63 protein-coding genes and 1 riboswitch (1 of these 64 running past the window's edge) are annotated in these 57,671 nt (G+C 26.6%); of the genes, 16 read left to right on the top strand and 47 right to left on the bottom strand.

Annotated elements, in window-relative coordinates; translation table 11 throughout:
• The first annotated feature begins 136 nt into the window (after positions 1-136).
• The 8 genes from Tmeso_RS05670 (at position 137) to Tmeso_RS05705 (ending at position 6,981) form a co-directional block, all read left to right on the top strand.
• The gene (locus tag Tmeso_RS05670; RefSeq protein WP_099189113.1) at positions 137-379 is read left to right on the top strand and encodes a hypothetical protein; all 243 of its coding nucleotides are present in this window, start codon (positions 137-139) and stop codon (positions 377-379) included.
• 899 nt (positions 380-1,278) lie between these two features.
• Positions 1,279-1,542: a hypothetical protein gene (locus Tmeso_RS05675; RefSeq protein ID WP_099189114.1), complete on the top strand. Its 264-nt coding sequence runs from the start codon at positions 1,279-1,281 to the stop codon at positions 1,540-1,542.
• Between the two features lie 538 nt (positions 1,543-2,080).
• On the top strand, positions 2,081-3,370 hold the full coding sequence (gene brnQ / locus Tmeso_RS05680) for a branched-chain amino acid transport system II carrier protein (protein WP_099189116.1): 1,290 nt from the start codon (positions 2,081-2,083) through the stop codon (positions 3,368-3,370).
• Positions 3,371-3,510: 140 nt separating this feature from the next.
• A complete protein-coding gene (gene brnQ, locus Tmeso_RS05685) occupies positions 3,511-4,803 on the top strand; it encodes a branched-chain amino acid transport system II carrier protein (protein WP_099189118.1) in 1,293 nt (430 codons plus the stop codon).
• A gap of 195 nt (positions 4,804-4,998) precedes the next feature.
• Entirely contained in the window at positions 4,999-5,271 is a 273-nt protein-coding gene (locus tag Tmeso_RS05690) for a hypothetical protein (protein ID WP_099189120.1), read from the top strand.
• A gap of 65 nt (positions 5,272-5,336) precedes the next feature.
• Positions 5,337-5,984, top strand: a complete 648-nt coding sequence (locus tag Tmeso_RS05695) for a DUF4397 domain-containing protein (protein WP_099189121.1) — start codon at positions 5,337-5,339, stop codon at positions 5,982-5,984.
• Positions 5,985-6,082: 98 nt separating this feature from the next.
• A complete protein-coding gene (locus Tmeso_RS05700) occupies positions 6,083-6,382 on the top strand; it encodes a LysO family transporter (RefSeq protein WP_099189123.1) in 300 nt (99 codons plus the stop codon).
• Positions 6,379-6,981, top strand: coding sequence for a lysine exporter LysO family protein (locus tag Tmeso_RS05705; protein WP_099189125.1), 603 nt, complete (start codon positions 6,379-6,381; stop codon positions 6,979-6,981). Before Tmeso_RS05700 ends, Tmeso_RS05705 begins: the two co-directional genes overlap by 4 nt.
• A 47-nt stretch (positions 6,982-7,028) precedes the next feature.
• Here the strand turns inward: Tmeso_RS05705 and Tmeso_RS16915 are convergent, their stop codons facing one another.
• The 7 genes from Tmeso_RS16915 to Tmeso_RS05735 all read right to left on the bottom strand — a co-directional run bounded on the left by Tmeso_RS16915 (position 7,029) and on the right by Tmeso_RS05735 (position 10,813).
• On the bottom strand, positions 7,029-7,157 hold the full coding sequence (locus Tmeso_RS16915; protein ID WP_278281369.1) for a hypothetical protein: 129 nt from the start codon (positions 7,155-7,157) through the stop codon (positions 7,029-7,031).
• A gap of 161 nt (positions 7,158-7,318) precedes the next feature.
• The gene (gene truA, locus Tmeso_RS05710) at positions 7,319-8,068 is read right to left on the bottom strand and encodes a tRNA pseudouridine(38-40) synthase TruA (protein WP_099189127.1); all 750 of its coding nucleotides are present in this window, start codon (positions 8,066-8,068) and stop codon (positions 7,319-7,321) included.
• A gap of 197 nt (positions 8,069-8,265) precedes the next feature.
• Entirely contained in the window at positions 8,266-8,691 is a 426-nt protein-coding gene (locus Tmeso_RS05715) for a hypothetical protein (RefSeq protein WP_099189129.1), read from the bottom strand.
• Positions 8,692-8,732: 41 nt separating this feature from the next.
• Entirely contained in the window at positions 8,733-8,939 is a 207-nt protein-coding gene (locus Tmeso_RS05720) for a hypothetical protein (RefSeq protein WP_099189131.1), read from the bottom strand.
• A 173-nt stretch (positions 8,940-9,112) separates the two neighbouring features.
• Complete coding sequence (locus Tmeso_RS05725) at positions 9,113-9,757, bottom strand: MBL fold metallo-hydrolase (protein WP_099189133.1); 645 nt, start codon at positions 9,755-9,757, stop codon at positions 9,113-9,115.
• 80 nt (positions 9,758-9,837) lie between these two features.
• On the bottom strand, positions 9,838-10,137 hold the full coding sequence (locus Tmeso_RS05730) for a hypothetical protein (protein WP_099189135.1): 300 nt from the start codon (positions 10,135-10,137) through the stop codon (positions 9,838-9,840).
• Positions 10,138-10,216: 79 nt separating this feature from the next.
• Positions 10,217-10,813 carry a DUF3793 family protein gene (locus Tmeso_RS05735; protein ID WP_099189137.1) on the bottom strand — a complete coding sequence of 199 codons (597 nt, stop codon included), beginning with the start codon at positions 10,811-10,813 and terminating at the stop codon, positions 10,217-10,219.
• Between the two features lie 198 nt (positions 10,814-11,011).
• Here Tmeso_RS05735 and Tmeso_RS05740 point away from each other — a divergent pair, with 198 nt between their 5' ends.
• Positions 11,012-12,436 (top strand): spore germination protein, encoded by a 1,425-nt coding sequence (locus tag Tmeso_RS05740; protein WP_099189139.1) that lies wholly within the window; start codon positions 11,012-11,014, stop codon positions 12,434-12,436.
• Positions 12,437-12,478: 42 nt separating this feature from the next.
• Here the strand turns inward: Tmeso_RS05740 and purB are convergent, their stop codons facing one another.
• From purB to Tmeso_RS05760, 4 genes are all read right to left on the bottom strand, one after another.
• Positions 12,479-13,915 (bottom strand): adenylosuccinate lyase, encoded by a 1,437-nt coding sequence (purB, locus tag Tmeso_RS05745; protein ID WP_099189141.1) that lies wholly within the window; start codon positions 13,913-13,915, stop codon positions 12,479-12,481.
• A 314-nt stretch (positions 13,916-14,229) separates the two neighbouring features.
• Positions 14,230-15,420, bottom strand: a complete 1,191-nt coding sequence (locus tag Tmeso_RS05750) for a pyridoxal phosphate-dependent aminotransferase (RefSeq protein ID WP_099189143.1) — start codon at positions 15,418-15,420, stop codon at positions 14,230-14,232.
• 58 nt (positions 15,421-15,478) lie between these two features.
• The gene (locus Tmeso_RS05755; protein ID WP_099189145.1) at positions 15,479-16,411 is read right to left on the bottom strand and encodes a dipeptidase; all 933 of its coding nucleotides are present in this window, start codon (positions 16,409-16,411) and stop codon (positions 15,479-15,481) included.
• Between the two features lie 44 nt (positions 16,412-16,455).
• On the bottom strand, positions 16,456-17,349 hold the full coding sequence (locus Tmeso_RS05760) for a tyrosine-type recombinase/integrase (RefSeq protein WP_099189147.1): 894 nt from the start codon (positions 17,347-17,349) through the stop codon (positions 16,456-16,458).
• Positions 17,350-17,542: 193 nt separating this feature from the next.
• Here Tmeso_RS05760 and Tmeso_RS05765 point away from each other — a divergent pair, with 193 nt between their 5' ends.
• Complete coding sequence (locus tag Tmeso_RS05765; protein WP_099189149.1) at positions 17,543-18,355, top strand: undecaprenyl-diphosphate phosphatase; 813 nt, start codon at positions 17,543-17,545, stop codon at positions 18,353-18,355.
• 122 nt (positions 18,356-18,477) lie between these two features.
• Here the strand turns inward: Tmeso_RS05765 and Tmeso_RS05770 are convergent, their stop codons facing one another.
• The 7 genes from Tmeso_RS05770 to Tmeso_RS05800 all read right to left on the bottom strand — a co-directional run bounded on the left by Tmeso_RS05770 (position 18,478) and on the right by Tmeso_RS05800 (position 25,705).
• Positions 18,478-20,268, bottom strand: coding sequence for a DEAD/DEAH box helicase family protein (locus tag Tmeso_RS05770; RefSeq protein ID WP_099189151.1), 1,791 nt, complete (start codon positions 20,266-20,268; stop codon positions 18,478-18,480).
• 64 nt (positions 20,269-20,332) lie between these two features.
• Positions 20,333-22,006 (bottom strand): DUF2207 domain-containing protein, encoded by a 1,674-nt coding sequence (locus tag Tmeso_RS05775; RefSeq protein ID WP_099189153.1) that lies wholly within the window; start codon positions 22,004-22,006, stop codon positions 20,333-20,335.
• Positions 22,007-22,104: 98 nt separating this feature from the next.
• On the bottom strand, positions 22,105-22,320 hold the full coding sequence (locus Tmeso_RS05780; RefSeq protein WP_099189155.1) for a hypothetical protein: 216 nt from the start codon (positions 22,318-22,320) through the stop codon (positions 22,105-22,107).
• Positions 22,321-22,411: 91 nt separating this feature from the next.
• The gene (locus Tmeso_RS05785; protein WP_099189156.1) at positions 22,412-22,759 is read right to left on the bottom strand and encodes a cupin domain-containing protein; all 348 of its coding nucleotides are present in this window, start codon (positions 22,757-22,759) and stop codon (positions 22,412-22,414) included.
• A 165-nt stretch (positions 22,760-22,924) separates the two neighbouring features.
• Complete coding sequence (locus tag Tmeso_RS05790) at positions 22,925-23,515, bottom strand: DUF1836 domain-containing protein (RefSeq protein WP_187296244.1); 591 nt, start codon at positions 23,513-23,515, stop codon at positions 22,925-22,927.
• Positions 23,516-23,686: 171 nt separating this feature from the next.
• Positions 23,687-24,106, bottom strand: a complete 420-nt coding sequence (locus tag Tmeso_RS05795) for a DUF3785 family protein (RefSeq protein ID WP_099189158.1) — start codon at positions 24,104-24,106, stop codon at positions 23,687-23,689.
• A gap of 78 nt (positions 24,107-24,184) precedes the next feature.
• On the bottom strand, positions 24,185-25,705 hold the full coding sequence (locus Tmeso_RS05800; protein WP_099189160.1) for a SulP family inorganic anion transporter: 1,521 nt from the start codon (positions 25,703-25,705) through the stop codon (positions 24,185-24,187).
• 253 nt (positions 25,706-25,958) lie between these two features.
• Between Tmeso_RS05800 and Tmeso_RS05805 the strand changes: the two genes are divergently transcribed.
• A complete protein-coding gene (locus tag Tmeso_RS05805) occupies positions 25,959-27,515 on the top strand; it encodes an ABC-F family ATP-binding cassette domain-containing protein (protein ID WP_099189162.1) in 1,557 nt (518 codons plus the stop codon).
• 37 nt (positions 27,516-27,552) lie between these two features.
• Here the strand turns inward: Tmeso_RS05805 and tpx are convergent, their stop codons facing one another.
• The 5 genes from tpx to potA form a co-directional block, all read right to left on the bottom strand.
• Positions 27,553-28,062 (bottom strand): thiol peroxidase, encoded by a 510-nt coding sequence (tpx, locus tag Tmeso_RS05810; RefSeq protein ID WP_099189164.1) that lies wholly within the window; start codon positions 28,060-28,062, stop codon positions 27,553-27,555.
• Between the two features lie 128 nt (positions 28,063-28,190).
• Positions 28,191-29,246 (bottom strand): ABC transporter substrate-binding protein, encoded by a 1,056-nt coding sequence (locus Tmeso_RS05815; RefSeq protein ID WP_099189166.1) that lies wholly within the window; start codon positions 29,244-29,246, stop codon positions 28,191-28,193.
• A gap of 15 nt (positions 29,247-29,261) precedes the next feature.
• Entirely contained in the window at positions 29,262-30,032 is a 771-nt protein-coding gene (locus Tmeso_RS05820; protein WP_099189167.1) for an ABC transporter permease, read from the bottom strand.
• Positions 30,026-30,862, bottom strand: a complete 837-nt coding sequence (locus tag Tmeso_RS05825) for an ABC transporter permease (protein ID WP_099189169.1) — start codon at positions 30,860-30,862, stop codon at positions 30,026-30,028. The genes Tmeso_RS05820 and Tmeso_RS05825 overlap by 7 nt, the downstream gene beginning before the upstream one ends.
• 2 nt (positions 30,863-30,864) lie before the next feature.
• Entirely contained in the window at positions 30,865-31,908 is a 1,044-nt protein-coding gene (gene potA / locus Tmeso_RS05830) for a spermidine/putrescine ABC transporter ATP-binding protein (protein WP_099189171.1), read from the bottom strand.
• 415 nt (positions 31,909-32,323) lie between these two features.
• Between potA and Tmeso_RS05835 the strand changes: the two genes are divergently transcribed.
• A complete protein-coding gene (locus tag Tmeso_RS05835; protein ID WP_099189173.1) occupies positions 32,324-33,517 on the top strand; it encodes a dicarboxylate/amino acid:cation symporter in 1,194 nt (397 codons plus the stop codon).
• Positions 33,518-33,567: 50 nt separating this feature from the next.
• Here the strand turns inward: Tmeso_RS05835 and Tmeso_RS05840 are convergent, their stop codons facing one another.
• The 4 genes from Tmeso_RS05840 to Tmeso_RS05855 form a co-directional block, all read right to left on the bottom strand.
• A complete protein-coding gene (locus Tmeso_RS05840; protein WP_099189175.1) occupies positions 33,568-34,710 on the bottom strand; it encodes a THUMP domain-containing class I SAM-dependent RNA methyltransferase in 1,143 nt (380 codons plus the stop codon).
• 82 nt (positions 34,711-34,792) lie between these two features.
• On the bottom strand, positions 34,793-35,596 hold the full coding sequence (gene larE, locus Tmeso_RS05845; protein WP_099189177.1) for an ATP-dependent sacrificial sulfur transferase LarE: 804 nt from the start codon (positions 35,594-35,596) through the stop codon (positions 34,793-34,795).
• 176 nt (positions 35,597-35,772) lie between these two features.
• Positions 35,773-37,131 carry an NCS2 family permease gene (locus tag Tmeso_RS05850; RefSeq protein ID WP_330400306.1) on the bottom strand — a complete coding sequence of 453 codons (1,359 nt, stop codon included), beginning with the start codon at positions 37,129-37,131 and terminating at the stop codon, positions 35,773-35,775.
• Positions 37,132-37,327: 196 nt separating this feature from the next.
• Entirely contained in the window at positions 37,328-38,164 is an 837-nt protein-coding gene (locus Tmeso_RS05855) for an aminotransferase class IV (protein ID WP_099189178.1), read from the bottom strand.
• A gap of 190 nt (positions 38,165-38,354) precedes the next feature.
• Between Tmeso_RS05855 and Tmeso_RS05860 the strand changes: the two genes are divergently transcribed.
• On the top strand, positions 38,355-39,173 hold the full coding sequence (locus tag Tmeso_RS05860) for a peptidoglycan-binding domain-containing protein (RefSeq protein WP_099189180.1): 819 nt from the start codon (positions 38,355-38,357) through the stop codon (positions 39,171-39,173).
• A gap of 38 nt (positions 39,174-39,211) precedes the next feature.
• On the opposite strand, the gene Tmeso_RS05865 is transcribed toward Tmeso_RS05860, so the two are convergent.
• From Tmeso_RS05865 to Tmeso_RS05900, 7 genes are all read right to left on the bottom strand, one after another.
• Entirely contained in the window at positions 39,212-39,376 is a 165-nt protein-coding gene (locus Tmeso_RS05865; protein ID WP_099189182.1) for a XapX domain-containing protein, read from the bottom strand.
• A 17-nt stretch (positions 39,377-39,393) separates the two neighbouring features.
• Positions 39,394-39,567 (bottom strand): DUF1427 family protein, encoded by a 174-nt coding sequence (locus Tmeso_RS05870; protein WP_099189183.1) that lies wholly within the window; start codon positions 39,565-39,567, stop codon positions 39,394-39,396.
• A gap of 324 nt (positions 39,568-39,891) precedes the next feature.
• Positions 39,892-41,310 carry an NCS2 family permease gene (locus Tmeso_RS05875; protein WP_099189185.1) on the bottom strand — a complete coding sequence of 473 codons (1,419 nt, stop codon included), beginning with the start codon at positions 41,308-41,310 and terminating at the stop codon, positions 39,892-39,894.
• A 115-nt stretch (positions 41,311-41,425) separates the two neighbouring features.
• Positions 41,426-41,527: riboswitch (purine riboswitch) on the bottom strand.
• Positions 41,528-41,592: 65 nt separating this feature from the next.
• Complete coding sequence (locus Tmeso_RS05880; RefSeq protein WP_099189187.1) at positions 41,593-42,210, bottom strand: acetate uptake transporter; 618 nt, start codon at positions 42,208-42,210, stop codon at positions 41,593-41,595.
• Between the two features lie 489 nt (positions 42,211-42,699).
• Positions 42,700-43,395 carry a hypothetical protein gene (locus tag Tmeso_RS05890; RefSeq protein ID WP_099189191.1) on the bottom strand — a complete coding sequence of 232 codons (696 nt, stop codon included), beginning with the start codon at positions 43,393-43,395 and terminating at the stop codon, positions 42,700-42,702.
• 64 nt (positions 43,396-43,459) lie between these two features.
• A complete protein-coding gene (locus Tmeso_RS05895; protein ID WP_099189193.1) occupies positions 43,460-44,560 on the bottom strand; it encodes a Nif3-like dinuclear metal center hexameric protein in 1,101 nt (366 codons plus the stop codon).
• The gene (locus tag Tmeso_RS05900; protein ID WP_099189194.1) at positions 44,550-45,266 is read right to left on the bottom strand and encodes a tRNA (adenine(22)-N(1))-methyltransferase; all 717 of its coding nucleotides are present in this window, start codon (positions 45,264-45,266) and stop codon (positions 44,550-44,552) included. The genes Tmeso_RS05895 and Tmeso_RS05900 overlap by 11 nt, the downstream gene beginning before the upstream one ends.
• Before the next feature lie 68 nt (positions 45,267-45,334).
• On the opposite strand from Tmeso_RS05900, the gene Tmeso_RS05905 reads away from it, so the two are divergent.
• Positions 45,335-45,520, top strand: a complete 186-nt coding sequence (locus tag Tmeso_RS05905; RefSeq protein WP_099189196.1) for a hypothetical protein — start codon at positions 45,335-45,337, stop codon at positions 45,518-45,520.
• 28 nt (positions 45,521-45,548) lie between these two features.
• On the opposite strand, the gene rpoD is transcribed toward Tmeso_RS05905, so the two are convergent.
• The 11 genes from rpoD to Tmeso_RS05960 all read right to left on the bottom strand — a co-directional run bounded on the left by rpoD (position 45,549) and on the right by Tmeso_RS05960 (position 55,004).
• Positions 45,549-46,664, bottom strand: a complete 1,116-nt coding sequence (gene rpoD, locus Tmeso_RS05910) for an RNA polymerase sigma factor RpoD (protein ID WP_099189198.1) — start codon at positions 46,662-46,664, stop codon at positions 45,549-45,551.
• 16 nt (positions 46,665-46,680) lie between these two features.
• Positions 46,681-48,468, bottom strand: a complete 1,788-nt coding sequence (gene dnaG / locus Tmeso_RS05915) for a DNA primase (RefSeq protein WP_099189200.1) — start codon at positions 48,466-48,468, stop codon at positions 46,681-46,683.
• 209 nt (positions 48,469-48,677) lie between these two features.
• Positions 48,678-49,454 carry a 3-deoxy-7-phosphoheptulonate synthase gene (gene aroF, locus Tmeso_RS05920; RefSeq protein ID WP_099189201.1) on the bottom strand — a complete coding sequence of 259 codons (777 nt, stop codon included), beginning with the start codon at positions 49,452-49,454 and terminating at the stop codon, positions 48,678-48,680.
• Complete coding sequence (gene folK / locus Tmeso_RS05925) at positions 49,447-49,932, bottom strand: 2-amino-4-hydroxy-6-hydroxymethyldihydropteridine diphosphokinase (protein WP_099189203.1); 486 nt, start codon at positions 49,930-49,932, stop codon at positions 49,447-49,449. Before folK ends, aroF begins: the two co-directional genes overlap by 8 nt.
• Positions 49,925-50,290 (bottom strand): dihydroneopterin aldolase, encoded by a 366-nt coding sequence (folB, locus tag Tmeso_RS05930; RefSeq protein WP_099189205.1) that lies wholly within the window; start codon positions 50,288-50,290, stop codon positions 49,925-49,927. Before folB ends, folK begins: the two co-directional genes overlap by 8 nt.
• A gap of 9 nt (positions 50,291-50,299) precedes the next feature.
• The gene (folP, locus tag Tmeso_RS05935) at positions 50,300-51,091 is read right to left on the bottom strand and encodes a dihydropteroate synthase (protein ID WP_099189207.1); all 792 of its coding nucleotides are present in this window, start codon (positions 51,089-51,091) and stop codon (positions 50,300-50,302) included.
• Positions 51,092-51,103: 12 nt separating this feature from the next.
• Positions 51,104-51,667, bottom strand: a complete 564-nt coding sequence (folE, locus tag Tmeso_RS05940) for a GTP cyclohydrolase I FolE (RefSeq protein ID WP_207653829.1) — start codon at positions 51,665-51,667, stop codon at positions 51,104-51,106.
• An 18-nt stretch (positions 51,668-51,685) separates the two neighbouring features.
• Positions 51,686-52,339 (bottom strand): hypothetical protein, encoded by a 654-nt coding sequence (locus tag Tmeso_RS05945; protein ID WP_099189211.1) that lies wholly within the window; start codon positions 52,337-52,339, stop codon positions 51,686-51,688.
• Complete coding sequence (locus Tmeso_RS05950; protein ID WP_099189213.1) at positions 52,329-53,084, bottom strand: aminotransferase class IV; 756 nt, start codon at positions 53,082-53,084, stop codon at positions 52,329-52,331. The genes Tmeso_RS05945 and Tmeso_RS05950 overlap by 11 nt, the downstream gene beginning before the upstream one ends.
• A complete protein-coding gene (gene pabB / locus Tmeso_RS05955) occupies positions 53,074-54,423 on the bottom strand; it encodes an aminodeoxychorismate synthase component I (protein ID WP_099189215.1) in 1,350 nt (449 codons plus the stop codon). Before pabB ends, Tmeso_RS05950 begins: the two co-directional genes overlap by 11 nt.
• Positions 54,424-54,425: 2 nt before the next feature.
• A complete protein-coding gene (locus Tmeso_RS05960) occupies positions 54,426-55,004 on the bottom strand; it encodes an anthranilate synthase component II (RefSeq protein ID WP_099189217.1) in 579 nt (192 codons plus the stop codon).
• A gap of 217 nt (positions 55,005-55,221) precedes the next feature.
• Between Tmeso_RS05960 and Tmeso_RS05965 the strand changes: the two genes are divergently transcribed.
• Positions 55,222-55,404 (top strand): hypothetical protein, encoded by a 183-nt coding sequence (locus tag Tmeso_RS05965; protein ID WP_099189220.1) that lies wholly within the window; start codon positions 55,222-55,224, stop codon positions 55,402-55,404.
• A gap of 35 nt (positions 55,405-55,439) precedes the next feature.
• Here the strand turns inward: Tmeso_RS05965 and Tmeso_RS05970 are convergent, their stop codons facing one another.
• A complete protein-coding gene (locus Tmeso_RS05970; RefSeq protein WP_099189222.1) occupies positions 55,440-56,207 on the bottom strand; it encodes a polysaccharide deacetylase family protein in 768 nt (255 codons plus the stop codon).
• A gap of 268 nt (positions 56,208-56,475) precedes the next feature.
• Between Tmeso_RS05970 and Tmeso_RS05975 the strand changes: the two genes are divergently transcribed.
• Positions 56,476-57,051, top strand: coding sequence for a 5' nucleotidase, NT5C type (locus Tmeso_RS05975; protein WP_099189224.1), 576 nt, complete (start codon positions 56,476-56,478; stop codon positions 57,049-57,051).
• Positions 57,052-57,136: 85 nt separating this feature from the next.
• On the opposite strand, the gene Tmeso_RS05980 is transcribed toward Tmeso_RS05975, so the two are convergent.
• A protein-coding gene (locus tag Tmeso_RS05980; RefSeq protein WP_187296245.1) for a sulfurtransferase crosses the window boundary here: on the bottom strand, positions 57,137-57,671 show its 3' portion. Its footprint extends 290 nt past the window's final position; 535 of the gene's 825 nt are visible here — the last part of the coding sequence; its start codon lies beyond the right edge, outside the window — the gene reads right to left on this strand; it ends in the stop codon at positions 57,137-57,139.

The following is a 57,671-nucleotide window of genomic DNA, read 5'->3' on the forward strand; positions in this document are numbered from 1 at the left end:
ACGATAGTATGAAATGTTTTGAAATCTGATAGGATTTTATGCATTATTGAAATTTTAGAAAAGTTATTAATGTTCGTTAGATAATTAGAAAGTTTTCTATCAAATGTTATAACTACATTATACAAGGAGGAATATCATGGATAATTTAAGTATTGCTGGTATAAGAATAGATCAAAGAACAGATGCTGCTACTAAAGTACAAGAAATATTAACACAAAATGGAGATATGATTTTAAATAGGTTTGGTATGCATGATCCTATAGAAGTAAATACTGGTTTAATAACATTAAACTTAAGAGCAGAAAAAAATAGGATAAAAAATATGATGAATGATTTGAGTGAAATAAGTGGAGTAAGAGTAAATCATATGGAAGTGTAAAATAAAGCAGTTCAAGAAACTTGAACTGCTTTATTAATAAAAAGTAAGAGAAGTTAGTAGTTTTTTATACATGTAAGCCATGGAACGACTAGTGAATTAAGTTTTGTTAAAAGTATACTGATAAATATTATTAATAAAAACATCAAAAATAAATAGCTATTCTAGATAAGGAATATTTCTATAATAAATTATTTCAAATATTAAAAACTTAATTGGATAAATATAATTGATTAGTTATTGAAAGAAATAAAATATAGATTTAACTATTAGAATATAGTATATAAAATCATTCAATTTAATATAAAAGGAATCATAGGGCAGCTTTAAAAGCAAAATACAACTAGTCTTTAAATGTATATTTAGGGAATAGTTAAGTTTAGGAATACAAATATCAGTATTTTACTATCTATTCACATAAGTTTATTACATATAAACTTTATTTTATAACAACCACAGAATTACACTTTTTAATAGTCTGTGTATTTTGTGGTTGTTTTACCAATTTATATAATCAAATAATATGTATATATAATTCTATCACTACAAAATCTAAGCTCATCTAAAAAAATGTTAATAATTTCCCAATGATACTCTTAGTAATAATTTTACTATCTAACACTTTGCTTTCTTTAATATTTTGTTTATTTTTGATTGATATTGGATTAAATTTGAGTTTTAATATATCTTCTGTTTTAGTTATTAATCCGCCAAACAAATCATAAGATTTAATAAAACTAATATATATTGATTTTATTAGTACCACTTTCTAAAAAATCTAATCTTTATAGTAAAAAAGAAACAAACTTAAAATATTGAATTTTCTAAAAATTTAAACCGTTCACGTTGTTTATCTGTTATAATAATATAATATAGGCTTATATTTAAAAGGGGGTTAGAGTATGTCTAAGGTTATCGATTTTAATTTAGCTAAAAAAAAGATTAAAAACAAACAACAAAATAAAAATAATTATTTTAAAAAAATAAAATTCCAAAATAATAAGGTTTTATTAATGATATTCATAATTATACTCAGTATAGTTGGCTTGTTTTCCCTACTCTCTCCTGTAAAACAAACTAATAGAATAATGAATATAGAAATGAATAATAATTCTAGTATAAATAATAATTTAAATGCGAATATATACGGATATTATATTTGTTAAAAATATAAAATTATATTTTATAAAATATATAATTATTTTTTATTGGAATTAATTGTTCAATAAATAAACATTAAACAACTTTAAAAAAACAAACTTTCAAAATTCTTTTTTTTTTATTTTCTGAAGTTTCAATTAAATTATAAGATTTTATATTTTCACTACTATAACATATGATTTGAGATATATTAGTAATCTAATACGGTTTTTAATTCAAATAAAAGAAGCATACATTCAAAAGTGTATGCTTCTTTTATTTGAATACATAAAAAATAATTATTTCTGTTTTTTGAATATATAAAATCATCAAAATATTTGCGCAAGCTTTAATCTATTGATATTTATAATGAATGTTGTTATAATTACTTTAAATTCGTAAAGCTTTGGGATGAATTGTCATAAAATTCACTCAAGACAATCTATTTCATAAGTATATTAAAAGATTATAGCTCCAATTTTATAGTCTTTAATATAGAAAATATTTTATAATGTAATTATTTTTAAGAAAAATTATTTACATGAAATCGAAGGAGGAAACATAATGAACAAAACATCTAAAGATGTAATCGTAGTAGGATTCGCACTATTTGCAATGTTTTTTGGCGCTGGAAACTTAATATTCCCACCTGCTCTTGGACTTATTACAGGTGATGCTTGGGTACCTGGATTAATAGGATTTTTATTGACAGGAATAGGGATGCCTGTGCTTGGTATTATAGCTGCATCTAAAGCGGGCGGTAGTTTAAGTGATTTAGCTGATAAAGTTAATCCAACATTTAGTAAAATCATAGGAACTGTTATAATGTTAGCAATAGGACCACTTTTAGCTATACCTAGAACTGGTGCTACTACTTTTGAAATGGGATTTGCACCTTTATTCCCATCAATAAGTCCTATATTAGTATCTATTATATTCTTTGGGGTAACGTTATTCTTGGTTATAAATCCATCTGGAATAGTTGATAAGATTGGTAAAGTACTTACACCTGTTTTATTAGTATCTTTACTTGTTATTATAATCAAAGGAATAATTAATCCTATAGGAGCTCCTGCTGATACAGGAATGCAGAATGCATTTTCAAAAGGATTTACAGAGGGATACCAAACTATGGATGCTTTAGCTTCTATGGTCTTTGCTGGAATAGTTATTGGTTCTTTAATTCAAAAAGGATACACTGATACTAAAGACCAAATTAAATTAACTGTGATGGCTGGACTTGTAGCAGCAACTGGACTTGCTATTGTATACGGCGGATTAATGTATTTAGGAGCTACTTCAAGTGGAGTATTCCCTGCAGATATATCAAGAACGCAACTTACTATAAGTATTACAGAAAGAATATTAGGTAATGCTGGAAAAGGTTTAATTGGAATATCTGTAGCATTAGCATGTTTAACTACTGCCGTTGGTCTTACAGCAACATGTGGAGAATATTTCTCTAAGCTTTCAAATGGTAAAGTTGGTTATAGACCGATAGTTATTGGTATTACGGTGTTTAGTGCTGTGATGTCTAACTTTGGAGTTGAAGCTATAGTTAAAATAGCAGTTCCTCTACTTGTAACTGTCTATCCTGTAGGTATAATATTAATAGTTATGAATATATTTGATGATTACATACCTAATAAGGCTGCATATACAGGTGCAGTATTTGGAGCTGTATGTATAAGTTTATTCGATGCTTTAAATGCTATGGGTACTCCTATATCAGCTGTTAGCGAATTGATTACCAAATTACCTTTAGCTAGTTCGGGCTTTGCATGGATACTACCAGCTATATTGGGATCTGTAATTGCCATGGCTACTATGAAGAAAAAACAAGAAAATGTATAATAAATAAAAAAATCCTTATCGTCTATACAGGCGATAAGGATTTTTAAAAACCATATTTTTTTAACTTTAATTTTCTGAATTTTTCAATTAAATTCAATTTTGGGATTAGAATTAAGATTCTTTAAAAGGGGTGTGAAGATATGAACAAAACATCTAAAGATGTAATCGTAGTAGGATTTGCATTATTTGCAATGTTTTTTGGTGCAGGAAATTTAATATTCCCTCCTGCTCTTGGTATGCAAACAGGTACTTCTTGGGTTACTGGGTTTTTAGGATTTTTATTAACAGGGATAGGAATGCCAGTACTCGGAATTATAGCTGCTTCTAAAGCTGGGGGTAGCTTAAGTGATTTAGCTGATAAAATTAGCCCAGCGTTTAGTAAAATATTAGGTACTATTATAGTTTTAGCTATAGGTCCACTTTTAGCTATACCTAGAACTGGTGCTACCACTTTTGAAATGGGAATTAGACCCTTATTTCCTCAAGTAAGTCCCCTATTAGTATCTATACTCTTCTTTGGAATAACACTATTTTTAGTTATGAATCCATCCAACATAGTTGATAACATTGGAAAAGTACTTACACCTATCCTATTAATCTCACTACTTATAATAATTGTTAAAGGCGTTATCAATCCAATAGGAACGCCTTCTGATACACGAATCCAAAATGCATTCTCTAGTGGATTTACAGAAGGATATCAAACTATGGATGCATTAGGGTCTGTTATACTAGCTAGTATAGTAATCAATTCTTTAATTCAAAAAGGGTATACGAATATTAAAGATCAAGTCAAGTTATCAACTCTCGCTGGTCTTGTAGCAGCTAGTGGGCTTGCTGTTATCTATGGAGGATTGATGTATTTAGGAGCTACATCTAATACTGTATTCTCCCCTGATATTACAAAGACTCAACTTACTATAAGTATTACAGAAAGAATATTAGGTAGTACAGGTAAGATTATAATAGGATTAGCTGTATCTCTAGCCTGTCTTACAACATCAATAGGACTTACAGCAACATGTGGTCAGTATTTTTCTAAGTTAACAAAAGGTAAACTAAGCTATAAGTCAATCGTGATTGGGGTTGCTTGTTTTAGTGCAGTGATTTCTAATTTTGGAGTTGAAACTATAGTTAAGATAGCAGTTCCCCTTCTTGTAACAGTATATCCCATTGTAATAATATTAATAGTTATGAATATATTTGATGATTATATACCTAATAACAGTGCGTACTCAGGAGCTGTATATGGAGCTTTATGTGTAAGCTTATTTGATGCTTTAAGTGCTATAGGTTTCCAAATATCAAATATTAATTCTTTAATATCTAAATTACCTTTAGCAAGTTCTGGATTTGCATGGATACTACCTGCTATATTAGGATCTATAATTACAATGTCCGCTACGAAGTCCGCTACGAAAAAAACAACATAAAATTTAATTATTATCTTTAGATTAATTCTGCATATATAAATTTTAAAATGCATAGTTTGTTTATAAATAAAAAACATCAACTTTAATTTTAAAGTTGATGTTTTTTATTTGATTTTATTAAATTTTGTTATATAATAAAATTAAGAATATTTAGAAAAGTTTAACTTTTTCAATGGAATGGAAGGGAGTTTTAGTATGAATGTTTCTGATTATGATTTTCCTTCACCTAAATTTATTGTATTTCACTATTTTATAAAATGGTTTATAGATAATTTTGGTATAATACCCTATTTTATATTTATAGTCGGATCTATATTATTATTTTGTATGTATTCTCTTAGAAATAGTTTTAAGAAAAATCAATTTGATAAAATAGTTACGATATCAATATTTACATTAATAATAATTGGTGGATTAATAGGACTTGGATATGATATTAACAATGGACACCCTATAAATTTTAAATAGATAAATTAACATCTTTTAAATAAAATCATATATTATATGGAAGACAATTGAAAGGTGTTGAGATTATGATTAATAATTTTTTATATCCATATATGCCGCATATTAGGCAGGTTAAACCCTCTCATATTAGAGTGTTGCATGCTTCTCCAGATGCTCCACCTGTAGACATATATGCAAATAATAATCTAATAGCTAAAAATATACCTTATAAAAGTTTCACTCCCTATATTAGCGTACCTCCTGGGAATTATGTGATATCTGTTTTTGCATCTGGAACTAAACAAAATCCAGTTTTAGTAAAAAACATTCAGATTCCAAATGATACTATAGCAACTGTTGCTGCTACTGGTTATGTATCTGATTTAGATTTATTACCTATACTAGAGCCTATAGAGCCTATACCTACTAATAAAACTATGATTAGATTTATTCATTTATCTCCAAACACTCCTAATGTAGACATAACTTTACCAAATGGAGCTATATTATTTGAAGATGTTGAATATGAAGAAGTAACAGAATATATACCTGTTCCACCAGGAAATTATACAGTTGAAGCAAAAGTTGCTGGAACTGATCAAACAGCTTTAATAGTACCTAATATTAACCTTAAACCTAACAGATTCTATAGTATATATGCAGTTGGTTTTTTAAATGACAAACCTCCTCTACAAGTTTTAATACCTCTTGATGGGAATAGTTATATAAAATAAGGGCCTCTATATTTATTAGAGGTTTTTTATTTTGTATATAAATAGAACTTACATATAATTCAAAAAATTGGTATAATCATTTAAAAGGAGATGATAAAATGAAAATTCTTATATTAAGTCTTTTAATAGGAATCTTATTAGGAAGTTTCAAAATTATTCCTAATAAATATCTTAAACTAAATTCAAAATTTCAATTATTTGCACTTATACTACTTTTGTTTTCAATGGGGATATCAATAGGATCTAATAAAGATATGTTTAATTCAATTAATACATTAGGATTGCAAGCCATATCTTTTTCTACTATGACTATAATATTTAGTACATTGGTGTTGTATCTAATAACTAATTTATTTTTTAATACAAAAGAATCTCAAAAGGAGGATACTAAAGAATGATATATTACATTTTATCAGCTCTACTATTAGGTATATTTTCAGGATATTACATAGTACCTCAGAATATATTAGAGAATATAGACTTAATATCAACTTTAGCTTTGAATTTGTTAATTTTATCTGTTGGAATTGACCTTGGAGAAAATAAAGCTGTTTTTGAAAAAATAAAAGAACGAGGATTTAAAATTCTTTTAATACCATTTTCAGTTGTTATAGGAAGTTGTATTGGAGGAATTATATGTTCGTTTATATACAGAATTCCTATAAATGTATCACTTTCTATATCATGTGGGTTTGGATGGTATAGTCTTTCTGCTGTCATATTGTCTAAAATATGTAGTGCTCAAGTAGGAACTATAGCTTTTTTAAGTAATGTTTTTAGAGAAATGTTATCTGTTATATTAATACCTATTATAGCTAAACGTATGAATCATATAACATCAATAGCACCTGCAGGGGCTACTTCTATGGATTCTACTCTACCTATTATAGTAAAGTGTACAGATGAAGAAACTGTTGTAATGGCATTTATAAATGGAGCCGTACTATCAATATTAGTGCCAGTATTAGTACCACTAGTTTATAATTTATTTGGATAGATATATGTTTATGTAATTTTAATGGGGAAGTGATAAAAAGTATTTCATTACTTTTTATCACTTCCCCATTTTGATAATTCGTTAGGTATTAATCCGGATTTTTCAAGCTGTATAAATATCTTCAATGTATTTTTAAGATCTCTTGATTTCGTTGTTATTCTTAACACACAGTTCATAAAAAAACCTCCTCTAACTATCTTATTCTATAAATAATATTCTTAAATATTAATAATTATTCTAAGAATTATAACTTAAGGAGGTTTTTTAAATTGTATATGTATTTATATTAAAAAGCTTTTCCGGAATTTAAAATATTTTTAGAATCAGGGGTAAACAACTACATAACCTTCTCATAATTTACTTTATATAGACATAGACCTTGAGAGTATGCAGTAGATCCTGCTATTGATCTATCTTTACTTTCCAGTATATTTTTCATATAATCAGGTTTGAACTTTCCATGACCTATATCTATTAAGGTTCCAACTATAATCCTAACCATGTTATGTAAAAAACCGTTTCCATTTATCTTAATATTGATAAAACCATTTTCTTCTTCTATTTCTATAGAATTTATAGTTCTAATATTAGATTTCTTTTTTGATTTAGAAGATTTGAAGCTAGAGAAATCATGTTCACCTATAAGATGTTCGCTAGCCTTTTTCATATTATCAAGATTAAGTTTATGTGGAATATGAGTTGTATATTTTCTTAAGAAAGGATCATGTATTTTATTGTTATCTATTTTGTATAAATAGGTTTTTGATATTGCATTATATCTTGAATGAAATCTAATATCTACCTCTTCTATATTAATAATAACTATATCTTGAGGTAAGTAGTTATATAAATATTCATGCATTTCAGAAAGATTCATTTTGGAATTAGTTTTAAAATTTGCTATTTGAGCAATCGCATGAACGCCAGCATCCGTTCTTCCAGATCCTATTATTTCTATTTCCTCATTTGTCATTTTAGAAACGACGGCTTCAATCTTAGATTGGATAGTTGAATCTGAAGTTTTTAGTCTTTGCCATCCTTTATACTTACTTCCATCATATTTAATTGTAATTTTAATATTTCTCATCATTTAGTATTCCTTTCTATTGTAGAATATAGTTATATTTTAATCATAACATTTTTTTACTATTATTATAACAAAAATAAAAAATTCATAATGCTTATATACGTATATAGTAGACTAATTCTAATATTCTTGCTTACTTAAAAAAATATAGAATATAATTTTCCTAGAAATAAAAAACTACCTATTGTATAAGTAGTTTAATTAGTTATAATATTTATAATTTCTATCATACTACTTCCTTTTTTTATAGTTTTTTCTCCTACTCTGAGTTTGGAACTTAAATCTAAGGATTTTAGTAGTATTAAAAAATCATTTTTATTAAGTATAAGTTCATTTTCATATAAAATATCAGCCACTTTATTGGAAGTAAATCCATTTTGAATAATTATTTTTATATACTCTTCTTTATTGTTTTCGTTTAAAGATTCTTTATTTGTAACTTGATTATTATCTTCTTGATTTTGGGAATTGTTCTTTGTTTTATTTATTGTCTGATTAAGTTGATTTTTTTTTGTATTTTCAGTTTGGTGATAATCCTTATTTATCAATATATTTATAGAAGATCCTATTAATAGTCCTATTGATATTCCTATTATTAATATTAGTGTAAATATTTTATTCAATAGATTTCCCCCTAGTTTAAACAGCATATCATGTTAATATTTTACAATAAATCACATCCTTTATCAAGTAATTCAAAATAAAATTGAGCTGTTTTATCGAGTTCTTCGCCAAATAAAGCTATAATCTTTTTTTGTCTATTTTGACTAGAAAGAATAATTTTACCTATATGTCTATTTTTTCTTTTTAGTTTTTCTATTTTATATCCATTTTTCAAATAGTATTTTATATAATCTAACTTATTATTCATAATTCACCTCTAATAAAATTAATATAGTTTATATATAATTATTATCAAAATATTAATTATTATTATGAATTATGAATAAAACTAAAAAAATCTTTAAAACAAGGCTTTTTTAATTGATAGAAAAGCCTATTGTTTTTAGATTAGTTATAAATATATATATTTAAAAAAATATATTAACAGAGATTAATTATATACTTATATTCTTCGTTTCTACGTCGTATGTTTTTCATTGTATCCCAATTGCCATGACCAGGGTATATAATAATATTATCATCCCATTTTGAGACTATATTCTTAATAGTAATTATCATATCCTCCTCGCTACCTCCTGGCAAATCTAATCTGCCTATTCCATCATTAAATAGGGTGTCTCCTGTGAAGATTACATTTTGGTGTCTAGATTTTAAGCAAATTCCACCTTTTGTATGACCAGGAGTATGGATTACTTCTAAAGAGATATTACCTATTTTTATAATTGAGCCATTTGAAAGTACTTTATTTGCATCAATTGATATTGGTTTTCTATCTGATTGCTTAGATAAATTTATGCTTGGATTTTTGAGACCTTTTAAGTCTTTTTTATGAACTGATATATTGCTATTATATTGTTTTTTTAAATCGTTTACAGCTCCTATGTGATCATAGTGGTGATGAGTAAGTATTATATCATTTAACTTTAAATTATTTTTATTTATATAGTCTATTAATACTTTAGAATTATCACCAGGATCTATAGCAGCAGCATCAAGAGTGCGCTTATCGTGAATTATATATGCATTAGTACCTATTTTACCTACAACAAATCTTTTTAATATCATATTAAGTCTCCTTTACTATATTAGGTTAAATATATTATATAATAAAGGAGACTTAATCCCAAGAACTTGTATATTTATTTTTAACTATTTAAAGATTCTTTCATTTCATCATATGTCTTTTGCAAGAAATCTTCTATCATATCTTGTGTGATTAGCTTTTTGATAGATGAAGGTATTGTCTCGTAAAATTTTTGTACTACCCATTGGAATTTTTCATCATCATTTTCAAAGTTTTTCTCAGCATAAAGCATAAGTCTATATGCTATTTCCTTTGCTTCCTTTATAGCTATTTTTTCACCAAATATCTTGTAAATATAATATATATATCCAGAACTGATTAAAAGAATAAACATTATCCACACATATATAGAATTAAGCATATTAATTCCTCCTTAACTTTTTTATATATTATATTTACGAATATGCTTATAAGTGATTAATATTACTTAATCGGTATGCTTATATTGCTTTTAAAACAGTGTCAACATTATGATGATTCAATAATTCTTTCATTTTATTTTTTGCATTTATAAACTGCATATATTTAATATCCGATATTCTAGAATCTCCATAAACTCTCCAACCATTTATTTTTGTAAGTTTCAATGAAGGGTGACCAATAAACCCTAGTACATCCTTCAATGGATACCCTAGAAATATACCTATTTCATCTGGGATATCACCCGTTTTCATTTTTCCTATTATAAAATCAAGGTATATATTAAGATTGTAATTATTAGGATACCCTATTGATTGTAAAAATTTTAAATTTCTATATTCTGATAATATATTATTTAACTCTGTTGAATTATAAAACAATATTTTAGTACATTTGTTACAATAACTAAATTCTTTGTAGAATATCTTATTGTTTTTATCTAAAATACGTTTAATTTCTGTTAATCTATATGAATTTTGTTTGTCAGAGTAAGGAAAACTTATTATTTCAGCAGGTTTAACACCAAATATTACAGGGCCTAGCAATTGTAATAGCCATTTTGTAAAAGAATGTGTATTATCGCTTATGCAAAAACAGTTATTCAAGTTATTATTCATATATATAAACCACCTTTCAAATAAATTTAGCACAATTGAAAGTAAAACTCATTTTCAATTATATTAATATAATATTACAGTTTTGTATTAAATGTCAAATAATTTGTACTTTAGATTAGATATTATATTAAGAGAATATTTAAACTAAATTAGAAGATAATAACTGTATAAATTAAATAGTTACATGGAGGTTTAAAAATGAAAGTATCTTCTAGTTTGAATGATAATATCAAAACATTGAAAAAAACTCTTCCTATAGATAAAAGCTTTGATATTGTTAACAGAGAATGGACTATAGGAAACACAAAGGCTAATTTTGTGTTTATAGATGGATTTACTAAAGATCAAATAATGTTATTTATTATGGGTAAGATTCAATCTATAGATATAGAACATGTCAATATCGATGTAATAAAAACTCTTTTAAAAAATGATATTCCTTATATAGAAGTTTCTACTTTTTCTGATTTTGAAGACATGGAGCGGGCAGTACTTTCCGGGAATACAGCTTTATTTATAGATGGACAATCAGAAGGTATACTTTTAGATGTACGAGAATACCCTGTTAGAGGACCGCAAGAGCCTGATTTGGAAAAGGTTACGAGAGGTTCTAGAGATGGATTAGTTGAAACTATAATTTTTAATACAGCTTTAATCAGAAGAAGACTTAGAGATCCAGGTTTAATATTCGAACTTACAACTATAGGCTCTCAATCCAAAACTGATGTTTCTATATCTTATATAGACAGTGTTGTTGACCACGATTTTTTAGAACAATTAAAAAGTCAATTAGATAAAATTAAAACTAATTCTTTGATTATGGGCGAAAAAACGCTTGAGGAGTTACTTATTAAGAAAAAATGGTTTAATCCATTACCTCAGGTGCGCTTTACAGAAAGGCCCGATGTTGTTGCTGCTCATTTATTAGAAGGACATATAGCTATTATAGTTGACAATTCTCCAAGTGTTATGTTGCTACCTGTAACAATTTTTCATTTTACTCAACATGCAGAAGACTATTATCAAAACCCAATGGTAGGTACTTATTTAAGATGGGTTAGATTTATATCTATGATTTCTTCTATGATAATAAGTCCGTTATGGCTATATTTGGTTTATAATCCAGAGTTATTACCAAATTCGTTAAAATTTATAGGTCCATCCGAAGTTGGTAACATTCCGTTATTTATACAATTTATTTTATTAGAAATAGGACTTGATACACTAAGACTTGCATCAATACACACACCTAATTCATTATCTACATCCATGGGAATTATAGGAGGATTAATTCTGAGTGAGTTTGCAGTAAAGGTTGGTTGGTTCACTCCAGAGACTATACTTTATATGGCTATAGCGGCTATTGGAACTTTTGCTACACCTAGTATAGAATTTGCTATGGCAATAAGAATATTTAGGCTATTTATACTTATTATAACTGGCATATTTAAAAATATAGGATTTTTTATATCCTTAGCTATAGTATGTACTATAATTTGTACAACTAAGGGCTTTGCAAATCAGTCATATTTATGGCCTTTAATTCCATTTAATAAAGATGCTCTTTTAAATATATTATTTAGAAAGCCTATAGTAGAGATAAAAAGCAGTAAAAAAGATTAATCTTTTTTACTGCTTTTTATAATATTGTATAAGAAGGTTACTTTATACTTCTAAGTCTATACTTAATCCAAGTTTATCTTTAAATATATCAATTATAGGGTCAACCTCAATTTCTATAAACTCGACTACTTGTTCAGACGATCTACCTATAAAGTTTATTGGGTCCATTATCGATAAAATTTCATCTTTAGTCATTTTAAACTCAGGATCATTTATTATTTTTTCTATTAAGTTATTTTCTCCACCTAATTCTTTTACATTTTTAGCAGACTCCATTGAATAGACTCTTATCTTTTCATGAAGATGTTGTCTATCTCCACCTCTTTTAACTGCCTCCATTAATATAGTTTCTGTAGCCATAAAAGGAAGTTCTTCGTCTATATGCTTTTTAATCATATTTTCATATACAACCAATCCATCAGTAACATTAATACCAATTTCTAGTATTGAATCTATAGCAAGAAATGATTGAGCTATACTTAATCGTCTGTTTGCAGAATCATCTAAAGTTCTTTCTAGCCATTGTGTAGAGTGAACCAATGCTGGATTTAATGTTTCTGAGATTACATATTTACATAATGAAGATATTCTTTCGCTTCTCATAGGGTTTCTTTTATATGCCATGGCAGAAGATCCTATTTGATTTTTAGCAAAAGGCTCCTCTATTTCTTTTAAGCTTTGAAGTAGCCTTATGTCGTTAGTCATTTTGTGCATACTCTGAGCTATAGATGATAGAGTTGATAAAATTTGATAATCTAACTTTCTAGTATATGTTTGTCCAGTTACTGCATATGATTTTTTAAATCCCATACTAGCTGTAACAAGTTTATCCAATTTTTTTACTTTATCATGGTCTCCTTCGAATAAACTTAAAAAACTTGCCTGAGTACCTGTAGTACCTTTGACTCCTCTTAACTTTAAGTTTTCAAATCTATCATTTAAATCTTCAAAATCTATTAATAAATCTTGAATCCAAAGAGAAGCTCTTTTTCCAACAGTAGTTAGTTGAGCAGCTTGAAAGTGTGTAAATCCAAGCGTAGGTAGATTTTTATATTTAAAAGCAAATTTTTTTAAATTATTAATTAAATTGACAAGTTTAACTAATATTAATTCCATTGCATCTTTCATAATTATAATATCTGTATTATCTCCTACATATGCACTAGTAGCACCTAAATGTATAATACCTTGAGCATTGGGACACAAAAGTCCATAAGCTTTAACATGAGACATAACATCATGTCTTGTTTCCTTTTCAAATCTTTTCGCATCTTCAAAATTTATATTATCTATATTTGCTTTAAGTTCTTCGATTTGATCATTAGTTATATTAATTCCTAATTGCATCTCACATTCAGCAAGAGCAACCCATAGTTCTCTCCAAGTTTTAAACTTTTTTTGTGGAGAAAATATGTAACTCATCTCTTTACTTGCATATCTTTGAATTAAAGGATTTTGATAACAATCGTGTTTTTGCATGATATCCTCCTTGAAATATTTATTTTTTTCATATCACAATAGTATTATACAATATAATGCGAACTTTAACAAATGTTTTTATGTTAAATGTAAGGCAAAATAAAAATAAGCTTAATACTATTTAAATAGCATTAAGCTTATTTTACTTCTAACTGATAAAAAATATTATTAATTTTTTATATTAAGTACAGATTTTAAAAATCCTATATTTTAATAACTTTGATGAAAGGGCTATATTTACAATTATTTTTGAGCAACGGAGTCCGTATAGGACTCGTTGGCGATATGAACTATGCGATAGCATGAATCAAATTTTATATATTAGATAAAGTTTGTTTTATTCTATTTAATCCTTCTATTATATTTTCCTGAGAAGTTGCATATGACAATCTAATATAATTGTCATTTCCAAAAGCTACTCCAGGGACAACAGCTACATAAGAATTCTCTAATAGATAATTTGCAAAGTCCATGGAATCTTTTATATTATAAGTTCCTAGTTTTTTACCTATAAGCTTTGATATGTTAACCATAACATAGAATGCACCTTTAGGGGTATTGCACGAAATATTAGGTATAGCATTTATAAGCTCTACCATTTTTATTCTTCTTTTATCAAACTCATTTCGCATATATTCAATTTCAGATTGATCTCCTTCTAAAGCTTCAATTGCAGCATATTGAGCTATAGTATTAGGATTTGATGTAGCATGACTTTGGAGATTAGACATTATAGTAGCTATTCTTTCATTAGAAGCTGTATATCCTATTCTCCATCCTGTCATAGCACAGCACTTTGATAATCCATTTACAACTATAGTTAATTCTTTTATCTTTTCATTTAATGAAGCTATGCTTATATGATTTTGATTATCGTATATAAGCTTTTCATAAATTTCATCAGAAACTACTATTATATTATTTTCTACAGCTAACTCTGCGATTTCTTTTAATTCCTCTAGTGTATATACCGATCCAGTAGGGTTAGATGGACTAGTTAGTATTATAGCCTTAGTTTTATTAGTTATGTTTTTCCTTAAATCATCAATATTGTATTTGAAGTCATTATCTTCACTACAGTCAATTAATATAGGTTTAGCTCCAGCCATTTTGACTAATTCAGGATAGCTTACCCAGTACGGAGTAGATATTATAACTTCATCTTCAGGATTACAAATAGCTTGAAATATATTATATAAAGAATGTTTTGCACCATTAGATACAATTATCTCTTTGGGATTATAAATAAGGTCATTGTCTACTTTTAACTTATTGCATATAGCTTCTTTAAGAGCAGGTATACCAGATACTGCTGTATATCCTATATTGTTGTTTTTAATTACATCAATAGCTTTGTTTCTTATGTTTTCAGGAGTGTTAAAGTCAGGTTCTCCTACACTAAAACTTATCACATTAATGCCATCTTCTTGCATTTTTTTAGCTTTAGCACTAATAGCTAAAGTCAATGATGGTGAAATATTACTATGTTTAATTGAAAGTTCCATAATATCGCTCCTATCTAATATATAACTTTATTTAAATCTAATATCATTATACCAAAAGTTAGTAAAATTTAGATAATAAATCTAAATAATTTTTATAACATATTTTTTTTATAAAATCATCAGTATAATTTCTTTTTAATAGTTCATCTATTATTAAGTACAAATAAGTACAGTCTTTTAAAGGGTTTATAACATTGCACCCATCAAAGTCTGATCCAAATCCTATACATTTATCTCCACCTATAGTGGTTATTCTTTCTATATGATCTACCAATGAAGGGATGTCTTTATTTTTACCAACAAATTCTTCATAAAAATTAATTCCTATTACTCCGTTTATATTAGAAATATCTCTTATTTGATCATCTGTTAGGTTTCTTTTATGTTCATTTATATAATTACTTAAAGAGTGAGAAGCTATTATAGGTTGTTTAGTTAATTTAAGAACATCATAAAATGTTTTATAAGATGCATGAGAGACATCTATTATCATATCCATGTTATTCATAACATTAATAACAGACTTTCCAAAATTGGTTAATCCAAAATCAGTATTTTCCATTGTTCCACAAGCCACCTTATTTTTATAGTTCCATGTTAAAGTTAATGATTTTACACCCAATATGTTTAATGATTTTATTATTTCTATATTGTCATCTATTATATGAGCCCCTTCTATTGAAATAATAATTCCTACTATATTGTCATTATTCATAACATAATATAAATCATTCTTATTTTTTATTATTTTTATACTACCACTATTTTTTTCATATTCATGTAATTTGTTTATATACAATATAGCTTTAAAATACGACTCTGGAAAAGGAATAGTATAATCTATATATACAGCCATAAATTGAATTTTTACATTGGATTTTAATAATTTTTTTAAGTTTATATGAGTGATATCATTATCATAAAAAGACAGATTATTGTCTTTTATTCTAGTTATACTATCACAATGGCTATCTATTATTTTATAATTCATTTAGTTCACCTCTTTTTATCAATTTTAAAAATTGAACTGTATATTTATTTCTTTGATTTATATATATTAGATTCATCATTATCTATAATATAGTCAATATTATCACTATCTACAAAATTAATTACATACTTATATCTGCATGCATAGTTTTTATCACTCCAACCTAGTTTTTCTTTTAGATTTTCATCTTTTATTCCACATTTTAAAGAAAATGTTGCGTATGAATGTCTAAAATCTTTTGCGGAATAATTACTAAGATTAGCTATAGATAAAGCATTTTTTACTATAAGTCTAACATTTCTATCGGTAATAGTATTACTATTCCTACTTTTGAAAACAAAATCATCCATACTAGTAATATTTGTAGACTCTTTATAGTCCATAATTAGATTCCATGAATATTCCGGTAGTTGCACTATACGTTCCTTTTTTTGAGTTCCTATTTTACATGAATAAATGTTTCCATTATCAACTATTAAGTCTTTCCATTTTAAGCTTATTAATTCATTTAACAAACATCCTGTGCTAATTAAAAAAGAAATTATAGCCCTATCTCTTTTTTTTAAATGAGGAAATATAGATATTAATTTATTTAATTCATCAAGACTTAATACATCATTTTTATTTTTAATTCTAGATACGTAAGGTTTATTTATATTAGCAAAAGGATTATTCTGTATATAATTTTCTTTTAATAAAAAATTATAGAAACTATGTAAGTAACTATATATTTTTTCACAAGTTGACTTAGCATATATATTATTAATATGTTCTATGAATTGTTTACTTTCATTAATATTTATATTTAGCAAATTCTTATCATTTAAAGTTGATTTAAATAAGACTATTTTATTTAAATAATCATATTTGCTTAAAGGTTTAAGCTTTCTAGAAAATTCTTTAAATAGTTCATATTCATATTCTGATAAACCATTCATAAATACTCACTTCCTTTAATGTTTTTAAGGTTATATTAATTATACTTAAAATATTCAAATATAAAAATCACTAAATTATAATATTTCTAATTTAATAATTAAAATCCTTTGAAAAAATCCAATTTAACTGATATACTTTATATGTTAATTTTATAGAATGTATTAAAATAGATAATTTGAAGGAGGTTTTACTATGAGCGATATTTTAAAAGCTATAATCCTTTCTATAGTAGAAGGGATTACAGAATTCTTGCCTATTAGCAGTACTGGTCATTTAATCCTTGTTAATCAATGGATAAATTTTGAAGGTAATTTTGGATTTTATTTTAATGTTATTATTCAGTTCGGGGCTATTTTATCTGTTGTAGTCTTGTATTTCAAAAAGCTAAACCCTTTTGAGAAATCTAAAACACATATACAAAAACAACAGACTATTAGCTTATGGTCAAAAGTAATAGTTGGATTTATTCCAGCTGCTATATTAGGTTTTTTATTTGCGGATATAATAGAAAATTATTTAAATAATCCTATAGTAGTAGCTGTAATGCTTTTTGTTGGTGGTATTTTTATATTAGTTTTAGAAAATAATTCTAAAAGAATTAAAATAAATACTTTTGATAAACTAAGTTATAAAACTGCTTTTTCAATAGGTATGATTCAATGTCTAGCAATGATTCCTGGAACTTCAAGATCAGCTGCTACAATTATAGGAGCAATGATTTTAGGAACATCAAGACAAATAGCTGCAGAATTTTCATTTTTCTTAGCTATACCTACAATGGCAGGTGCGACAGCTTATTCTGTACTTAAGATGATTAAAGGTGGGGTTACAATAACATCTAATCAGTGGATGGTATTATTAATAGGAATTATAGGCTCGTTTATAATAGCTACTTGTGTTATATCTTTTTTTATGAATTATATACAAAAAAAGGATTTCAAAATATTTGGATACTACAGAATAATTCTTTCTGTAATAATACTATTTTCTTACTTTATTAAATAAAATAAGAATGTGGGTAATTACCTACATTCTTATTTTATTTAATATGTATTTATAAGTATATTAATATACAATAAAAAGATCTTCTAATAATTTTTTAAAATTTAATTTTTATTTATACCATTTTAGAGGGAACCTGCAATCATTTTTATTATATCACTATTCTCTTCTTTAAACGTTGTAATTATTATAATTTTATCCAAAGCACATGTTAATGCCGTACATATCATATTTAAATTTTTTATAAAATTGTTAATTTCATTATTAGAATTAGAATCATTCAGATGATGCCCATATAACATTTCAATCTGACATAGTATGAGGGCTTTATACTCTAGATTATTTATAGAATATATGTTAGATATTGTTACTCCATTTTTATTGCTTAAATTAGTTAATTCGTCATTTGAATATACATAAGGTATATTGCTCTCCTCTAATGCTTTTCTTAAAATATATTGAAAATATATCATATTTCCATTTTTTAATTTTCTTTTATTATACGGATATACAATTACTATATCTGAATAATCAAATCCTTTTTTTGTTATTAAATATTCTATCTCCCATATTATAGATTTAATTTTTTCTTCTATATCATCTACAAATATAATTTCTACATCTTCGCCTTCACTTCTTAAAGATTTTGTATTTAAATAATAATCATCAGGAATATTAATAGCAAAATTTCCTACATAATTTTTTATATTACATCTAAATTTATTTACAAACGAAGAAATTTTTTGTGTCTGTTTATAATTATATTCAAGTGTTATGACATGGTCTAAATTCATATTTTCCCAAAACCCTTTAAATGATTTAATATTATTTTGTATATCTGCGGATTTATCCACTGATATATTGAAAATATTTTTAGATTTAAACAATATCCCTTGAATGAATTTTATTTCTTCTTCATCAAAGTTTTCGCAACCATCTATAAAAATTCCTTTGTATATTTTTTTTTCTTTTAATGTATTTTTTACTTGTAAAAAAACATTTTTAAAATATTTAGAAAAGTCTAATTTAAGTTTATTGTAATCTATTACTAAATTTAAATCCTTAGCTAACTTAAATATAAATCCATGATAATTGTATATGTCTAAATTTTCAGGCGTTTTATATAATAAACTAATTTGATTTTTAATATCATTCATTAACTGCTTGTTATATGTTATAAATAAAAATCTTTCTTTTGGATATAATTTAGTAAGTTTTATAGCTCTTGATATTAATATAGTCGTTTTAGAACTTCCATTAGGGCCTATAAATAAAGTATTTCCATATTTAATAGAATTAATTTTTTCAATTTGAGAAGGACTTAAAAAAACTGAATTATATTTATATTGATCTTTAGAAAATAAAATATTTTTGAAAAATTCATTTTTTGAATTTTCTTTACGACATTTCTTTATTAAATGGTATTCAGGTGAAATATAAAATCTAAATAGATTTAAAATAACATCATCATTTTCACCCATAAAATACTTATCTAATATGATTGTATCATTAATTAATTCATTATATTTAGTATTATCAATAATATGATTATTTATAAAATCATTCTTTTTATTATTTATTTCAATATATGGCATAATATATATTAAATTATATTTAATATCTAAATTAAAACTTTTTAATTTTTTTTCTAATGTAAAATATTCTTCTTCCATTACCTCTATTAACTCATCTTCCAGTATAGAATATATTTCTTCAGTAGTATCCATGAATTTAATAAAAAGAATATTATTGTCTTTAACATACATTAAATCTATATTAATGCCGTTTACAGGAACTATTTTTGTTATTCCTATGCCATTTAAAGAGTCTATACAATTTTCATAAAAATGCATCTCGCTATCTTTTATTCTAAGAGAATCTAAATTAGAATGAATATTCTTTGAATATATTTTCAATTGTATCCCCCTTTTCTTTTTATATTATTATATCATTTAATTATTAATTTTCTAGTATAACATGTCATTTATTACTTTTTTTAAATATGAAAATGTAATCTAATTCATTAGTTCTAAAAGCTCTGTTTATTAATTGTATAAAATTTTTATCGTTAGATTTATTTAAATATATAAGATTTATTATTTCTTTATTATTTCTAAGTTTGTATAATAGTTCTTTTTGTACACTTAAAGATATACTATAAATAATGTAAGATTCCCAAATTTTTGCGTTATCCGAATTTAAAGCTTTAGTATTTTTAAAGTTAATTATAAATTTTTTAAAGCTAATCCATTTTTTTCGCTCTTTATATCCTAATCTTGTTAATTTAGATTTAATAATATATATATTATTTATAAGCCCAGATATAATAAGAGTGATAGATAAAATATGAAGGTATGGAGAATATTCAAATATAAAAAAAACTCCCAATAAAATTTTAAAATATGAATATAAATATAATAAAAGTTTTATTACTTTATTTTTTTTTAGATATCCATAATTCTTACACTCTTCATATACTTTTCTTTTCCAAGTATTATAAAACCTCTTAAATTCTAGAAATTTTTTTTCATCTTGATTATATTTTTTTATATCATCTAAACAAACGATTTTATCATTTTCACTAAAACAAAATAACCAGTTTAATAAATACTTTTCATGTATTTTCAAATTTTCATCGCTTTTATTTGTTAATAATAATTTGTATTTTTTATTAATTTCATCATTCATTTCTGAGATATATCCTTTTCTTATCAAGTCAAGTATAGTTATAAGAAAATCTCTACTTGTTATTTTTTTATATTTCATTATGCTAATCATAATTGCTGGCGTACAATCTTCTGGTAACTTTAAATTATAATTTCTAGGTAGTTTACCTTTTTGAAAAAGCAGTCTATCAAAAAATAAAACGATTACATAAAAAAACTCTATAATTAATATAGAAATAGATAATATGTTAATTTTATCAATCCTAGATATTGTGTTTTTATATATTTTTTCAATATTAAGTTGTTCATTCACTAGTTTTTCATATAATAAGTACTCATTATTCTCTTCAATAGTATATACAGGTATATCTTGTTCTAAAAATATTGCTAATTCTAATTTCATATTCTGTGGAAAGTTTTCTATATTATAACTAACTTTATTTCTTTCAATATGTATATTTTTATACAGATATCCATGTTGAAAAGCTTTAATATTTTTGTATCTTTTACTATCGGCAAAATATATAGATATGGTTAATTTTTCTACAGGTGAACTATTATCAATATCGAAAATTTTAAATTTTAATTCATCACCACCATTATGTCTGATAATAAAATCTTCTAAATCATATTCTATTTTATATATTTTAGTTTCAACATTAGATTTGTTATAGACTCTAAAATCTAAATTGTAATTATTATTGAATAAATCTAATTGTAATTGTTTTTTATTAGGATATAATTCATATGCTCTTAAATTATCTAATTTAGTATCATCTCCTAAATACAGACTTCTTGTTACTCCCTCAGATTGAGAATGGAATTTATATGTTATATTCTCTATAATATGAGCATCACCTTTAGCATCTACATTTATATACATTCTTAAATTTTCAATAGAATAATTTTCTTGTGAAAATACAGGTTTTATTAAAAAAGCAAATATTATTAGCGCTATTAAATTGATTTTTTTTCTTATTTTAATCACCTCTAATCTATATTATAAACTATATTTGATAGGTATTTTTATTAAAATTAAAAAGACTTAGAATCTTTTTAGATTCTAAGTCTTTTTAATTTTAATAGTTATTTATGTTTTTGTGCTGAATCTTTAATACAATCTTTAATTAAATAAAATTTTTTGATTAAGCAGCATTCAGGCTCTTCGTATTCATGTATATATGAATCTAATAAATCTTTTATTTGATTAAACTTTTGTTCATCATAAAAATATATAGAATCTAACTTATTAGATATAGAATTGAACAATAAGAACCTTTTTTTAAAATATTCATTCTTCATTATATTACAAACACTCCTTAAATCAATCTTTTACAATCTACATTCAGAGTATTTGCTAAAAAATAAAATTTAAAACATGTAAAATAAAATTTTATTTTTCGACATCAAATAGTACTGTTAATATCATTTTAAATCTCTCTATTGCTAGTAAAGAATGATTTATATTAGCAGGCATAACTATAGTTTCACCTTTTTTAACTTTAAAGCTTTCTTCACCTATTGTAATCATAGCCTCTCCATCTAAAATAGATACCATGGCATCGCCTTCAGATTTATGGGTACTTATTTCTTCATCTTTATCAAAAGCAAATAAAGTTATATTTACATACTTATTTTGACTCAAAGTCTTACTAATAACAGTTCCCTTCTGGTATTCAACTAGTGATGTTGTATCAATTGGTTTTGAAAAATCTATGTTTTTTATAAAATGCTTATTCATTTTATTTCCCCTTTCCATTATAAAATTTATTTTTATTATTTACATTATAAAATAAAGGTTGTATCTATTAAGTAACATATGTTACTTTTGTGTTGTTAATTTTTATGTTTTTTAAACTTATATTATTATCTTTTACTAATCGTCCATTTCTTATTAAAATATTTTTTATTTATTTTTAAAATGAATATCTATTATTTTTTCAGCTAGCCTTTTTTGCGCATTTGCCTGTGCAACTAGCATTATTACAATTAAAAATAACTGTGATAAATCTTGGTTCTCTTTTTCGATATCATTCGTTTTTTCCTTTATAGATCTTATATTTGAAGATATAAAATTTTCAAAATCTTGAGTCTCGTTATCTTTTAATTCTAAAAAAATTGAATATATATCATCTAAAGACAGTACATCATCTTCTGTATTTGTCATATCTTTAAGTATAGGCTCAAATAATAGTTTTATATCATCTAAAGATAATACTTGTTTTAGATAATATACCAAAATCATTAGTATTATATGTTGTTTGCTATATTTTTTATTATTAGATGGCATTAACAATCCTTGTTTTGTATAATTATTAATCATTGTTTTGGTTAATATTTTATCATAATCATTTCTTTTTAAATTCGACAATCTTTCATCTATAAAATTTGTCACTTGGTCCATATACAAATTTAAATCGGGTATATCTTTTAGTTCTACTTTATCTCCTAAACATAATTCTTTTATGAGTTTAATTAATTCAGTTTCATCTATCATTTAAATCACCTCTCTTATATAATATAGTATTCAAAACTATATATCAACATATGTATATGAAATTCAAAAAGTTTTATTATTAAAAAAAATCTAATTATAGATTAATAATCCCAAATTATTAATCTCAATTAGATTTTTTTATTTATAGGTAAATTATATAATTTTCTGTTACTAACATTCACATTCTTCTATTTCAATACTATACTTTCCGCATTTAATACATACTATAATGCTGATTATATAACTATTATCTACAATTCTATTTTTCAACATTTTATTAAAAGATGTATTTGCATATTCTTCAGAGATATTACTCATTACATATTTATTATTTTTAGTAAATGCATAAAAATAATATTCAAGAAATTTGAAGTATTTAGATTTTTCTGCTACTCCATTTAAGCAATTTTGGCAAGCTTGATCGTAATAACTTACATCAAATTCTATATTCTTTTGCTGTTTTAATAAATGGATTATTTCTTCATGAGTAAGTCCAAGGGGTAAATTGTTTTTAATATTTTCATAATCTAGACAATTAGAAATATCTATACTGTATAGATTTTCATCAAATTTGAATGTATATTTTCCCATATTTTAACTCCTTTAAATCAATAATATGTTAAGTATCTCATATAAGTAACTGATTATCAATATATATCAATTATAACTTTAAGCTAAGTTATCTATAGCAATATGATATTTAGGATCTTCTATTATATTAACCTCTAGTATTTTTTCTGCATCCTTAATAAATTGATAGCATTCTACACTTAAATGTTTCAAATGAAGCGTTTTTCCTTCTGATTTATATTTTTCTGTTAATGCATTTATACTTTCAATTCCAGAATGATCAAATACTCTTGCATTTGCAAAATCTATAATAACATCTTCAGGATCATTTTTTATATCAAATGAGTCAGAAAAATTTCTAGCAGAAGCAAAGAATACAGCCCCTCGTATTTTATAAACTTTCGACCCACATGTATCTATATATGAATCTACATCTATTCTTTTCCCTTTTTCCCATGCAAAGACAAGTGATGATACAATTACTCCTAATCCAACAGCAATAGCTAGATCTGTAAATACAGTAACTACAGAAACTAATATTATAACAAAAGCATCTGATTTTGGGATATTTCTCATTATTTCAAAGCTAGACCATTCGAATGTAGCAATTACTACCATGAACATTACTCCTGTTAGTGCAGCCATTGGAATTCTTTCGATTAAACTTGATCCAAATAGTATAAATCCTAGTAAGAATAAAGAAGCTGATATACCTGATAATCTATTTCTACCACCCGATTTTATATTTATCATACTTTGACCTATCATTGCACAGCCACCCATTCCACCGAAGAACCCAGTTATTATGTTAGCTATTCCTTGTCCAACACATTCTTTGTTGCCTCTACCTCTAGTTTGTGTAATTTCATCTATAAGAGTTAATGTCATAAGTGATTCTATTAGTCCTATAGATGCAAGGATTAATGCATATGGAAATATTATTTCTATAGTTTCAATATTTAAAGGTATATTAGGTACATGGAACTTTGGTAAAACACCACCTACATGAGCTATATCGCCTACGGTTTTAACCTCTATTCCCAATACATTAACTATTAATGAAACAAACACTATTCCTGCCAATGGCGCTGGTATTATTTTAGTAATCTTAGGTATAATATATATGATTGCCATAGTTAAAACTACTAATCCTACCATTAAAATCAATTCTTTACCTTGCATCCAATACATATTTCCACTTTCATCAATAAATTTAAATTGATTAAATTGAGCTATACCTATAACCATAGCTAATCCATTTACAAAGCCTATCATTACAGTGTGAGGTATAAACCTTACAAATTTACCCAACTTACATAATCCTACAAGTATTTGTATAATTCCCATTAAAACTACTGTTATAAATAAATATTCTACTCCATGTTCACTCACAAGATCAACTATAACCACAGCTAAAGCACCAGTAGCTCCTGATATCATTCCCGGTCTTCCTCCGAAAATAGAAGTTATAAAACCTACTATAAATGCTGCGTATAACCCAGTTAATGGTTGAACTCCGGCAACAAATGCAAATGCTATAGCTTCTGGTACAAGTGCTAATGCTACTGTAAGTCCCGATAGTACTTCGTCTTTTAAATTGATTGTTTTATTGTTTTTCAAAGATACACCCTCCTTCTATTTTTTGTCGCAAAAATTAATAATATCATGCTTTTTAAATTAAATCTATAACAAAGATTTAAATTTAATTTTTCCGAATCTTCAAATACGGATTTTATATTCTTAAAATTTAGATTTATAAAATTACATTAATATATATTTGAAAATACATAAATTTTGTATTCCAAAAAAACTCACTCTATTATATAATTTTAATTGTGTTATTTTTTAAAACTTTACTAAAGGAGATTTTATAATGAGTATATTAACTGTAAGAAATTTAAGTCATGGTTTTGGAGATAGAGCTATATTTAACAATGTATCATTCAGACTTTTACCAGGAGAGCATATAGCACTTATAGGTGCAAATGGAGAAGGTAAATCTACTTTCATGAATATAATAACAAGCAAAATAGAGCCAGATGAAGGTAAAATAGAATGGGCAAAACGTGTAAGAGTTGGTTATTTAGATCAACATACGTATTTGGAAAAAGGAAGGACTATAAGAGATGTATTAAAAGATGCATTTAAGTATCTTTTTGACTTAGAAGCAGAAATCAATTCAACATATGATAAAATGGGTGAAGCAACACCAGAAGAGCTAGAAGATATGCTTGAAAATGTAGGCACTATTCAAGATATATTAACTAATAATGATTTTTATGTTATAGATGCAAAAATTGAAGAGGTTGCAAAAGGTTTAGGTCTTACAGAAATAGGATTAGATAAAGATGTAAACGATTTAAGTGGAGGTCAAAGAGCAAAAATATTACTTGCAAAATTATTATTAGAAAAACCAGATATTTTATTATTAGATGAGCCTACTAATCATTTAGATGAGCAGCACATAGAATGGTTGAAAAGATATTTACAAAACTATGAAAACGCTTTTATACTTATATCTCATGATATACCATTTATAAACAGCGTTATCAATCTAATATATCATATGGAAAACCAAGAACTCAATCGTTATGTGGGAGATTATGATAATTTCATCCAAATATATGAAGCTAAAAAACGCCAACTTGAGGCAGAATATAAAAGACAGCAACAAGAAATAGCTGAACTTGAAGATTTTGTAGCTAGAAATAAAGCTAGAATTTCAACAAGAAATATGGCTATGTCTAGACAAAAAAAATTAGATAAGATGGATAGAATTGAATTACCACAAGAACGTGTAAAACCAGAATTCAATTTTAAACAAGCTAAAGCTTCTGGTAGATTGATATTCGAAACCAAAAATTTTGTAATTGGATATGAGGAACCATTAACAAGACCTCTTAATATCAAAATGGAAAGAGGAGAAAAAATAGCTTTAGTAGGTGCTAATGGAATTGGTAAAACAACTTTGTTAAAAAGTATATTAGGACTGATACAACCTCTATCCGGAACTGTAGAACTTGGATACGAGCAAAATATAGGTTATTTTGAACAAGAAATAAAAGATGGCAACAATAATACATGTATAGAAGAGGTTTGGCAAAAATTCCCTTCACTTACTCAGTATGAAGTTCGTGCAGCACTTGCTAAATGTGGTCTTACTACAAAACATATAGAAAGTAAAGTTAAAGTTTTAAGTGGTGGAGAACAAGCAAAAGTAAGACTTTGTAAGCTTATCAATACTAACACTAATATATTGTTGTTAGACGAGCCTACAAACCATCTTGATGTAGAAGCTAAAGAAGAGCTTAAAAGAGCTTTAAAAGAATTCAAAGGAAGTATACTGCTTATATGCCACGAACCTGATTTTTATAGAGATATTGTAACTGATGTATGGAATTGTGAAGATTGGACTACTAAGATAGTTTAATATATAATAAAAAAATCCGCTTAAGCGGATTTTTTTATTATATATTTTTAGCAATTTCAATTGCTTTATCATAATCTGGATGATTAGTTACTTCAGATACATATTCTACATGTTTTACTACATTATTTTCATCTAAAACAACAATTCCTCTGGCTAATAATCTAAGTTCTTCAATTACAAATCCATAGTTCAGCCCAAATGATAAATCTTTATAGTCTGATACGGTTATAGATTGTTCTATTCCCTTATTTGCACAAAATCTACTTTGAGCAAATGGTAAATCTACACTTATAGTTATTATTGATGTATTTTTTAATTCAGATGCTTCTTCATTAAATCTTATTGTCTGAAGTTCGCATACACCTGTATCTATAGATGGAACTACGCTTATAATTTTAACTTTAGATTTTATATCACTTAATTCAAATGGAGTCAAATCATTATTAAAAGCTGTAAAATTAAATCCTTTATCTCCAATTTTAATTTCATTTCCTACAAGTGTCATAGGGTTTGAACCCATAGTTATAATTCCTGTTCTTTTATTCATAATTAATAAAACCTCCTAAATTTTTATTTCATATTATATAGTTACCCTACAATTATTAATATAAACATACTATTATTAATGTTATTAAAAAAGAGAGCCATTAGAATCGATTCTAAGGCTCTCTTTTTTTAATAAGATTTTATTTCTGTCCAAACTCTATCGTATTCTGTTGTGAATTCGCCTAAATCAATAAATACTTCTCCATTTTCAAGAACATCACCTTTAGGATATGCTAATTCATTTTCTCTAACTTCTTCAGATAAAAGTTTTATAGCTTCTTTATTAGGTGTTGAATATCCAACATATTCTGCACATTTAGCAGAAACATCTGGTCTCATCATGTAATCTATAAATAACTCAGCTTCTTTTTTATGTTTACTAGTAACAGGTATGGCCATACCATCGAACCATAAATTAGTTCCTTCTTTTGGAATAGCATATGCTAAATCAGGATTTTCTTCTATCAGCATCATTGCATCTCCAGACCAAGTAAGAGCCATGGCACCTTCTCCTGCAATCATCATATCTTTATATGTGTCAACTTCATAAGCTTTTACTAAACTCTTTTGTTCCATTAAAGCTTTTTTTGCACTTTCTAGTTCATCTAAATTTCTGGTATTTAAAGAATATCCTAATTTTTTAAGAGTAATACCAATAGTATCTCTAGAACTATTAAGCATTAAAATATCTCCTTTATATTTAGCATCCCACAATGCATTCCAGCTATCTATTTTAGTATCGACTTTTTTAGTATTATAAACGATTCCCATAGTTCCCCAAAAATATGGAACAGAATATTTATTTTCTTTGTCATAATCTAAATTTTTAAATTCTTCACCTATATTTTGAAAATTGCTTAAGTTGTTCATATTCAATTCTTGTAATAGATTTTGATTTCTCATAGCTTCTATCATATACTCAGATGGAAATATTACATCATAATCTGTTCCACCTGCTTGTATTTTTGCAAGCATTTCTTCATTGTTTCCATATTCCTCATAATTAACTTTTATTCCATACTCTTTTTCAAAATCTTTTAATACTTGAGGGTCTATATAATCTCCCCAGTTGTATACATTTAATTTGTTGTAATATCCGTCTTTTGTTAATCCATCTTTTCCTGAACATCCAGAAAGAGCAAAAACTAAAGTGAGGCAGATTAAAAAGCTAAATATTTTTTTCAATAAAAGCACTCCTTTTTATTTAGATTTTTTTGTTCTTTTTTCTATTATTAATAATAATATTAATACACCTAAAAACATCAATGTAGATAATGCATTAATTTTAGGACTTACACCTCTTTTTGTCATAGAATATATTTTTATAGACAATGTACTTACGCCTGAACCTGTTGTGAAAAAGCTGACTATAAAATCATCTAGCGATAATGTAAACGCAAATAAAGCTCCAGTTACAATTCCAGGTACTATTTCAGGAAGTACCACTTTAAAAAAAGCGTATAATGGTGAAGCTCCTAAATCAAGCGCAGCTTCCTCAAGATGAGGATTTAGTTGTTTTAGCTTAGGTAATACAGATAAAACAACATAAGGTATCGTAAATGATATATGAGCTATTAAAATAGTGGTCAATCCCAACGTCATTTTTAACCATGTAAATAGGGCAAGTAGAGAAACGCCTATAACTATATCAGGATTAACAACAGGTATATAAGTTATATTTAAAAAAGCAGTTTTGCTCCTAGGTCTCATTTTATTTATTGCAAGAGCAGTAATAGTTCCTATTATAGTGGCTATTACTGAAGCTAATGCAGCAATTATAAATGTATAATATAGAGATTCCATTATAGATGTATCATTAAATAACTCTTTATACCATCTTAAAGTAAATCCATTCCAATTTCCTCTATATTTAGAATCATTAAATGAATACATTATAAGAAGGAATATAGGTAGGTATAAAAATAAATATATCAACAATGAATAAGATTTTTTTATAATATTTTTTACCATAATTTCCCTCCGTCTTCTCTGTCTTTATTTCCTAAGATTTTCATACTTATAATTATTATAAACATCATAATCATAGAAATAGCTGAACCAAATTGCCAATTTCTAGCTACTAAAAATTGGTTTTGAATAAGATTTCCAAGAAGTATAGACTGCCCGCCTCCCAATAAGTCTGATATTACAAAAGTACTTACGCAAGGCATAAATACCATGGTTATTCCAGATACAACTCCGGGAAGGCTAAGTGGAAAAATAACTTTTTTAAATGTATAAAAAGTTGTTGCACCCAAATCGGATGATGCTTCTATTAAGCTATGCTCAATTTTAGATAAAACTGAATATATAGGAAGTACCATAAATGGTAAAAAATTATATACCATGCCTAATAAAACTGCAGTATCCGTATAAAGCAGTTTTAAAGGAGTGTCTATTATATTAAGAAACATTAAAAGTTGATTTATAATACCTTGTTCTCTTAATATTCCCATCCAAGCATAAGTCCTCAACAAAGTATTAGTCCAAAGTGGTAATACAAATAATAACATCATAAGGTTTCTTTTTTTAATATCTGATCTAGATAGTATATAAGCCATAGGATATCCTAATATAAAACATATAAGTGTACTTTTTAGTGCAAGCATCAAAGAGTTTATAAGTACATTTATATATATAGGCTCCATAAATTTTATATAATTTTCTAATGTAAAAGTATAAACTATTTGACCATAAGTAGATCTTGAACAAAAACTATATACTCCGATTAATAACAGTGGAACAATTGTGAATATGATTGCCCATATTCCATAAGGGATAGAAAGGCATTTTTTTTTCATATCTATCCTCTCCTTTTCATTACATGGATTGAATCTGGTTCTATAACAAGTCCCACATTATCTCCGATTTTTGACATATGTATGGTGTGCACCATCCAATTTATATTTTTTTCATCATTTACTATTATTTCGTAATGCACTCCTTTAAATACAACGGTTTTTACTGTTCCCTTAAGCATTCCATGTTCTATATCTGTTATTTGTATATCTTCTGGTCTTACTACTACATCAACTTCCTCATTTTTATCAAAACCTTTATCTAAACATTTAAATACAGTATCCTTTATATTCACTTTATAATCATCAATCATAATAGCTTCTATAATATTACTTTCCCCAATAAAGTCTGCCACAAACCTATTTTTAGGTTCATTATATATATCTTCAGGTAATCCTATTTGCTGAATTTCACCTTCACTCATTACAACGATTCTATCCGACATAGTAAGAGCTTCTTCTTGATCATGTGTTACATATATAAAAGTTATGCCTAATTGCTGTTGCATGTTTTTAAGTTCTAGTTGCATTTCTTTTCTCAGTTTTAAATCTAGTGCTCCAAGAGGTTCATCTAAAAGAAGTACCTTAGGTTCGCATACTAAAGCTCTAGCTATTGCTATTCTTTGTTGTTGACCTCCGCTTAGCGAATCAATGCTTCTATTTTGAAAACCTTCTAAATTTACAAGTTTAAGCATGCGTTTTACTTTTTTATCTATTTCGTCTTTACTTAGTTTTTTGATTTTTAATCCAAAGGCTATATTTTCAAAAATATTCATATGTGGAAATAATGCATATTTTTGGAATACAGTATTTATTTGTCTTTTATATGGAGGGACATTGTTTATTTTATCTCCTTCAAAATAAACCTCTCCGTGGGTTTCATTTTCGAAACCTCCTATTATTCTCAATGTTGTCGTTTTACCACAACCGCTAGGCCCTAATAAAGTTACAAATTCTTTAGGTTGTATGCTTAAATTTATATCATGAAGAACCTCTTTATCTTCATATCTTTTATTGATATTTTTAAGTTCTATTATGTTCTTATTCAACAATAAACTCCTCCTTAACTCTAAAGTAAGCATTACTCAATTTATATATTGTCTCATATTTATTCATAGTAAACTTTTTGTTTCCTAAAAATAAACTCAGGTTATAATTTTAAAACTTTTGTTAAGTTTTGTCAACCTAAATTAGGAATAATATCTAGATATTATTCCTAATTTATCATTTAAAAAGTATATAAAAATATCATAAAAATGAAATTTTTATCGCAATTATTTTCTGTGAACTCTGAAAATTGAATAAATTCGTCTTTTTTAAGTTTGTTTTTTTTGAATAAAATTCAGAATTTTATTTCTTTTATCTTTTTCATTGTTAAGGAAACTGTTTTCATGTTATAATCATGTCGAAATAGGAATGATTATATTTATATAATAACTTTATTTAAAAGAGGAGGAAATTTTTATGAAAAAATTAGGTTTATTACCTAAACTTATCATCGCTATCATCCTAGGTATCGGTGTAGGTTCTATCCATAATGAGTTTTTAGTAAAACTATTAGCTACATTCAATGGAATATTTGGTAACTTTTTAGGATTTGCGATTCCACTTATAATAATAGGTTTCGTAGCTCCAGGTATTGGTGATTTAGGTAAAGGAGCTGGAAAAATACTTGGTATTACAGCAGGAATAGCTTATATTTCTACAGTGGTAGCTGGTTCTTTAGCATTTTTTACCAATAGCATTGTGTTCCCTTACTTATTAACTCCTGGTAGCATGAATTTAGTTAATGCGGATAATCCAGAACATTCTTTAGTAAAAGGATTTTTCCAAGTAGATATGCCACCTATAATGGGTGTTATGACTGCACTTTTAATTGCATTTACTTTAGGTTTAGGTATTGCAGCAACTGAAGGCGATACTATAAAGAAATTTATGAAGGAATTCCAAGGAATTGTTGAAGGTTTAATATCTAATATAGTCATTCCTTTATTACCTTTCCATATAGCAGGTATATTTGCTAATATGACATATGCTGGTCAAGTAGCTACTATAATGTCTGTATTTGCAAAAGTATTTGCTCTTATACTACTTTTACATTTTACTATGATAATTGTACAATATTTTATAGCTGGTACATTAGCTGGAGCAAATCCATTTGTTTTAGTTAAAAATATGATTCCAGCTTATTTTACAGCTATAGGAACTCAATCTTCAGCTGCTAGTATACCTGTTACACTTGAACAAACTAAGAAAAATGGAGTTAATGATGGTGTTGCTGAATTCGTTGTTCCTCTTTGTGCAACTATACATTTATCAGGAAGTACAATAACTCTTGTAAGTTGTTCTATGGCAGTTATGATGTTAAATGGAATGACAGTTACTTTTAACTCTATATTTGGGTTTATATTAATGTTAGGTGTTACTATGGTTGCAGCCCCTGGAGTTCCTGGGGGAGCTGTTATGGCTGCACTTGGTCTTTTGAAGACTATGCTTGGTTTTGATCAAACTTTAATATCTTTAATGATAGCACTATATCTTGCTCAAGATAGTTTCGGAACTGCTTGTAATGTAACCGGTGATGGAGCTATAGCTATCATGGTTAACAAAATATCAGGTTATAAACTTTCTAAAAATAAGAATAAGCAAGCAGCTTAGACAAGCAAAAAAAGTAGTTATTAAATTTTAATAACTACTTTTTTTTATACTTACTTTTTCAAGGGTTTAGGTCCAAAGTATTGATATAGATCACTTCTTAACATACCATTATATAATTTTCTCTTTTTATTAGCTTTTCTTCCAAATTCATTTTCAAATTCATTATACGCCGTTATTATGTAAAATGACCATGTATCCAATTTATTAAAAGGAAGAGATATTTCTTTGTATAATTTTTTTACACTTTCTTTATCCTCTAATCTTTCTCCATATGGAGGATTAGTAATTACAAATCCATACTCATATTCACTTTCTAAATCTCTAGCATCCTGTTTTTTGAACTCAATGTACTTGTCGACATCTGCAAGCCTAGCGTTTTCTTTTGCTATTTCAAGAACATCATCATCTATGTCATATCCATATATTTTAAAATTAATATCAGTTTTCATCATATCAAAAGCTTCTTTTCTAGCTTTCCACCATAGTTTTTTATCTAACAAACTCCAATTTTCTGATAAAAATTCTCTATTAAGTCCTGGAGCCATATTAAGACCCATCATTGCTGCTTCTATTAAAATAGTTCCCGAACCACAAAATGGATCTACTAATACTCTATCTTGTTTCCAAGGGGTCAATGAGACAAGAGCAGCAGCTAAAGTTTCCCTAATAGGTGCTTTACTAGCCTTTTCTCTATATCCTCTTTTATGAAGAGCTTGACCACATGTATCTATTGATATAGTAACTTTATCCTTATGTATAAATACATATATAGGATACTTTTCATCACTATTTTCATCAAACCAATTAACTTTATATTCTTGTTTTAAATTTTCAACTATAGCTTTTTTTACTATAGATTGTATATCTGAAGTACTATACAATTTAGATTTTATAGAAGAAGCTTTTGCCACTGGAAAAACAGCATCTTTTTTTATGTATTTATACCAAGGTAATTTTTTAGTATTTTGAAATAGTTCTTCAAAGCTCCTAGCTTCAAATTCGCCAACTTTTAATAATACTCTTTCTGCTGTTCTAAGCCATAAATTCGATTTACAAATACCGTAAATATCTGTTTTAAAAGTAACCCTTCCATCTTCTACATTCTGTATTTCACAACCTAAATTTTCAATTTCTCTTTTAAGTATTTTTTCAACTCCAAAGAAGCATGGTGCTATTAAAGTTACATCTTTCATTATATTCCTCCTGCTGTATATATTATTATATATAATTACCAACTAATTGTATCATATACTATATATGAATATCTATTTAATTTTACAAGATTTCATTCATACTTCCTGTTCTATATCCCAAAAGATCTATAGTTACATAGTTAAATCCTAAAGACTTTAGATACTCACAAACCTTATTTGATAATCCAGATTCTAAAAATTTTAAAATCTCATCTTGTTTTAATTCTATTCTTGCTATTTCTCCATGATGCCTAACTCTAAACTGTTTAAATCCTAATCCACAAATAAATTCTTCGCTTTTCTCTATCATATTAAGTTTTTGCTGAGTTATTTTATGATTATAAGGAATTCTAGATGCAAGACATGCAAAAGATGGTTTATTCCAAGTCGGTATATTTAACATCTTGGATAAGTCTCTAATCTCCTGTTTTGTAAGACCAGCTTCTTTTAAAGGGCTTATTATTCCTAATTCTTTTAAAGCCCTCATACCCGGTCTAAAATCGCTTAAATCGTCAACATTACTTCCATCAGCTATATTAATTATGTTATTTTCATTAGAAACCTTTATTATTTTTGTAAAGATATCTTTTTTGCAAAAATAACATCTTTCTGGAACATTGTCTATAAATTCTTTAATATTTATATCATTTATATTTAGAACAATGTGTTTAACATTTATTTTATTAGCATACTCTATAGATTCTTTAATTTCTTTATTAGTGTGAATAAATGCATTCACCGTTACGGCCAATACCTTTTCGTTTAAGACATCTTGTGCTACTTTTAAAAGAAAAGTACTGTCAACCCCTCCTGAAAAGGCTACAGTTAAATTGCTTAATTTCCTCAGATTATTTTTTAAGATTTCTAATTTTTCAATTGCTGTCAAAATTCTTCCTCCTCGTTTATGTATTGTTTGTTATATATTTTTAATTTTATCATATTAATTTGTTTTGTAAAATATTATTGCTTTTATATTCTACTAGGAATACATTGTGACTATATTTTCTATTGCATAAAAAAAGTGTAGATGTATTTGAAATCATCTACACTTTTTTTATGTATTTATCCTAATATTATTTTTATTATAAACAACAATGAGATTAAGTATAATAAAGGTGCTATTTGCTTTTGTTTTCCGTTTAGTAGTTTTAGTATAACATAACTTAATATTCCAAATACAATCCCCTCAGATATACTATATGTAAGTGGCATCATTATTATAGTTAAAAAAGCAGGAATTGCTTCAGTTAAATCATCAAAGTCTATCTCTTTTACAGGAGATATCATAAACAGTCCAACAAGCATTAATGCAGGAGCTGTTGCAGCCGAAGGTATCATTATAAATAAGGGAGACAGAAACAATGCTATTACAAACATAATAGCTGTAGATAAAGCTGTAAGACCAGTTCTTCCTCCGTCAGCAACTCCAGCTGCGCTTTCTACAAAAGTTGATACGGTACTTGTTCCAAACATAGCTCCTACAGTCGTACCTATAGCATCAGCTAACAAGGCTTGCTTTGCATTAGGTACATTTCCTTTTTCATCTAACATATCTGCTTTTGTAGCAACTCCTACTAATGTTCCAACAGTATCGAATAAATCTACAAATAAAAATGTAAACAATACAATAATCATATCTACAGAAAATATATTATTCCACTCAAATTTAAATAGTATAGGAGACAAAGACGGCGGTGTACTAAAAATTTTGAATCCTTCTGGTACAACAGTTTCTCCTATAGGAATACCTATTATTGTAGTAATCACTATACCAATTAATAAAGCCCCTTTAATATTTTTAGATAATAAAAATCCTGTTATAATTAATCCTATTAAAGCAAGTAAAGCTGAACCAGACGATATGTCTCCTATAGCTACTGGAAGTCCATCTAACTGTCCTTGATCATTTATAAATTTACCACTAATAACTATACCTGAGTTTACAAGACCTAAGAAGGCTATAAATAGCCCTATTCCAACAGAAACAGCTTTTTTCAATTGTATAGGTATAGAATTTAAAATTGCTTCTCTAATATTAAAAAATGTAAGTATCAAAAATATAATACCTTCTAAAAATACAGCCGTAAGTGCAAATTCCCATGAATATCCCATAGTTAAAACTACTGTAAACGCAAAAAAAGCATTTGGACCCATAGCAGGAGCCAAAGCAAATGGTAGGTTTGCATGAAATGCCATTATAAGAGTTGCAATAATAGACGATAGAGCTGTTGCTGTAAATAAAGCTCCAAAATCCATTCCAGTAGCAGATAATATGCCCGGATTTACTATTAATATATATGCCATTGTCATAAAAGTTGTAATACCTGCTATTATTTCAGTTTTTATATTAGTATTATTTTCACTTAATTTAAATATCCTCTCAATATTTGATTTAGATACAACATCGCTTGTCTTTTGCATCATTCTTCCTCCTCTTAATACAACTAATTATCTTTTTTTTACGAACTATAAATTAATTAATTTATAGTTCGTTCGCATATAGATAATAATAGATTTTTTGACTTTAGTCAATACTTTTTTTAATTAACTTCACTGTTTTGTAATAATAAATCGGTATATTTACCAATTTAGCAAATACTTAATAAAAACAAGGCTATCAATTGATAGCCTTATTTTTACATAAGTATTTGCTTACACTATTATCATATTCTTTGATTATTTTGTTTATTATGGGATTATTGGCAGAATCTAAATTGTATTTTTCTATATTTCTAATGGGCAAAACATCAACAGAAGTACCTGTCATAAATGCACCATCTAAGCAATATATATCATTTTCATTTATGCAAATTTCTTTTATTTTTATATCTAATCTTTTGCATATATCAACTACTATATTTCTAGTAACTCCTAATAATACGTTTTGAGGCGGAGCAGTGTATATAAACTCTCCTTTAATAAAAAACATATTTGATCTACTTCCCTCTGTTATTAGACCTTCTTTATTTACAAGCAAAGCTTCAAAAGCATTTTTGACCTTGAGTTCATTGTTTATTTTTTCTCTCAATTCGTTATTTCCCACTTTAGCATTTGGCTTTTCTCTTTCAGAATGATATATTATTGTACTTATACCCATTTCATACATCTGTTCATCTGGATAATAACTTTTTATACAAAATATCATTGACTTTTGTTCTTCTTTATCCAAGTCGCAAAATATTAATTTTATATTAATATCCTTACAATTATTCTTGCCTATTAGGATATTTATATCTTGCACTATTCTCAACTTAGATGCATTGAGTTTAAATCCAAGTATTTCAGCAGATTTAAACAGCCTTTCAAGATGTTGTTCTAAAAATAAAATTTTCCCATTTATTACTCTTACTACTTCATATATACTTGCATTACTATTTTCTGAAAAATTCATCTGTTTTTCTACATTATTTATTACACCATTTAAAATATAGTATTTTCCTTCAATTTGTATCATTTTAAACACCTCTTACAAAAATTTATTATAATCGAAACTACTAAACAGATATTTTAATTATACACTAATTACTATAATTAAAATTATCATTTTTAAAGATAATAATTACATTAATTTCCTTCGACTTTTTTCGACATTTATATTATATTTATATTATGTGGAAATTACATAAAATTAAAGGAGGAATAATATGAAAAAAATAATAATATCTAGTATATTAAGTTTGGGAATTGCGTTCAACCCCTTACATATTGATGTAACTAATGCCTATACTCAAATCAATAGTTCCTTATTACTTAAAGTAGGAATAAAAAGTCAAAATGTTATGGTTTTGCAACGCAACTTAAAAGAATTGGGATATTTTCATACTAACCCTACAGGTTATTATGGAAGCATAACAAAAAAATCAGTTTTAAATTTTCAAAGAGATAACAACTTACTAGCAGATGGTATAGCTGGAAAAAATACCATAAAAAAAATAAACTCATTAGATAATAAAACTAGTCCCTCTGTAACAAGAGGACAATCAACGTCCTCATCTGATTGGTCATGGTTTTCAAAAATTCAGTATGCAATACCTAGAGATTCTACATTTAACATACTAGATATCTATTCTGGTAACTCTTTTAAAGCCAAGAGAACATATGGTACTAATCATATAGATGCAGAAACCATAAGTGGATATGACACATCTATATTCAAAAATATATTCGGAGGAAACTGGTCTTGGAGTAAGCGCCCTGTTATAGTTACCTATAACGGAATATCACTACCAGCATCTATGGCTGGTATGCCTCACGCAGGAAATGATAATGCACCTGCAACAGCTTACACTACTTGGAGAAGTGATGACTATGGTCCTGGAACTAACTTAGATGCAATCAAAAACAATGGCATGCACGGAGTATTTGATATACATTTTTTAGGAAGTAAAACTCATAGTAGTAACAGGATAGATAATGTACATCAGCAAAACATAAAAATTGCTCAAAACTATATAGGCAAATAAATAAAATCCGGTATTTTTTCTATACCGGATTTTATTTATTAAAATATAAACTGAGCTATTTTACCACCAATTATAACCCCTAAAATCCCCATTAACCCTGCAAAAACAGGAGGTGCCGGTAAAGGTAATTTTAATTTTTGACATATAGCTCCTAACACTACTCCTGCCGAAGTTGCTTTTAATGATATTATTAAGTCCTCCATTACTTAAACCTCCCTCTTTATTTACAATCTTGTATTTTTTTTATTATAAATGCACCAAACCAAACCCCAAATATTCCCATGAAAGCTTGTATATTAGGCGGTGCTGGTAGTGGGAATTTTAAAATTGTAAATATAATTCCTGTTATAATTCCTGTTAATAAAGATAATATTACTACTTTAATATCATTCATTTATATCATCCTTTCATAAAATAACTTTAATTTTATTAATTAGTATATTTCAATATCTATAATATTTGTATAAATTAAAGATTTAAAATGAAACTTAAATTCATATTATATGTTACCGATTCCATATTAATTATATATTTTTTTATAATATTTTTCAATATTAAATATTTTTTTTATTTATATTATATAGAATATTTCATATATAGCTGTTGACTATATATACTTAATTCCTTTAATATCTGTATAAAATAAAAGACTTAATCTTTAGCTTCAAATACAGCATAGATTAAGTCTTTTATTTTATATTTAAATATTTATAATTTTTTATTCAGGTAACAATATAAACCTTAATATAAACAATATAGATAATATATACATTATAGGATGAACTTCCTTATGTTTTCCTGTACCTAATTTCATTATAGGATAAAATATTACACCAGCTGCGATACCATTTGCTATGCTATAAGTAAATGGCATGATAACTATTGTAAAAAAAGCAGGTATTGCTTCTGTTAAATCTGAAAAATCAACTTCTTTTATAGATTCTATCATTAGTACACCTATTATTATTAGTGCGGGAGATGTTGCCTGTGATGGTACTATACCTACAATACCACCTAAAAATAATGAACATAAAAATAAAATTCCTACAACCATGGATGTTAGTCCTGTTCTTCCACCTTCTGCTATTCCAGCAGTAGACTCTATATATGTAGCTGTAGTAGTACCTCCAAATATAGAACTAATAGTTGTTGCTATTGCATCTGCTAAAAGTGCCTTTTTCATATTCTTAATGCTTCCGTCCTCTTGAATCATATCAGCCTTTTGAGCTGTTCCTACTAGAGTACCTATTGTATCGAATAAGTCCACTAGACTAAACGTTAGTACTACCATTATTATACTTGTAATAGTGCCTATAACTCCTGCTCCACTAGTATTTAATAACCCCTTAAAATCCATAGCCATAAAAGTATGTGATACTGACGGTGGGGCTGTTATTAACTTTAATCCCTCTATATTCGTAATTCCCATAGGTATACCTATTATAGTTGTAAATATTATAGATATCAACATAGCCCCTTTTACATTCTTAGCCATCAATATTCCCATTATTATTATTCCTACTAAAGTCAATATTACTGCTTTATCTGTAAAATTTCCAAATTTAATCAAAGTGCCTGGATCTGAGACTACAATACCTCCTCCTTTTAAACCTATTAAGGTTATAAAAAGACCAATTCCTGAGGTTATTGCAGTTTTTATGTTATTAGGAAGAGATTCTACAATCTTTTCTCTAATAGATGTTGCTGTTATTATAATGAATAATATTCCAGATATCATAACTGCTGCTAATCCTTGTTGCCATGTATATCCTAGATTTAAGCATACACTAAATGAAAAAAATGCTGTTAATCCTATTCCAGGTGCTACTGCAAATGGAAGATTAGCATATAGAGCCATTATTAGAGTTCCAATTGCAGATACTATACAAGTTCCTGTAAAAGCAGATCCTATTACAGGATCATTTAGTATAGATAGCATAGCAGCTTCATCTCCTCTTAAGCCTGGGGCATTCATACCTGAAAACTTTAAAAGATTTGGGATTACTAAAAGAGCATAAGCCATAGTCATAAAAGTCGTAAATCCAGCTAAAATTTCTGTTTTAATATTTGTCTTATTTTCCCTTAGTCCGAAAAATTCGTCTAATATATTAGTGTTTTTTTGAACTGTAGATTTCATATATTGTCATCTCCTTCTCATATACCTCCATAAAAAAACCACAATTGGATTATGAGATAATCCAATTGTGGTTTTTTTATAACATTAAAGCTGATAATTTGTAATCTGAAGCTAGCTTTTTATTAGGATCACCCATAGAGAGATAGATTTACGGTATCTCGTAGAAACTTCTGAGCCATATTATCAGAATTATACGGACGGCATATTTTTAATTTTTATATTCAAAGATATTAACATTTTATTTTTATAAAGTCAATAATAAATCTAAAATAATAAAATTATCTATTTTTTGAATATTCCAAAAGGTTTACCAACAGGAAGAAATATTCTCCCAAAATGAAGATTTAAAACAGAAGCAGCAGAACCATAGAATGATACTATTGAAACAAGTATTTCTGAAATTGCAGCAATTCCATGAGCAAGTTCAGGCATTATCCCAAATGTACTTAAAGTTAATCCTATAAACAAGAAATCTATCAATACGAATATTATAAATAAAACTTTATGTGTTTCCATAGCTCCTATAGTCATAAATAAAGTAAATATTAAATATCCTAAAAAAGCAAATCCAAGTTGCTTGACATCCGCTCCAGCTGCTAATTTTTCTCCAAATACTCCATTTTGAATAAGCCACGAAGCTCCAACTCCAAACCAGAAAAACGCATAGCCTCCAAAAGCAGTTGTTCCAAAAACATTTCCTTTTTTTGAATCGTTAATACAAGCAAATAATTGCGCAAATGCTCCTAAAAATATTGCCCAAGGTATTATAAATGATACTCCTTGCGTAAGACCCAACTTTTGAGATGATGCTACAAGAGTCACCATAGCTAATCCAAATAATCCCAATGCCGAAGGATCTGCATTACTAATTTTTACAATTTTTGTTTCATTAGTATTCATAAAAACCTCCTAAAAATAATAAAATATACTATAAATTTCGTAATATTATATTATCACAAATTTTTACGTTTTAAAACATTTTAATTATTTTTTCATTATTTTACACCTCTATAATAAATAGTATATAATACATTATATACTATTTATTATAGAGGTGATTTTATTGAATAAACTATCTAAACTTTTACAATATAATAAACATATATCTATTGAGATTATTTCTGAAGAAAAAAAATTGAATATTTTCGATAAAAATGAAATTATTAAAAGCATAGACTTTCCATTTAATGACTTAAAGGAGCATTCTGACTATATATACAATCTAATAATCTTAATAGATAACATTAATTTATATATACCTAAAATTTATATAAAAAATTCTCATTAAACCATCAAATCTAATCATATGGTGAATAAGCTCTGATATCTAGACTGTTTCCAATTAAATATAATATGACTTTTTATTAGAAATAAAAAGTCATATTATATTTATAATTTATACATTAATCTTCCGCAATTTTCGCATTCAATAATTTCATTATTATCGAGTTTACTAATTTTATTCATAAAAAGTTCTACATTGCACCCTCTACAAATATCTTTTTCAACTTTAACTAAAGGATTTTTATATTTAATCTTAATATTATCATATTTAATCAAATCATCGCTATTTACTTTACTTCTTAATTTTTCTATCTCCTCTAAATTAATATATAATTTATTTCTATATTCATTTAGTTTTTCATTTATTTTTCGATTTGAATTTTCAATAATTTCTTTTAATTCTATAGATTTAATTTTACATTTTTCTATTTTGTTATTTAATATCTCCATTTTTTCCATATTACCAATTAAATCTTGCTCAACTATTTCTTTTGATTCTTCTAAATGTATTTCTTTATTTTTTATATTCTCAAGAAGTTTTATATCTTTTATTAATCCACTATATAAATCTTTATTTATCTTTTTTAATTCATCTTCCTTATTTTTTAATTTCTTTTCTAATAGTATATTTGTCTTTTTTAGATTCTCTAATTCTTTTATGCACCTTTCTTCAAGATTATTTATTTTTGATAATTTAGTTTTCATCTCTAATAATTTTGGATACTTTTCAATATATGTTATCTTATTTTTAATTTTATCTGCTAAATTGTATTGTTGATCCAATTTTATAATTTCATTCATAATAATACCTCCGTTTAACTATAATTATTTTTATATTAAAATAAGGAATAGACAAAACTATTCCTTATATTGTAATAAATGGATTTATATTAGATTTTGATTTTAATATTTCAATATTTTCAAACTTATTTTGTAAATATTGTACAACTATATCCGAAAATATATTCTCACTTCCAAAATGACCCGCATCTATAAGCTTTATACCTAATTCCAAAGCATTTTGAGCATCATGATATTTTACATCTCCGGTAATTAAGACATCAGCTCCCATATTATGGGCCTTATTTATAAATTCAGATCCAGATCCACTTACTATTGCTATTTTATTTACATATTCTTCTAAATTTCCTGTAACCTTTAAATCTTTTATATTTAATGATTCTTTTACACATTCTGCTAATTCCTTAAATTTAATATTATTTTCTAGATTTCCAATTCGTCCAAGTCCATATTGTTTGCCTACATTTTTCAATTCATATATATCATATGCAACCTCTTCATAGGGATGTGCTTTTATTATATTATTTATAGCATCACTTAAGTTACTTTCTTCACATATACTTTCTATTTTTACCTCTTCTACAGTCTCTATTTCGTTTTTTACTCCTATATAAGGATTAGATTTATTTAAAGGTTTAAATCTCCCTAGACCATTAAAAGTAAACGAGCAATCACTATAATTTCCTATATTGCCACACCCCATATCTACCATAGCTTTTCTTATACATTCCTGATGAGATAACGGAGCATATACTGATATTTTATATAGTTTTTGATTATATGTAGTATCTAAAACAAGAACATCCCTTAAATCTAATCGTTTGACTATTTCATCATTAAGTCCATCATAAGCTATATCAAAATTAGTATGTGCTGAATATAAACTTATATTATTTTTTATTAATTTATATATATCGTTTCCTTTTGTTGTAGATGTATTTATTTTTTTTAATCCTTTAAATATAAACGGATGATGAGTTATTATTAAATTTACATTTTTTTCTACAGCTTCATCTATAACTGCTTGAGTAGCTTCTAATGTAACAAGAATTTTTGTTACTTTAGACATTTCATCTCCTACAATTAAACCCACATTATCCCAATTATAAGACAGTGATTTAGGATATTTATTCTCAAATATTTTAATTATATCTTTAATGTACATGATTTCTCAACTCCTCAAGCTTTTGGATTTTAGATTTACACTCATATATTCTAGATTCTATTTTTTCACCTGCTTTTCCTTCTAATTTTCCAATTATATTATAATATTCTTTTATTTTTTTGTCTATAAATTCTAAAAGCAAACAATCTTTATTTCTTAAAAGTCCTTTTCCAACTTCATAATAAATTTCCTCTTCTTGTTCTTTTTCTTGTTCTTTAGAAATTTCTCTATCATCATATTTAACTACCATTATTTCATAGATTCTAAAGTCTTCTTTAACTAGAATTTCCTCTTCAATAACAAATCCATTTTCATGTAAATATCTTCTAAGTTCAGCTGATGCTTGCATTGGTTGCAATATCATCTTATCTAATTTTTTTGCTATCTCAAACTCAGTTTCTATTAATTGACTTATTAAAACCCCTCCCATACCTGCTATTACTACTTCATCTACTTCTCCTACCGTTAATACACTAAGTCCGCTTCCCAATCTCAGTTCTATTCTATGTTCTAAATTATTTAAAGAAATTTCTTTTTTTGCATTATTTAATGGTCCTTTATTAACGTCAGCTGCTATAGCATATTTTATTTTATTTTTTTTTATTAAATATACAGGTATATAACCATGATCTGTACCTATATCTGCTATCCTTGCATCGTCACTAACCAAATTAGCCACTGCTTCTAATCTTGGAGTTAATTTCATTTTTTTTACACTTCCTTTTTTGAATTAAAATAAATATTTTTTAAATAATAATAATGAGGTGATTTAATATGAAAAGAAAAATAATCCCACCAAAAAAACTATTAAAATATAAATGGGGTGGTACCACTTTTGAATGGGCTGAAGAAGCCAAAGAAATAAATGCTCAAATACAAGATGCTCAAGAAGAAAATATATCTAAAGATAAATTGAAGAAAGAAATAGAATACGGAAATATGACGCAATATTGGAATTAGAAAAAAATTCGCCTTATAGGCGAATTTTTTAATCTAAATAATCTTTTAATTTTTTAGATCTGCTTGGATGTCTTAACTTTCTTAATGCTTTTGCTTCTATTTGTCTAATTCTTTCTCTGGTTACATCAAATTCTCTACCTACTTCCTCAAGAGTTCGAGCTCTTCCATCTGCAAGTCCAAATCTTAATTTTAGAACTTTTTGTTCCCTTTCATTTAACGATCCTAAAACTTCTTCAATTTGCTCTTTTAAAAGAGAATACGCCGCAGCTTCTGCAGGTGCAGGTGCATCTTCATCTGGTATAAAATCACCAAGGTGACTGTCTTCCTCTTCTCCAATAGGAGTTTCTAAAGATACTGGTTCTTGTGCTATCTTTAATATTTCTCTTATCTTATCTTCTGGTATATCCATTTCTTTTGCTATTTCTTCAGGTTTTGGTTCTCTACCTAACTCTTGGAGTAATTGTCTTGATACTCTTATAAGTTTATTTATTGTTTCAACCATATGAACAGGTATTCTGATAGTTCTAGCTTGATCTGCTATAGCGCGAGTTATTGCTTGTCTTATCCACCAAGTTGCATAAGTACTAAACTTATAACCCTTACTATAATCAAATTTTTCAACGGCCTTAATTAGACCCAAGTTTCCTTCTTGAATTAAATCAAGAAATAGCATTCCTCTTCCTACGTACCTTTTAGCTATACTTACAACTAATCTAAGATTGGCTTCAACTAACCTTTTTTTAGCTATTTCATCGCCTTGTTCCATTCTTTTAGCAAGTTCTATTTCTTCTTGAGCCGAAAGAAGAGGTATTTTGCCAATTTCTTTCAAATACATTCTAACTGGATCATCTATACTTATACCTTTAGGTAAAGATAAGTCTATACTTTCAAAATCAAATTCTTCATCGTCACTGTCATCTTCATCTTTTTCTACTTTTATACTCTCTTTTTTGTTTTTTTCTTCTAATACTTCAATTCCCATTTGACCTAATGTTTCGTATAAATTTTCAACTTGATCCTTATCTAGTTGCACTTCTCCTAAAACTTCCATTATTTCACTATATGTTAAAGAGCCTTGTTTCTTTCCTTTGTCCATTAGTTCTTTTACAGATTGTCTTTGTTCTTTACTTATTTTTTTTGCCATTCTATGTTCCTCCTTTCTATAAAATATTCTTCATCTCTTTTTCTAATCGTATTATTTCCATTGCAATATCTAACAATTCTCTATCAACCTCACTTGCTTCTATATTTTTATCATTTTCCTTTTTTCGTTGTAATTCATGTTGTCTTTTAAGTAAATAATTTCTTTTTCTCTTAAGGCTATTTTTTTGCAAAGTTTTTATAATTTCATTTAAATTAATATTTGAATCTATATTAATATCCGATATATCCTGTATATATTCCTCTGATATGCCTATTTTTTTCATTTTGTCAATAGTTATTATATCCAATTCATTACTTTTAATTATATAATTTAATATTTCTTTACTTTCCTTCAATATAAAGTCATCTATATCCAATTTCATTAAAATATCATTTCTGTATTTTATGTTATTTAAAAATATATGAATAATTTGTTTCTCTGCAATTTCAATACCATTTTTTTCGATTTTTATTTCTTCTATTTTTTTCTTAAATTCTTTTTTATGTTCATCTTTTTTATAATATTTACCATAAATTTCACTATTTATAGCATCTACAGATATATCTGTTTCTTTAGATATCTTATTCACATAATATTCAACTTCAATAGGACTTTTTATATTTTTAATAACACTAGCTATATTTTTTGTAAATAATAACCTATCTTGATCATTGTTTAAATTATATTTTTGTTTTAATATATTAATTTTAAATTGAATTAAAGGTATAGAATTTTTTAATAATATACTAAATTTATTTAATCCTTCTGCTCTTATATATTCATCTGGATCTTTCGATTTTCCTAAATTTAATATTTTTATATTTAAGCTAACTCCATTCAATATTTCAACAGCTTTTAAAGTAGCATTAATACCGGCTTCATCATTGTCATAAGCTACAATTACTTTATTAGCATATTTTTTTATTAGTTTTGCTTGTTCTATAGTTAAAGCAGTTCCTAGGGATGCAACTACATTTTTTATTCCGTATTGAAAAAGACTTATAACATCCATGTATCCTTCTACTATGATTAATGTGTCATTCTTTATATTTTTTTTAGCAAAATTTAACCCGTATAAGTTTTTCCTTTTGTTAAACAACATCGTTTCTGACGAATTTAAATATTTAGGAAGTGAATCATCTAATACTCTACCTCCAAAAGCTATAACCTTACCTCTTTGATCAAATATAGGAAACATTACTCTGTTTTTAAACCTATTTATATAATTTTTTTTGTTTTTAGTCTGAATAACTAACCCACTGTCTATTAAACTCTGCTGATCATATCCTTTTTGCAATAGATAATTGTTTAAATCATTCCAATCATTCTTTGCATATCCTAAACCAAAATATTTAATTATTTTATCGTCAAGGCCTCTATTTTTTAAGTAGTTATAACCACTATTATCCAAACTATGCATAGACTTAAAAAAATATCTAGCTGCATCCAAATTAATTTGATATAAATTTTGCTTTTTATTTATATCTTTTTTAGATTCCTCACTTATTTTTCCTTTTTTAATTTCAATACTTGCTCTTTGAGCTAGAAATTCTAAGGCTTCCATGAAATCTATATTCTCCATTTTCATAACAAAATTTATAACATCTCCACCTTCTCCACACCCAAAGCATTTATACATTTGTTTTTGAGTGCTTATTGAAAACGATGGTGTCTTTTCTGAATGAAAAGGACATAATGCTTTATAATTTAATCCAGCAGATTTTATCTGTATATAACTAGATATTATATCTACAATATCATTTCTCAATTTTATTTCTTCTATTATATCATGCATATCATTCATACAATCGCCTTCTATTTAGGTGTAATATTTATTAATTCTTGATAAAATTTATATTTCCTTCATCTGAAAATTCTTAAATTTTATCAAGAATTAATATTTTAGTATTATTTAATATAAATACAATTTACTATAATTCGACTTTTTTTAATAAATTCCTTCTTTATTTTTGAAAATTATTTTTAAAAAAATAAACAGGGCTAATATAAGCCCTATTTATTTAAAGATTCTACAACATCTTCGAATTCATCAAAAGTTAACGATTGTGGTCCATCTGAAAGTGCTTTTTCAGGTTCTGGATGTACTTCTATCATTATGCCATCTGCTCCTGCAGCAAAAGATGCTAAGCTCATTGGTTTAACTAATTCTTTTATTCCTGTACCATGGCTTGGGTCAACTATAACCGGAAGCCCTGTTTCTCTTTTTAATATAGGAACAGCAGCCAAATCTAATGTGTTTCTAGTGTAATCATCATACGTCCTAATTCCTCTTTCACACATTATTATATTTGTGTTTCCTTCAACTGCTATGTACTCAGCAGCATTTATCCATTCTTTAATTGTAGCAGACATTCCTCTTTTTAAAAGTACAGGCTTATCCTGTTTTCCTACCTCTGACAATAGAGAGAAATTGTGCATATTTCTAGATCCAATTTGTATAATATCGGCTACATCATATATCTTATCAAGGTCTCTTACATCCAGTAATTCTGTAACAATAGGGATGTCCACTTCTTTTTTAACCGATTTAAATATCTTCAGACCTTCTTCCTTCATACCTTGAAAAGAATAAGGAGAAGTCCTAGGCTTATATGCTCCACCTCGTAAAACATTGGCACCTTTTCTTTTTATAAATTTAGCAATCATTAAAAGCTGCTCATAGCTTTCCACTGCACAAGGTCCAGCAATTATAAGTCTATCATCCGGAATAATTATGCCATTGTTTAAATTTATAGTAATATCCATATTTTTTAGTATGACTTTACTCATCCCCTATGTACTCCTTTACTTCTTCCACATCTAATTCACTCAACCAATCTTTTAATAAGATACCTTTTATCTCTAAGTCGTATTTTAAATCAATCAAAGGTATCAATACAAAAGCTCTTTCTTGTATTCTTGGATGAGGAAGAGTTAATTTTTCACCATTACAAATTATATCATCATATATTAAAATGTCAATATCTATAGTTCTAGGTCCCCACCTAATGCTTCGTTCTCTTTTAAGATTAAGTTCTACCTCTAAACATTTTTGTAATAGTTCTTCCGGACTTAAATTTGTTTCTATAGATATGCAAAGATTTAAAAAATCATTTTGATTAGTATATCCCCAAGGTCTTGTTTCGTATACCTTGGATATTTTAACTATTTCTGTATTTTTAAATTGCTTTATGTGGCTTATAGCATCATTTAAATACTTTAGTCTATCTCCTACATTAGTTCCCAGTCCAAGATAAGCTCTACTCATATTTCTTTCTCCTTATCTCCACACCAAAATAATCAAATATAGCATTTACTGGAGCCTCTGGTTTTTTCACTCTAATCATAATTTCTTGAACTAAATCAAAATTGTCAAATATTTGTCTTGATATATTTTCTGCTAAAGCCTCTAATAAGTTATACTTTTCTTTTTCAACTACTTTCTTTACAGCCTCATATACTTCACCATAATGAACTGAATCATTAACATCATCACTTTTACCAGCTTTTTTGAAATCTAAGTACAGCTCTATATCAATAAAAAACTTCTGACCTAGTATATTTTCTTCTTTCAATGCCCCATGATATCCATAAAATGATAAATTACTTAATATAATCTTGTCCATTATTTATACCTACTTTCTATATATAGCGTCTGTAACCCTTGCAGCTCTTACATTCTCTTTTATATCATGAACCCTTACTATATCAACTCCCTGAATTATACCCATCACGGTGGTAGCTATTGTTCCTTCTACTCTTTCTTTAGCAGGAAGATCTAAAATTTTTCCAATCATAGATTTTCTAGATGTCCCCAATAAAATTGGATATCCTAAATCTTTTAATTCATCAATACGCTTCATAACATGCATATTTTGTTCTGGAGTTTTACCAAATCCGATTCCCGGATCAAGTATTATCTTATCATCCTTTATACCGGCTTTTTTTGCTATTTCTATGCTTTTATTTAAAAATTCCTTTATAGATAATATAATATCTTCCTTGTATTCAGTGCCATCTTGATTGTGCATAATAACTATATATGCATCATGTTTAGCAATTACATCAGCCATTAATTCATCCCTTTGTAATCCCCATACATCATTTATCATAGATACTCCAAGCTTTAGCACTTCACTAGCAACAGATGATTTATAAGTATCCACCGAAATAGGTACGTCAATTTTATTTGATAATTTTTTAACAATAGGTACTACCCTTTTTATTTCTTCATTCTCATCCACAAACTTTGATCCAGGTCTTGTTGATTCCCCTCCTATATCTATGATGTCTGCTCCTTGTTTTATCATTTCTTCAGAATGTTTTATAGCAAGATCTACATTATTATGCTCTCCTCCATCTGAAAAACTATCAGGAGTTACATTTAAAATACCCATTATATATGTCTTTTCCCCAAAATCAAACAAATCTAACCCCTCCTATTTATAATTTATTAAACTCATGACCTCAGCTCTTGCAGCTGCATCTTTTTCAAATATTCCCCTTACAGCTGAAGTTATAGTTTTTGAACCAGCTTTTTTTACTCCCCTCATAGTCATACACATGTGTTCAGCTTCAACAACTACTATAACCCCATATGGACTTAAAACTTCAACAATTGAATCAGCTACAGTTTTTGTTATTCTTTCTTGTAATTGAGGTCTTTTAGCAGCTGCTTCAACTACTCTTGCAAGCTTAGATAACCCTGTAAGTTTTCCTCCTTTTGGAATATAGGCTACATGAGCTTTCCCATGAAATGGTACTAAATGGTGTTCACACGTTGAATAAAAAGGTATATCTTTTACAAGAACTAACTCTTCATGTTTTTCATCTTGAAAAAATAATTCTAAATGTTTTTTAGGATCTTCGTTTATCCCACTATATATTTCCTCAAACATTCTAGCTACCCTATCAGGAGTATCAATTAATCCTTCTCTATTAGGATCTTCACCTATTGCTTCTAATATATCTCTTACAGCTTTTTTAATTTTTTCTTTATCCATATCTCCCAACTCCCTTTTTTATTTTGTATTTTTAAATACATATTCAACCATGGAATTTAGTATATTAAAATCATAACTCTTATATAAGTTTTGAGAAAGAGCGTATAAGCTCTTATCTTTTTCTTTTATTTTTTGAAACAATTTTTTATCTTTTGGAATCCATTTATTATTTATTATAAAATAAGACCTTAATATATCTTTTAAACATAGATTAGACATAAAATGAATATAACCTAATTGTTCACTATTTTTAATTCTTTTTATATTGTCTATAATATTAGATTTTAAGTCATTTATTTCAGATAAACTGTACTTTGAAGGTCCATTCTCGTATTCACTTTTAGCATATTTCTTAATACCATTTAGTATATTTTTTTTGTCATATATATTATTTCCTGTAATAATTCCTTCTATAAAGAAAAGTTTTTTTTCCTTTATCAACTCGTAAGCTAAGTTTTCAGAAAAATAATTTATATCAAACTCAACATTTTTCATATTATATCTTTTTCTGATTTGCTTATCTCCATACTCAGTTATAACAAATAAATCAATATCATTTATATTTTTATGAAAATTTAAATCTTTACTAGACCCAACTACTATTATTGCTATATTATCTTGATTTTTTTTTAGTTTTAATATCATTTCTTCATATGTTTGTTTAATATCCATAGTATATTTCCTTCAACTTACAATTTATTTTTCTAAATATATCATTTTCTTTTTGATAATTTATATTATTTATGCTTATTACCTTCATTAAATCTATAAGGCTGTTTGTTATAAAACAAAATTCAAAATTTTTAATTTCATCTAATTTTATTACGCTCTCAATTAGTTCTATATTCATTTTTTTGCAAATATGAATTACTTTGGATCTGATTATACCAGGTAAAACTGATTCGTCTACAGTAGGAGTATATATTTTATTTTCTTTTATAAAAAATACATTAGTCATAGACCCTTCTAAAACTTCATCATCTAAGCTCACTAGCAATGCTTCATCAAATTTTTTAGATAAAGCATATCTTTTAGAGTATATATTTTCAAAATAATTTGTAGTTTTATGATTGTATAGTATACTTTTACCTCTTTTAATCGGAGATATATTTAATTTAAACCCTTCTTTATAATCAGCATTAGTGTAATCTATATTTCTTAATTGAATGTTATAACCTTCATCATATACACTCACTCTTAAAGCTTTATAATTTACTGTTTCCACAAAACAATTTATTTTGTCTTTTAATTCACTTTTTTCAATAGATGTATTAAAATTAAGTTTTTCAATGGAATTATACATTCTACTCAAATGCTCCTCTAAAAATATTACCTTCCCATTGATTACCTTCATAGTTTCAAATATTCCTATTCCAAATTTAGTTAATTCACTATCAAAAGAAACACTATTCTTCATAGTGCCCTCTTATAGCATTCATAATCGATTTTGCTTTATGAAGAGTCTCTTCATACTCATCTTCTGGATTAGAATCCCAAGTTATTCCGCCTCCAACTTGAAAAAACACATCATCATCTTTTTTTATTATAGTTCTAATAGATATGTTAAAGTCCGCATTAGAGTCAAATCCTATATACCCAATAGAACCTGTATATATATTTCTAGCTGTAGGCTCTAATTCATCAATAATCTGCATAGCTCTTATTTTAGGTGCTCCAGTTATTGATCCTCCAGGAAAAGTAGCACTTATAACGTCTATTATATCTTTATCATTTTCGATTTCTCCAACAACAGTTGATACTAAATGATGAACATTTGCATATTCTTCTAATTTAAATAACTCAGGTACCTTTACTGTCCCTATTTTCGAAACCCTGCCTATATCATTTCTTTCCAAATCTACAATCATTAATAATTCAGCTTTATCTTTCTCACTATTTAAAAGTTCATTCTTCAACAATAAATCATCTTCTTCATTGCTTCCTCTAGGTCTAGTTCCTTTTATAGGTCTTGTCTGTATATAATTATCACTAACTTTTATAAATCTTTCTGGAGAGTTTGACAATATATGAACATCTTCAAAATTTAAAAAAGCTCCAAAAGGTGCAGGCGATATTTTTCTAAGATCTCTATATAACTCAAAACTGGACATACTGATTTTCCCGTGAAATCTTTGCGTCATATTAGCTTGATATATATCTCCATTTTTTATATAATTTCTTATTTTTTCAATTGCATCTATGTAATCTTTCTTTTTAAAATTTGACTCTAACTTTACTTTTGGAAACTCTTTTTGTTCATAGCATAATTTATCTACACCATTACTTTGAGCATCCTTTATCAAATTACATACATTATCAACTACATCTTTTTCATTTCTAACATTTATATCTGGAGTTGCTATAAATGTTTTATTCATCAAATGGTCAACTACAATCACCCAATCATAGAATCCAAAGTATAGATCAGGAGATTTTATATCATCTACTACACTTCTAGGTAATTTCTCAATATAATTACCTAAATCATATGATAAATATCCTACTGCTCCGCCTATAAATGGTAGTCCTGTATTATTTTTTATTTTATATTTATCAAGCTCTATTCTAAGTTCTTCTAGAGGATTTATTTGACTATCCTTATATTTCAAGACCTTAAAAGGATTTGAACTTACAAATGAATATCTACCTAAATTTTCTTCATCCATAGCACTGTCAAGTATAAAACTATATTTATCATCTTTAAATAAAGTATATATTTCAAATGAATCTAAGCTTGTTGATATTTCTTTTATCATATCTAATCCTCCTCTCTAGCTTGTTTTAAAAAATTTTTTAATATTTCATGTCCTTGTTCAGTAAGTATAGCTTCAGGATGAAACTGAACTCCCTCTATAAGATACTCTCTATGTTTAATACCCATTATTTCACCATCGTTAGTAATTGCTGTTATTTCAATATCATCACTCAGCGTTTCTTTGTCTACAATTAAAGAGTGATATCTAGTAACATTTAACGGATTATTTAAATCTTTAAACACCCCTTTATCAAGGTGTTTTATGGCATGAATCTTTCCATGTACAGGTATTACAGCTCTTTTTATCTTAGAACCAAATACTTGTGCTATAGTTTGATGTCCTAAGCATATACCCAATATAGGTTTTTTTTCTTTAAAATAATTTACAACATCAATACTAATACCTGCTTCATTAGGAGAACACGGTCCCGGAGATAATACTATAATTTCTGGATTTAATTTTTCTATTTCAAACAATGTTATTTCATCATTTCTTTTGACTATTATTTCTTCTCCCAATTCTCCTAGGAACTGAACTAAATTATACGTAAAAGAATCGTAATTATCTATCATTAATATCAAATTTTTTCCCCCTTTTTTGGCAAAAGTATTGTAAATATCATATATATTATACCATTAAACATCTCTATTTTTATAAATTTCTTATCTACATATGCATGTATATTTTCCACATTATTCTTAGTATCTAAATATTTTTTCGAGAAATTATAATAGTATATAAATTAAAACTTAAATCAATATCATTTTTTGAATAACCAATTAAATTAAGGAGGATTTTATGGAGAAATATGTTATAATACGTTCTGACAATAAGTCAATTTCAAAACCTATGGATAGACAACAAGCTATATCCACAGTAAAAAATTATGACAAACAAGGGATATCCAGTTATATAGTTTCTGAAGATGAGGGAAGTAGAATAGCCAAAAATAAAGATTTTAATATTCCAAAATGGGAATAAAAATCAAAATACACATTCAATTAAGAATGTGTATTTTAGTTTTCTATAATTTTCATTTCATATTCATAATCCTTATTCTTTATAAGCTGAGATACTGTTACAAATCTATAACCTCTACGTTTAAGTTCTGGTAATATTATTTTTAAAGCTTCATACGTTTGACTTGTAGTATTTACATAATCATGGAGTAATATAATATCTCCATTCCCTACATTATTGATAACTGTATCTGCTATTTTTTTAACTCCGGGATTACTCCAATCTTTGCAATCTTGACTAGATGACCACAATATTATTTTAACATTGTGTCTCTTAGCTAAATCTTTAAGATATGTATTATATGATCCAAACGGCGGTCTGAATATTTTGGGTTTTTCTTTTATTACGTCATATATTTTTTGTTGAGTTTTATTGAATTCTTCTTCTATTTTTCTACTAGGTATTTTCTTAACATCAACATGAGAGTATGTATGATTTCCAATTTCATGACCTTCATCTTTTATAATTTTAAGTGTTTCTGGATAAAACTCAACATGCTTTCCTAATACAAAAAATGTACCTTTAATATCATATTTCTTTAGTAAATCTAATATTTTAGGTGTATATCTTGGATGAGGTCCATCATCAAATGTAATCGCTATAACTTTTTTATCCCTAGGGCCATTCCAAACAAGTTCTGTGTTATCTGAAATCTTGTTAAGTAAAGTACCATTAGTTTTCATATAGTTTGCAATCATTATTCCAGATTCATAGCCAATTATGATAATTATAAAAGCTATTAATATAATCTTTATATTCTTCATATAAAACTATCTCCTTGCTAAAAATTGTATACACTATATAGATATTATATGAAAAGTTTATTTATTCTCCTGTTTTTACTTCATTGCTATATCTTACACAAATAGTTTTATTATATTATTAGTTCTAATTCATATTAAATTTTATACTACTTATACAACAGGTGAATACTATATATACTACTTTAACATATCCTTAACCTTACATTAATATAGAATTAAAAAACTTATTTTAAAATATAAATAAGTAAGACAATAAGGAGGGTTTATGATGAAGAACTTGAATATTTGCATAGATATTGACGGAACTATAACAGATGCATATTATTGGATACATTTAGCAAATAAGTATTTCAATAAAAATATAAAAGAAGAAGATGTTATATCATATGAAATGCATGAAGTTTTTAATGTTGAAAAAGAAAAATATATGGAATTTTACAATGCAAATATAAAAGAAATACATGAAGCAGCAACATTAAAAGAAGGTGTAAAGCCCATACTCGACAAATTAATCAAAACAAATAACTTATATTTTGTAACAGCTAGAGATAAAAGAGTAGAAAATATTACAATAAACTTTTTTAAAGAAAATAACATACCACATAATAATCTTTTTTTATTAGGGAAACATTATAAAGTAGATAAAGCTATAGCGCTTAGTTGTGATATTTTTATAGAAGATAATTATAGTAATGCAATTCAATTATCAACAGCAGGATTTAATGTTATTTTGATAGACACTTATTATAACCGAAAAAAACTGAATGATAAAATTACAAGAGTTAAAACTTGGGATGAAATATATAATATAATAGTGAATAAACAATTTGAAAAAGTAAGTTAAGTTTGGGCTAATATGTCGAAATTTTTATTTATCTAAAAAAACCTCTTTTAAGTAGAATTTTTACTTTACTTAAAAGAGGTTCTTGTTATTCTCCTGTTCTTACTTCATTTTCATCATAACTTATCCAATCACTCCATGAACCCAGATAAAGTTTTGATTTTATTCCTATCTCATCAAGAGCTACATAATTTACGCAGCCAGTTATTCCTGATCCGCAATGGACGATTACATTTTTATATTTTAATACTTCGTTAAAATGGTCTTTTAATTTTTTATTATCCTTTACTCTGTTATTTTCTAAAACATGCATCCAGAAATAATTTTGAGCACTAGGAATATGACCTGCTTTTTTATCAATAGGCTCTACTTCTCCCTTATATCTTTCAAAAGATCTTGAGTCAATTATAATTGATGTATCTTCATCTATATTTTTCCTAACTTCATCTACCGTTGCTATTATAGATTGGTTTATGTTTATATCTAAGTGTTCTTTTCTTTTATTAGGAATATCAGATGACAAAGCATAATCTGCTTCTATCCAAGCATTTATCCCCCCATCTAAAATATGCACCTTATCATGACCTATATATTTCAGCATCCACCAAAATCTAGAAGCACCT

This window comes from Tepidibacter mesophilus (assembly GCF_002724055.1).
Classification (GTDB): Bacteria; Bacillota; Clostridia; order Peptostreptococcales; family Peptostreptococcaceae; genus Tepidibacter_A; species Tepidibacter_A mesophilus.

Coding starts and splice junctions, on each gene's coding strand:
- Tmeso_RS05670 (WP_099189113.1), top strand. CDS start 137: ATGGATAATTTAAGTATTGCTGGTATAAGAATAGATCAAAGAACAGAT.
- brnQ (WP_099189118.1), top strand. CDS start 3,511: ATGAACAAAACATCTAAAGATGTAATCGTAGTAGGATTTGCATTATTT.
- Tmeso_RS05730 (WP_099189135.1), bottom strand. CDS start 10,137: ATGCTTAATTCTATATATGTGTGGATAATGTTTATTCTTTTAATCAGT.
- Tmeso_RS05765 (WP_099189149.1), top strand. CDS start 17,543: ATGAGCGATATTTTAAAAGCTATAATCCTTTCTATAGTAGAAGGGATT.
- Tmeso_RS05965 (WP_099189220.1), top strand. CDS start 55,222: ATGGAGAAATATGTTATAATACGTTCTGACAATAAGTCAATTTCAAAA.
- Tmeso_RS05865 (WP_099189182.1), bottom strand. CDS start 39,376: ATGGAGGACTTAATAATATCATTAAAAGCAACTTCGGCAGGAGTAGTG.
- tpx (WP_099189164.1), bottom strand. CDS start 28,062: ATGAATAAAAGAACAGGAATTATAACTATGGGTTCAAACCCTATGACA.
- pabB (WP_099189215.1), bottom strand. CDS start 54,423: ATGATAAAAGAAATATCAACAAGCTTAGATTCATTTGAAATATATACT.
- Tmeso_RS05725 (WP_099189133.1), bottom strand. CDS start 9,757: ATGATATTAAAAAGATTTGTTGTAGGTAAAATAGGTACTAATGCATAT.
- Tmeso_RS05690 (WP_099189120.1), top strand. CDS start 4,999: ATGAATGTTTCTGATTATGATTTTCCTTCACCTAAATTTATTGTATTT.
- purB (WP_099189141.1), bottom strand. CDS start 13,915: ATGCAAAAACACGATTGTTATCAAAATCCTTTAATTCAAAGATATGCA.
- Tmeso_RS05675 (WP_099189114.1), top strand. CDS start 1,279: ATGTCTAAGGTTATCGATTTTAATTTAGCTAAAAAAAAGATTAAAAAC.
- Tmeso_RS05750 (WP_099189143.1), bottom strand. CDS start 15,420: ATGGAACTTTCAATTAAACATAGTAATATTTCACCATCATTGACTTTA.
- Tmeso_RS05700 (WP_099189123.1), top strand. CDS start 6,083: ATGAAAATTCTTATATTAAGTCTTTTAATAGGAATCTTATTAGGAAGT.
- Tmeso_RS05760 (WP_099189147.1), bottom strand. CDS start 17,349: ATGAATGGTTTATCAGAATATGAATATGAACTATTTAAAGAATTTTCT.
- folK (WP_099189203.1), bottom strand. CDS start 49,932: ATGAGTAGAGCTTATCTTGGACTGGGAACTAATGTAGGAGATAGACTA.
- rpoD (WP_099189198.1), bottom strand. CDS start 46,664: ATGGCAAAAAAAATAAGTAAAGAACAAAGACAATCTGTAAAAGAACTA.
- Tmeso_RS05740 (WP_099189139.1), top strand. CDS start 11,012: ATGAAAGTATCTTCTAGTTTGAATGATAATATCAAAACATTGAAAAAA.
- Tmeso_RS05850 (WP_330400306.1), bottom strand. CDS start 37,131: ATGCAAAAGACAAGCGATGTTGTATCTAAATCAAATATTGAGAGGATA.
- Tmeso_RS05870 (WP_099189183.1), bottom strand. CDS start 39,567: ATGAATGATATTAAAGTAGTAATATTATCTTTATTAACAGGAATTATA.
- truA (WP_099189127.1), bottom strand. CDS start 8,068: ATGAGAAATATTAAAATTACAATTAAATATGATGGAAGTAAGTATAAA.
- Tmeso_RS05970 (WP_099189222.1), bottom strand. CDS start 56,207: ATGAAGAATATAAAGATTATATTAATAGCTTTTATAATTATCATAATT.
- Tmeso_RS05705 (WP_099189125.1), top strand. CDS start 6,379: ATGATATATTACATTTTATCAGCTCTACTATTAGGTATATTTTCAGGA.
- Tmeso_RS05860 (WP_099189180.1), top strand. CDS start 38,355: ATGAAAAAAATAATAATATCTAGTATATTAAGTTTGGGAATTGCGTTC.
- folB (WP_099189205.1), bottom strand. CDS start 50,290: ATGGACAAGATTATATTAAGTAATTTATCATTTTATGGATATCATGGG.
- Tmeso_RS05890 (WP_099189191.1), bottom strand. CDS start 43,395: ATGAATGAAATTATAAAATTGGATCAACAATACAATTTAGCAGATAAA.
- Tmeso_RS05880 (WP_099189187.1), bottom strand. CDS start 42,210: ATGAATACTAATGAAACAAAAATTGTAAAAATTAGTAATGCAGATCCT.
- Tmeso_RS05790 (WP_187296244.1), bottom strand. CDS start 23,515: ATGATAGATGAAACTGAATTAATTAAACTCATAAAAGAATTATGTTTA.
- Tmeso_RS05975 (WP_099189224.1), top strand. CDS start 56,476: ATGAAGAACTTGAATATTTGCATAGATATTGACGGAACTATAACAGAT.
- Tmeso_RS05780 (WP_099189155.1), bottom strand. CDS start 22,320: ATGAAGAATGAATATTTTAAAAAAAGGTTCTTATTGTTCAATTCTATA.
- Tmeso_RS05795 (WP_099189158.1), bottom strand. CDS start 24,106: ATGGGAAAATATACATTCAAATTTGATGAAAATCTATACAGTATAGAT.
- Tmeso_RS05875 (WP_099189185.1), bottom strand. CDS start 41,310: ATGAAATCTACAGTTCAAAAAAACACTAATATATTAGACGAATTTTTC.
- Tmeso_RS05720 (WP_099189131.1), bottom strand. CDS start 8,939: ATGAATAATAAGTTAGATTATATAAAATACTATTTGAAAAATGGATAT.
- dnaG (WP_099189200.1), bottom strand. CDS start 48,468: ATGAATGATATGCATGATATAATAGAAGAAATAAAATTGAGAAATGAT.
- Tmeso_RS05820 (WP_099189167.1), bottom strand. CDS start 30,032: ATGGTAAAAAATATTATAAAAAAATCTTATTCATTGTTGATATATTTA.
- Tmeso_RS05900 (WP_099189194.1), bottom strand. CDS start 45,266: ATGAAATTAACTCCAAGATTAGAAGCAGTGGCTAATTTGGTTAGTGAC.
- aroF (WP_099189201.1), bottom strand. CDS start 49,454: ATGAGTAAAGTCATACTAAAAAATATGGATATTACTATAAATTTAAAC.
- Tmeso_RS05840 (WP_099189175.1), bottom strand. CDS start 34,710: ATGAAAGATGTAACTTTAATAGCACCATGCTTCTTTGGAGTTGAAAAA.
- Tmeso_RS05805 (WP_099189162.1), top strand. CDS start 25,959: ATGAGTATATTAACTGTAAGAAATTTAAGTCATGGTTTTGGAGATAGA.
- Tmeso_RS05950 (WP_099189213.1), bottom strand. CDS start 53,084: ATGAAGAATAGTGTTTCTTTTGATAGTGAATTAACTAAATTTGGAATA.
- Tmeso_RS05835 (WP_099189173.1), top strand. CDS start 32,324: ATGAAAAAATTAGGTTTATTACCTAAACTTATCATCGCTATCATCCTA.
- Tmeso_RS05695 (WP_099189121.1), top strand. CDS start 5,337: ATGATTAATAATTTTTTATATCCATATATGCCGCATATTAGGCAGGTT.
- Tmeso_RS05945 (WP_099189211.1), bottom strand. CDS start 52,339: ATGGATATTAAACAAACATATGAAGAAATGATATTAAAACTAAAAAAA.
- Tmeso_RS05905 (WP_099189196.1), top strand. CDS start 45,335: ATGAAAAGAAAAATAATCCCACCAAAAAAACTATTAAAATATAAATGG.
- folE (WP_207653829.1), bottom strand. CDS start 51,667: ATGGATAAAGAAAAAATTAAAAAAGCTGTAAGAGATATATTAGAAGCA.
- Tmeso_RS05895 (WP_099189193.1), bottom strand. CDS start 44,560: ATGTACATTAAAGATATAATTAAAATATTTGAGAATAAATATCCTAAA.
- Tmeso_RS05735 (WP_099189137.1), bottom strand. CDS start 10,813: ATGAATAATAACTTGAATAACTGTTTTTGCATAAGCGATAATACACAT.
- brnQ (WP_099189116.1), top strand. CDS start 2,081: ATGAACAAAACATCTAAAGATGTAATCGTAGTAGGATTCGCACTATTT.
- Tmeso_RS05785 (WP_099189156.1), bottom strand. CDS start 22,759: ATGAATAAGCATTTTATAAAAAACATAGATTTTTCAAAACCAATTGAT.
- Tmeso_RS05755 (WP_099189145.1), bottom strand. CDS start 16,411: ATGAATTATAAAATAATAGATAGCCATTGTGATAGTATAACTAGAATA.
- Tmeso_RS05825 (WP_099189169.1), bottom strand. CDS start 30,862: ATGAAAAAAAAATGCCTTTCTATCCCTTATGGAATATGGGCAATCATA.
- Tmeso_RS16915 (WP_278281369.1), bottom strand. CDS start 7,157: ATGAACTGTGTGTTAAGAATAACAACGAAATCAAGAGATCTTAAAAAT.
- Tmeso_RS05855 (WP_099189178.1), bottom strand. CDS start 38,164: ATGATACAAATTGAAGGAAAATACTATATTTTAAATGGTGTAATAAAT.